The organism is Actinotignum sp. usb-actsch-213 (assembly GCF_059085665.1).
This window is the reverse complement of record NZ_JBHNSQ010000049.1, coordinates 1-57,671: the sequence shown is the minus strand read 5'-3', so window position 1 is coordinate 57,671 and position 57,671 is coordinate 1. Positions and strand designations below refer to the sequence as shown.

The following is a 57,671-nucleotide window of genomic DNA, read 5'->3' as shown; positions in this document are numbered from 1 at the left end:
CGCCAGCGGCCACAGCAGCCACCAGCGGTTCCAACCTTTCCAGCACAGCAGCCCGAACACGACCGCCACCAGCAAGCCGCCGGCCAGGAAAAGGATATTGACCCCCTCCGAGAAGAAGATCGCGATGACGATAATGCCGCCCAGGTCGTCGGCCACCGCGAGCGTCATGAGGAAAATACCGGCGGCTTTCGGTAGCCCCTTACCCACCAGCGCCAGCACCCCGAGCGCGAAAGCGATATCGGTGGCAACAGGAATAGCCCAGCCGTCATAAATATGGGCGCCGGAAATAGCCTGGGTAGCGCAATACACCCCAATAGGTCCGAGCATACCGGTCACCGCAGCCAGCACCGGCAGGGCCGCCTTACGCGGGTCGTTGAGGGAACCGATGGTGAATTCCTGCTTGAGTTCCATGCCCACCACGAAGAAGAAAAGCGCGAGCACGAAATCCGCGGCCCAGTGCGCCAGATCCAGGTGGAGCCCTAAGCTTTCCGGCCCGATTTTCGTGGCTGCCAGCGCGAAATAAGTATCGCGGCCCGGGGAATTGGCCCAGATGAGCGCCACGACCGCCGAAATGACCAAGACCAGACCGGCAAAAGATTCATTACGCAGTGCCTCGCTGTAGCGTGTGACCGGCGCTGCGAGTTTCCCCACCCGGCGCAGGCCCGAGCGGAGCTTGCGCTGCCCGGTTTCCGAAGCGCTTTCCGGGGGCGCGGCGCTTTCCGCTGCGGTGGCGGATTCAGGTGCGATGGCGGATTCGTGAGTGGTGTCGCGGTTCTCGCGCTGTGTCATTCCCTCTCGATTCTATGTGCCTAGGTTTTGGTGGTACGACGGCGCAGCTAGCGGCCGGCGGCCCCTACTCAGGTACAAGCCGGTGAAGCGACGCGCTTAGGATCCCCCCTACTCTACAGGGTGGCGCAACAAGGTAGTATTCTAGGGATGTTCATACGGGCCGGCGTGCTCGCATGTTCAGCCCCCGTAGCCCAATTGGCAGAGGCACCCGACTTAAAATCGGTTCAGTGTCGGTTCGAGTCCGTCCGGGGGTACTGATTGGATATGCCATGTTTCGGGAGCTGATGCTCGGGGGTAATCGCGGAGGTGTGTCCGGGTTTATTCCGGTTTATTCCCGTAAACAGTGATCTTAGGCTGATTGAGGAAAACCAAGAAGTCTTTCAGGAAAAATTCAGGCACGGGCTTGAGAATAACCCTGGAGACGATAGTGGACGAGTTATAACCAAGTTTCTACGTAACCTGGATGCTAACCGGACGATGGTCGCGTCTGACAGTAGGCGGGCCGCCTATCCGGCGGTCCACCACAATACAGGAGGGTATTTTGTCGAATCCCGTGATGAGTAACAACCCGTATTTCCGCAAGGGTGCTGCCACACCGAACCAGCAGTTCCGCGGTGGCAATATTGCAACGGAACCGCGCCAGGGGTACCAGGCCGGCCCGGGTGTTTATGAACAGCCGGGTGGCGGCTACGGTGCGGAGCAGTCCGGCTGGCACAACCAGTACAACTTTGCGCATCCGGACTACGGTCAGGCTTATCCGCAGCAGGACTATGACCAGTACGCGGGCGGCTACGGCCAGCCCGGTGCTTTCGGGGCTCCGGCAACCGCCACCATGACCTATGACGATGCCATGGTGAAAACCGCGATTCTGCTGGCGGTCTCCATCGTTGCCGGCGCGGCCACCATGCTTTTCGTGCCGCTGGACTACGCGATGATGCTCGCTATCCCGGCCTCCCTCATCGCTTTCGCGGTGGGCATGTTCGGGGCTTGGCGCCCGATGGTCGGCCCGGGTATCTCGATTGCCTACTCCCTTTTCCAGGGCGTGGCTCTCGGCGCGATCACAATGCTTTTGACACTCTCTATCCGGGGGTCGCTTTCCAAGCGATTCTGGGTACCGCGATTGTGGTGGGTGTAGCGGTGTTCCTCCACATGTCCGGCAAGGTCCGCACCACGGCCAAGGGCCGTCGGGTGGTCCTCACCATCATGATCGCCTACATTATCTTCGGTTTCGTCAACCTCATTCTGATGCTGACCGGCGTGACCAACTCGCTGCGTAATATTACGGTGGGTGGCTTCCACCTGGGAATCATCCTCGGTCTGGTTATGATCGCGGTGGCGGGCTACGTGCTCATCTCAGATCTGGAAACCGCCAAGCTCGCGGTGGAACGCCACGCCCCGAAAGAATTCGCGTGGACGGCAGCTTTCGGCATCGTTATGACGGTCCTGTGGATTTACCTCGAAGTGCTGCGCGTCGTGGCCTACCTGGCCGCATCCTCGCGGAACTAAGGCTGATAGCTCAAACGAAGGCCGGGACGGAAAAAATCCGTCCCGGCCTTCGGTGGTTTCTGGTAATGGTCCGGGGCTAGCCGAGCGGGCCAGCGCCCGGGAGCGGGCAGGCGATCCCGGTGCGTGCATGGCATTGGTAGCCGTGCGGAACCTTATGAAGATAACCCTGGTGCTCCTCTTCGGCCAGGTAGAAGGGCCCGGCGGCCAGCGCCGGTACCACTTCCGTCACGATAGCTCCCCGCCCGGCCGCCCGAAGAACACCCTCATAACCGGCAATCATGGCCCGAGCGGTGCGCTCCTGGATGTCCGTCGTCGTAAAAATAGCGCTGCGATACTGGGTGCCCACATCGTTTCCCTGCCGATTAAGCGAGGTCGGATCATGGGACTCGAAGAAAAGCTGAAGTAACTTCTCCAGCGGAAGCACACGCGGATCAAAAACCACTCGCACCGTTTCCGCGTGCCCGGTGCGGCCCGTGCACACCTCCGCGTAGGTGGGATTCGGCGTGGTGCCGCCCATATAGCCAACCGCGGTGCTCAGCGTGCCGGCTTCCCAAGCCAGCTTTTCCGCACCCCAAAAACACCCGGAGGCCAGGTAGATAAGCTCCTCACCCGGACCGGGTTCGGCAAGCACGGGCGTACCCAGAACCACGTGCGGCGCCGGATTCGGATTAATCGGATCGGGTCGGCCGGGCAGTGCGGGGGTAGCAGACAGATTCACGATCAGCTCCTTAGCTCTTACCTAAATGTTCGCCTTGCTTTCCGCTTTCCTTGGTGCCTTCGCGTGGCACCTTAGCCTTCTAGCTTCCTAGCCTTCGTAGGGCTTGATATCAAGGATTTCCACCTTGACGGGGCGGCCCAGGCGGTTCTTGAAGGTGGTTTTCTCCCCCTTCTTCAGGCCCAGGATTGCTTGCCCGAGCGGCGCGCTTTCCGGATACACTTCCATCCCCACAATATCCGCGGCCTCCCGCGAACCGAGGAGGAAGGTTTCTTCCATGCCGCCAATGGTGGCTGTCACAACCGTGCCGGAGGCCACCTCATCACCCGAGGGAGGCTCGGATACATGGGCGTTTTCCAGCAGAGCGGTCAGCTCTACGATCCGCCCCTCCAGTTTCGACTGCTCTTCGCGAGCCGCCTGATAGCCACCGTTCTCCCGCAGGTCACCTTCCGAGCGGGCCGCTTCGATCTTCTTGGCGATCTCCGCGCGCTGGACGGTAATCATGTCATTGAGTTCGGCCTTGAGGTGCTCATACGTTTCGGGGGAGAGCCACGCTCCCTTGGTGTTTTCAGACATCTCTTCTCTTTCTCGTCACGGGGTGGGTGCGAGATATGCACCTACCCGGTTGGTCATTCGGTTATGAGTCCGCGCTCGCGCGGCGCAGCTCGGCACGCCCTCGTGCGGCGATGCGGTTGCGGGGGCCCGAGCGCTGGGCGCGGGTGGGACGCCCCACTCGGATAAAAAAATTCATGCCCTGACAGGCATGTTTCTCCGGCTAAGCATACCAGCCTTCCGCGGCTTGCAACATTCCCGTGCGTATTCCAAGATTCCACCATGTCACGATCCCACGATTCCCTCCCGGCACCCAGCCGTGTTCCACTCCGTTACCACCCCGCGGCAGTGCCCGGAGCATCTTGGTAGAGTAGCGCGGTGAATCGGCCCGGTGGCAGCCGCGCCCATGAGCGCACGTCCACAGGCCCGTATCACTAGCACAAAACCCACGAGCTAAGCCCAAAAGCCAGCTGCGGAAGGAGAAGGATAATGGACGAACGCCGCCTCCTTAGCGTCCACGCCCACCCGGACGATGAATCATCAAAAGGCGCAGCTACGCTGGCTAAATACGCCCGCCTCGGCCGAGTCCGGGTGGTCACCTGCACGGGTGGCGAACGCGGAGATATCCTCAATCCTTTATTCGACGCCGCAGCTCTGGCCGGGCGCACCATGGCGCAGCTACGCCGGGAAGAAATGGCGGCAGCAGCCCGCATTCTCGGTATTGAGCACGTTTTCCTCGGCTTTGTGGATTCCGGACTTCCCGAGGGATACCCGGATGTTGAGCTGCCCGCCGATAGTTTCGCTCGGGCCGCGGATACGGATGTACACCGTGCCCTCGTGGCCCAAATCCGCGAATTCCGGCCCCAGGTGGTGACCACCTATGACGAAAACGGCGGCTATCCGCATCCCGATCATGTGCGCACCCATACCGCGACCCTCGCGGCGGTGCGGCTGGCGGGAGAGCCGTGCTGGCCGGAGCTGGGTGAGCCCTGGAAGGTCTCCAAACTTTATTACGACGCCAATCTTTCCTTCACCCGGCTGAGCGCTTTGCACGAAGCGATTCTCGCAGCCGGCCAGGTCAGCCCATTTACGGAGTGGCTCCAGGAGGCCGCGCAATTCCCGCGCCCGCGGCATGCCGCAAGCACCCGGGTCGGCGTCGTCGCATATTTCCCACTACGTGATGCGGCCATGCGTGCCCATGCTTCCCAAATCGACCCGAACGGGCTTTTCTTCGCTGCGCCGCGGGATCTGGAGGCGCAGGTGTGGCCGCACGAGGATTTCTACCTGGCGGCCTCCACCGTGGGTCCGGCCCCAACGGAGGGTGAAACGGACCTCTTCGCGCGGGTACCCGGACTGGAGAGCGAAGAGCAGGCGGCGGCGCGTTACCGTTAGTTACTGCCCGTTCCCCACCCGTTCCCCGGCATCTTTGCGGGCGTCTTGCGTGATGAGCTTTTCCACGCCGTTGCGGTAATCCTCGGATTCAGCGGCGACATCCTCAACCTCCGCACGGAGTTCTTCCACGGAGAGCTGCGCGGTGTGGCGGGGCATGGTGGCGAGCACCTGCGCGGCCTGGGTACGCGGATCCCAGCGGACCTCCGGCCAGCGCGGAGCCAGCCGGGCCAGCGCCTGGGCGAGGAGCTCGGTTACCGCGAGCCGCGCGAACCATTTACGATCTGCCGGCACCGCATACCACGGGGCATATTCCGTGGAGGTACGCTCGAACATCGCTTGGTAGGCATCCATATAGGCGGGCCACTGGGCGCGCGCGGCCACATCAGAAGGCGAATACTTCCAGTGTTTATCGCGGCGCGCCAGCCGGCGCAGCAGCCGGAAACCCTGTTCCTCATAGCCGATAAGCAGGGCCACCTTGACGAGCGTATATCCAGCATCCACGAGTTCACGTTCGAACTCATTGATTTTTTCGTACCGCTCCTCAATTTCCGCGGGAGTGGCCAGCTCATCTACCTTCCCGACCAGCACATCTTCATAATGCGAGCGATCAAAAACCCCGATCATCCCGGCCGGCGGTAGCGCACGCCGAATCCGCCACAGGAAATCGTGGGAGAGTTCCTCCGCGGTGGGTACCCCGAAAGACCGGAGATGCACGCCCTGCGGATCGACCATCCCGAGCACATGCCGGCAAATACCGCCTTTACCTGCGGTATCCATCCCCTGCACGATGAGCAGCACTCGCCGCTCGCCGCCCTGACGCGCTTCGGCATAGAGCCGTTCTTGCAGCTCCGCAAGGAGCTTCCCGCGCTCCTTCATGGCGGCTTTCCCGGCCTTTTTATTCCCGTGCCAGCCAGGTGTGGATCCGGTAGCAACGGAGGCGATCTGAAAACCAGCCCGGATTTGCAGCGCAATACCGGGTGCCGTGGTCCAGCTACTTTCCCGGTCTCGCGCCTTTGCGTTTTTCTTTGTGCTCATTTTCGCTCCTGTGCCTGAGAGGTTTCGTGTGGTGCTGCGCACCATTCTAGCGGGGGTACGACGTCGCCTGCGCCCCTGCGGGCCGCGGGGAGTAGGCGGGCGGCAGGCTTGGCTGGCCGTTGGTGCCGAGACGGCCGGCCCCACTGCGCTGCCCGGATTTATGAGGCGACAGCAAAGAGGGTAAGCCAGACCGCCACCGCGTGGCAGGCGTAACCCGCCACTGTTCCGGAATGGAAGAATTCGTGGAATCCCCAGGTGCGCGGCCAGGGATTGGGCCAGCGGAAAGCGTAGGCGAGCGCACCTACTGTGTAGCAGATCCCGCCGGCAATGATGAGCCAGACGATAGCCGGGCCACCGGCTTCCCACATATCGGGGAGGAACCAGATGGCCACCCACCCGAGCGCAATATAGAGGGGAACGTACAGCCAGCGCGGTGCCGCCGGCCAGAAATTGGAAAGCGCAATCCCGCCGAGCGCCCCGCTCCACACAATGGCCAGTACCAGCGCGGCGGTGCCGCCCGGTAGCAGGGCAAGGGAGAGCGGGGTGTAGGTTCCGGCGATGAGCAAGAAAATATTCGAGTGATCCAGGCGCCGCAAAATAGCGTGCACTTTCGGCCCCCACGAACCCAGGTGATATACCGCAGAGTGCCCGAATAGCACGACGGCGCTCAGCCCGAACACGATGACTCCGATGGTGAGGGCGGCAGTGGGCGCGAAAACTATTTGCACGATCATATTTGCCAGCGCGAGTGGGGCAATAATGGCGTGCTGCCAGCCGCGCAGAGCCGGTTTCGGGAGTACGGATGCGGGTAGCGAAGGTAAATTGTGCGCTGCCCGAGGCCGCCCTGCTGCGGTACGAGAGTTCCGGTCTTTCTTTTCGCCACGTGGTGGCTGAGAGAGGGTATCCGCGTGGCGTTCGCTAGTGGCGTGACAAGGACGGGTCATGGTGCTCCCCACGTGGTCGGTGAATACCTCGGGGATGTCCGAAGATCAACAAACGCGGCGGTGGGCAAGGCGGGAGGTGTGGCTCCGGTTCGCCGCACCGCTTTGAGTCGCTGGCGCAAGTGTACGCCCCTTCCCTGAATATTTTCCGGGTATCTTTTCCTGTTCCCCCAGGATGGGCGGGCTACAGTTAAACGGTTAGGCATCTGGTTGCGCGGCTCGGCTCCGGTTTTGACGGGGTGCGGCTCGAGTGCAGCCTTGCCGGGCGCGGCTCGTGCCACAGTGGCTAGAACGAGGGAGGGGAACAGCGTGGGAATGTCATCATGGCTCTACGCAGCCTATGAGCGCCGCTTGGTGCGTGAGCTTTCCGGGAAGCGTATGCCGCAGCATGTGGCAATTATGCTGGACGGAAACCGCCGTTGGGCGCGGGAACTGGGCGAATCTGCTACCTTCGGTCACCGGGCGGGGGCTGAGCGTATCGCTGAAGTCCTCGGTTGGTGTGAAGACGCTGGTATTGAGGTGGTGACCCTGTGGTTGCTCTCCACGGATAATCTTTCCCGGGCAGCCGAAGAAGTGGGTCCGCTACTGAGCATCATCTGTGAAACTGTCGAAAATCTGGCGCGCTCTAGCCGTTTCCGCCTGGTGGCGGTGGGGAATCTCGATCTTCTTAGTGAGGAATATGCCCAGCGCCTGCGTGCCGCGGCCGCGAGTACCGAAGCCTGTACCGGTTTACATGTGAATATTGCGGTGGGCTACGGCGGGCGTCAAGAAATTACCGACGCGGTGCGTTCCTACCTGCGCGACCAAGCAGCAGCCGGGCGTAGCCTCGCGGAGGTTGCCGAAGATTTTTCCCTCGCGGATATTACCGATCATCTTTATACCCGTGGCCAACCGGATCCTGACCTGGTGATTCGCACGAGCGGGGAGCAGCGCATGAGCGGTTTTATGCTCTGGCAGTCCGTGCACACCGAACTCTATTTCTGTGAAACCTACTGGCCGGATTTCCGGCGCGTGGATTTCTTGCGGGCCCTGCGTGACTATACGCAGCGTGATCGACGCCGCGGGCGCTAGGCCGGGCGCTACAAAATCAAGCTCTTATAACACCGTGGCGCCTATGCCCGTTGAAGCGCGCTAAATTAGACCTTCGCGGCTCTGGTATTCGAAGAAGCCTTCGCTGAGTTCATTGCGGGTGAGCGGTTCCCAGCCTGCATGTGCGGTCATGAGGCTGCGCGCGGTGGTGGCGAAAGCACCCACGGTGTACAGGTGGGACATGGACATGGTGGCGAGTCCGGGGCTGGCTTCCCGCCCGAGCAGACTCACCCGGTCCAGGGTATCGATGGTGGTGGCTATAAAAGCGCTCCGAGCTCCCGCAACATCCACAAAGGGGCGCGGGAGGGAAGCTACGTGGAGGCGGTCACCCGAGGCGGTGATCATGAGCGCGGCACCGTCCTCAAGAAGAATAGCTACGAGCCGCGGCCCGAAACTGAACCAGTGTTCGGCCACCGCGGCGAACTCATTTTCGGGGCCGCTGATACCGTAGAGAAGCCGGATGTCTTTTGAGGTTGCGACGACGACGTCACTCAGCTGCAAGAAACTTTCGGCTTGGATACGGACCCGATCCAGGTTGCGGGCCCGGGGGTGGCGCAGTGCCGGCGAGTAGATGATGGTGGAGGTGGATCGGCACACCCGCAGCCATTCGCGGACGGTGTGGGCTGCGGGCATGGCATGGCAGGCGTCTCCACCGAAAGTAGTGGCCGAGGGGCTGAAGAGATCAAAATCTAGTTTGCGGGCGCCACGTTCCGGAGCCGGCAAAATATCCCAGCTTTCTTCCGGATCCCCGTGTCCCTCCCCGTAATGAGCTTCGGTGAAAGCAGCCGGGGGTGGGGTGGTCAAGCCGGAGGTGAGAGCGGCGCTGGCCGGAGGTGAAGCGGGGCGCAAGAGGAGCTCCACGCCGTGCTCGGCGGCGTAATCACGCACGACCTGCGGATCGGAGGCTTCGGAGATATCGGTGACCATCCGCACTTCGCGCGCCAGGTGGGCTAGATTAACCGCCACCTTGAACATGGTACCGGCACGAAAAGGGGTTTCCTGTTCGCGCTGGTTGGCGATGGCATCGCCAATGACAAGAACTGTCATGCGAAATCCTCGGGGTGGCGGGTGAGTGGGGTGGTATCAAGACCCGTTCCGTCCGCGAATTCTTCCGGGTCGAAATCGTCATCATCGCCGGCCGGCGGGTTCGCAACGGAAGGCTGCTGGGGAGCGGTGGCGCCATCGGGTGCGCCGGCGGGAGCTACCGCACCGCGTTGGGTAGCGGGGGCTGATGCGGCCTCGGGTACGGGTTGAGGAGCTGCCTGAATAGCCGGTACATCTTCGGCGCGTACTTCGCGCACCGCTTCCCGTAGGGCAGCCACCCGGTCTTCTTTAGATGCCTGCGGTGGGATAGCGGGCGCGGGTGCCTGATAGCCGCCTGCTTGTACCGCGGCCGACGGGGCTTGATGAGTGGGAGCGGTAGGCAGAGCAGGGGTTCCTGTGCTTCTTGCCGGCCCCGCGGCCTGGGCTGGAGCGGTAACCGAGCTAGTCGAGTCGGAGAGATCCGCGAGGCTTTCGCCGCGTTCGGCTGCATCAATACGGGCCGCAGCGCCATCAAGCCAGCTCTGGCAGTGGCGGGCCAGAGATTCCCCTACCTCCCACAGTCGCAGGGATTCTTCGAGAGGAATGGAGCCCTGCTCCAGGCGGGAAACAATATCGACAAGTCGGGCCCGGGCTTCTTCGTAGTTGAGGGTAGCCACGCGCGCCTCAATATCTTCGCGCGGGCGGGGTACGGATGCGCCTGATGCGTGGGGTGAGTCTGGCGCTGGTGCCGGGGGTGCGAATCCCTCAGGAGTGGTTCCCTTAGCTACCATGCGCGCTCCCTTTCACTTCGAGATGGAGGGCCCCGGCGGCCAAAATGGCACGCAGGTGTTCTCCGATTTGGACGTCGTTTTCTTGTGAGACTACTCTGTTGTCCCCGCTTAGGATAACCGAATACCCGCGTTGCAGTGTTGCCTGGGGTGAGAGGGCCCGCAGCTGGGAAAGAAGTGAGGAGATATCTTGGGAGCTGGAAGCCATATCGCGCCGGATATGGGCCCGCAGCCAGGAGCGCAACGACTGGATATCCTGTTCGCGCACTTCCACCATAGTTCGGGGGCGGGCCAGGACGGGTCGGGCGCGTAATGCTTCGAGTTCTTTGGTGGCACGGTCGAGTCGATGGCGCATACCCTGGCGCAAGCGGCGCACGGCTGCCTGTACCCCTTCACGTTCAGCTTCCCGATCCGGAACGATGCGCTTGGCGGCATCCGTGGGCGTGGAAGCTCGTAGATCTGCCACGTAGTCACTGATGGGATTATCGCCTTCATGCCCGATAGCGGAGACCACCGGAGTGTGGGTAGCCGCAATAGCACGCACGAGGTGCTCATCGGAGAAGGGGAGGAGGTCTTCCACGGACCCGCCCCCGCGCGCTAGCACAATCACATCCACTCCCGGGTGGGCATCTAGCTCGCGCAGGGCCGGAATCATCTGGGCCACGGCATCCCGGCCCTGTACTGCTACTTCGCGCACCTCGAAACGTACCCCGGGCCAGCGCAGCGAGGCATTAATAATGACATCCTCTTTCGCTTTGGTATTGCGCCCCACGATAAGACCCACCGTGCGGGGTAGGAAGGGGAGGGGCTTTTTACGTTCCGGTGCAAACAGTCCTTCGGAAGCGAGTTTGGCTTTCAGAGCCTCCAAACGCGCGAGAATATCACCCACCCCAACGGGGCGGATTTCCTGTGCCCACAGGGATAGCGAGCCATTGCCGGTATAAAAATCGGGAACGGCCCACACCACCACCCGACTTCCGGAAGTGACGGTTGCGGGAAGTAGGTGGCTGAGTATTTTAACCGTCATAGAGACGTTTTCTTCCAAATCCCGCAAGGTGAGGAACTGGACTTTTGCTCCGGGGCGGCGCTGGAGGGTAATGACTTCGCCTTCCACCCATAACCGCGACATTTTCGCCACATATTCCCGGATTTTTACCGAGAGCAGGCGTAGCGGCCACGGGCGATCCGGTGTTGTCTGCGCAGCCCGTTGCGGCAGGGTTGCGGGTACCGGAGTTGTTGAAGCCATATCAGTTATCGTGCCATGTTTTGCCCCGCACTGCTACGGGACAATCCGTGTTTCGTGATCATCTTCGCCGTCGAGTGCTTCGCGCAGCCCAGCATCGTGGAAGCGTTTGACCTGACCTTCTTCCGCAGCAATGGTTGGTGGGGTAGAAAAATCGGCATCTAGGCTTTCCAGGCGGCGCGCGGTGACCAATACGCGCGAATCGAAAGAGGAGAGCGCGGAATTGTAGTTTTTGACCGCTGAGGTGAGAGAGTTCCCGAGCTTTTCCAAGTGGCCGGCCACCACCCGGAGCCGATCCGTCATTTCCCGCCCGAGCGTAATAATATGTCCGGCTTCTTCACTGATCTTGCTGGAGGCCCACAGTGTTGCCACGGTGCGCAGCAGCGCCAGGAGCGAGGCTGGGGAAGCGGGGACCACCCCGAGGGCCAAGGCATCTTCCAGGAGCGGGGGATCTTCCCGCAGCGCCTCCGCGAGCAGTGATTCTCCCGGAAGGAACATAATCGTGAGCCGAGGTGACCCTGGGAAAAGTGCGGGGTAATCCCTTTTAGCCAGCGCGTTTACGTGGGAACGCACCGCCTTGGCGTGCTGTTTGAGGAGATCGTGGCGCCGCGCGATTTCCTCCGCCGTGGTAGCCGGGGCGGCCTGTGCCTGGAGCATAGCGGTGAGGGGAACCTTGGCATCGAGAGGGAGATGTGCGCCGCCGGGCAAGTGGATAACCATATCCGGGCGCGCAAGCCCGGCACCGCTACCGTGCCCGCTGCCTGCACGTGAAGCAACCTGCTCGGAAAAATCAACGTGGGGGAGCATCCCGGCGGCTTCCACCACCCGGCGTAATTCCACTTCACCCCACATTCCTCGCGCCGAGGTGGAGCTCAGCGCCCCGCGCAGCGCCTGGGTGGCCCGCGCGAGATCTTCCTGGGTGCGGGCCGCCGCGGTGAGCTGGGTGCGGATTTCGGTGCGCTGTTCACCTTGGAGGACCTGCACATCACGGACCCGCTGCTCCATCACCGTGAGCTGTTGGGTAATAGGTGCCAGGGAACGCAAAATGTTGTTATCTGTTTTAGCCCTGGCGATGAGCCCGTTATTTTCCTCCTCTAAACGATCCGAGCGGGCCTGGGCGGCCGCCAAGTGCGCCCGCACCGCCCCGGCATCGCGCTGCGCCTCCTCTAGTTGGTGGCGCACCCGCGCTAGCTCCCGCGCCGAAACTGCGCCACCCAAGCGCACTCGCGCGCTCAAGAAACCCAAGGCGAAACACGCGCATCCCACCGCGATAAGAGCACCTATAACAATCGAGATATCCATAGCGGTATTCAAACACCCGCCTACGACAGAAAAATGGGAGGGAAGCGCGCTGGCGTCGTCGCCCCTTGTTCCACGTGACAGACTTTGATAGCTTTCAAGGTAGCGGAACACAGCACATCTCATCACAAAAAATTAGGGCTAACGTCACCGCTGGTGGTGCCGTGAAGAAGCGGCACCGGGAAGAAAGGAACACCATGTCTACTATCGTTGTGACCGGAATGGGCTCGGGTATCGGCGCTGCCTGCGGGAAGATCCTGGAAGAACGCGGGCATACGCCCGTCGGTGTTGATTTGCGCGGGGCGGAATTTGACGCGGATCTATCCAGCCCGGAGGGGATCGCGGATGCGGTCGCTCGGGTGGTGGAAAAGTACCCGCAGATTGACGGTGTGATCGCGAATGCGGGAACCCAGAGCAATTCACCTCTCGATCTCAAAGTGAATTTCTTCGGTGCGCGCGACACCGTCCGCGCTTTCCTTCCCTACCTGGAAAAAGCGGAAAACGGGCGCGCGGTAATTACTGCCTCCTGCGCCAGTTTGCAACCCAGCGATCCCAAGCTTGTACAGCTGCTTCTTGATGATCAGCGCGAAGAAGCTCTCGCTTACGGCAAGGAACTCGCCGCGCAGGGCCCGATGCAGGGCTACGCGAATTACGCGTGCTCCAAGCGCGCTATTGCCACGTGGGTGCGCCGCGCGGCCGTGAGCGAGGAATTCGCCGGGCGCGGCGTCGGGCTCAATGCGGTGGGCCCGGGGGTGGTTGCCACCCCCATGACGAAAGAACTCCTCTCTACCGAGGAAGGGCGCAAGCAGGCTTTCGGTGCGCTGCCCGCCCCGTACCACGGCGCTTCGGAAGCTCGCGATATTGCCGATGCGCTCGTCTTCTTCGTGACCGGACTCTCGCGGACCATCACGGGGCAGATCCTGTATATCGACGGCGGTGCGGACGCAATTTTGCGCGGCGAAGATATTTGGCACGCCCCGAAATCCATGGACGCGCCCGCGCAGTAGTGCAGCACCTCGGTAGCGCTCCGCGCCACTAGCGTACGTCCGGATAGCAGCCCGCCCTCCTTTCTCTTAGCTAGAATGGAGGGCGTGGCTTTAACAATTGGTATTGCAGGACTTCCCAACGTCGGAAAATCGACCCTTTTTAATGCGCTCACGCGCGCAACGGTGCTCGCGGCGAACTACCCCTTCGCGACGATTGAGCCGAATGTGGGTGTGGTGCCGCTCCCGGATGCGCGGCTGACTAAGCTCGCCGAAATTTTCGGATCTCAGAAAATCCTGCCGGCGACGGTCGATTTTGTGGACATCGCCGGAATCGTGCGCGGGGCATCCAAGGGGGAGGGCCTGGGCAACCAATTCCTCGCCAATATTCGCGAAGCGGATGCAATTTGCCTGGTCACCCGCGCTTTCGCCGACCCGGACGTCGTGCACGTGGAGGGCCGCGTGGACCCGAAAGATGATATCGAAACGGTCACCACCGAACTCATCCTCGCTGATATGCAAACTCTGGAGAAGGCTATCCCGCGCCTCGCCAAGGAAGTGACGGGGAAGAAAACCCCGAAGGAAACGCTCGATGCGGCGCAGCGGGCCTACGCGCTCCTTGAGGCGGGCGAAGTGCTCTCCAACCACGCCGCCGAATTTGACGCGGATATCCTGCGTTCCTTCCAACTCATGACCTCGAAGCCCTTCATCTACGTTTTTAATACCGACGACGACGGCCTCGCTGACACCGCCATGCAGCAGGAACTACGTGACTTTGTGAAACCTGCCCAAGCCATTTTCCTCGATGCCAAATTCGAAGCGGAACTGGTGGAACTCAGCGAAGAAGAAGCCCGGGAAATGCTGGAGGCCACCGGTCAAGAAGAATCCGGCCTGGACCAGCTGGCTCGGGTGGGCTTCGATACCCTCGGCCTGCAAACCTACCTCACGGCCGGCCCCAAAGAGGCCCGCGCCTGGACCATCCACAAGGGCGATACCGCCCCGCAGGCCGCCGGTGTCATCCATACCGATTTCCAGCGCGGCTTTATTAAAGCCGAGGTGGTGTCTTTCGATGACCTGGTGGAATACGGCTCTGTGGCCGCCGCTCGTGAACACGGGAAGCTGCGCCAAGAAGGCAAAGACTACGTGATGCAAGACGGCGACGTGGTCGAATTCCGTTTTAATGTATAGGTAGCTCTTGGTAACGAGCGTGGGAACGAAGGTTGATACTGTGCTGCGCGCGGTGCGTGAGGGCGACGCCGCAGCTATTGTGGCGGCCTTCGCCTCCCATCCCGATATGATCCGGCAGGGCAATATCACGGATATGGCCGGTGCTCGCCGCTATATCGCGCAGATCTTGGAAAATCCCGATTCGCAGCTGGCCTGGGTCATCGCCCGGGAAGATAGCGATGAACTCATCGGTATGGTTCGTATTCACGCGGATGGTGATGAGAAAAGCGGGTGGTTGTCCTACTGGTTGCACCGCGATTACTGGGGCCGTGGAATCATGTCTAGAGCGGCGGCAACCGTCGCGGATTGGGCGCTGTGCGAGCGCGGGCTGGAACGCTTGGAACTCGGACACCGGGTGAATAACCCGGCTTCGGGAGGGGTGGCCCGCGCGGCGGGATTCCTCAAGGAAGGAACCGAACGCGGGAAATTTCTGATTAATGGGTGGCGTATCGATGTTGATTTGTACGGAAGGTTGGCGAGCGATCCGCTGCCTCATTACCGCCCCGTTCCGTATCGTGGATAACCAGCTCAGAACCTCTTCCCCTAAAAGTGTTTTTCGTTACACTTAAAGAGTTATGGATATCACGACACCTGAAGAATTTTCGGTGACAACCACGCGGCTGCGATTGAGGCTGCACCGGCCCGATGATGCGCCGTGGCTGCATAGTATTTACAGCCGTGAAGATGTCACCAGATACCTCATGACCGATGCCTGGAATCCCGAACGGGCGGTCAACGAAGCTGCCCAGCGCGCCCAGGCGCGGGATTTGCGCGGCCCGCAGGCCGCGCTCGCCGTCGTCATCGAACTCGATGCGCAACCCATCGGGGACGTGCGCCTGTGGATGACCGATCCGCAGCACGGCGTCGCGGAGATTGCCACCGTGCTCCACCCGGATTTCCGCGGTCACGGCTACGCATCGGAGGCTATGCGGGCCATGATTCGCTACGCCTGCACCCGGTGCGGAGTGCATCGCGTTGCTGCACAAATGGATGCGCGGGATCGGGTCTGTGAGCTTATGCTCCAGCATGCGGGAATGCGTAAAGAAGCGCATATGCGCCAGGACTTCTGGCTCAAGGGGGAGTGGACCGACACCATCGTCTACGCGGTGCTCGCCAGTGATCTGCGTGAAGGTGGTGGCGATGCCGAAGCCGAAGCGGAGGGTGTTCGCACCGAGCTAAAAGGGGAGCACCCCACGTCCGATTGAATGGTAAATGAGAGATTGGTAATCTGGGTGTCGCTCACCTAAACGAAAGGACACGTTTATGAAGATCGCCATTATTTCCGGATCAATTCGCGAGGGCCAGGCCACCGAGGGTGTGGCCCGGTACGTCGCCCAGCTCGCAGCCCAGCGGGCGGGGGAGGTCGCTTACGAACTCGTCAATATCAAGGATTTCGATATTCCGCTCCTCACCAGCCCCGTGGTTCCGGCTGCGGCCAACGGTCGCTACGATAATCCGGCCATCCAGCGCTGGGCCGATAAAATCAGCGAATTCGACGCCTTTATTTTCGTGACCCCGGAATACAACCACGGGGTGCCCGGGGCCTTCAAGAACGCGGTGGACGCGCTGGGCGTTGAATGGATGAATAAGCCGGTTGCTTTCGTGGGGCACGGCTCCATCGGGGGCGTACGCGCTATCGAGCAATGGCGCCAGATTACGGCTAATTTCAATATGCCAGCTATCCGTTCCGAAGTGAATTTCATGATGTTTGAGGACTGGACGGACGGCGAATTCACTCCGCTGGAACGCCGTGCGAGTGAGGTGGAAGCCGTGCTGAGCGGCCTCGAACACCGCACCGCCCAGGTCGCGAAGTAAAGAAACCTCCCGTGACACGTGCCTGCGCCGCAGCGGTATGGCGGACGTGCGATTCCCCACTGGGGCAGTTCGCCGTTGCGGCGCAGGCGCATGCGGTGATCGCGGTGGTGCTTCCCGGGTGCCCGGGCCCGCAGGCGGTTATCGAGATTGAGAATGAGGCCGAGCGGCGCCGGGCGGAGGAGCTTGCCGCCCGGGCATGTGCCCAGCTCACCGAGTATTTCGCGGGCGAACGCACCCATTTCCGGCTCCCTACCGATCTGCTTCTCACCCGCGGCCCCTTCGCGGCCCGGGTGCAGCGTGCCCTCGAGGAAATTCCCTACGGGGAGACCCGCTCCTATGGCCAGCTTGCTGCAATGGTGGGCAACCCGCGGGCGGTTCGTGCGGTGGGATCGGCATGCGCGCGCAATCCGATACCCATTGTGCTGCCCTGTCACCGGGTTCTTGCCGCGCGTGGCGCCCCGGGCGGGTGCGCGGGTGGGCTTGATATGAAAAAAGCGTTGCTACGGCTAGAAAATTCTGTTGTGGCTGAAACTGGCCTTACGTCCTGACAAGTCTGGTTATGCCAGAAAAACTCCCGCGCCGGTACAAACTATCGGGTACAAACTATGCCGCTAGCTCATGAGCCGAGGAGCGGGAGAACCTCCGCAAGATCAGTGATGCGATAATCAGCATCCGCCTCCAGCTCAATACCGGGAGTTTCCAGGAGAGCACCGGCCACTCCAACTTTATGTGCGGTCGTGATATCAATCGGCCGATCCCCAATAGCGAGGGTGCGGGCCGGATCTAGGTGGTGCTTGCTGAGCATATGGGTGAACATCGCCGGGTCGGGTTTGCGTGGGAAACCGTCCTCGGGGCAAACCATATCGGTAACTTGGAGTCCCAAGCCCTCCAGGAGGGTGCGGGCGCTCGCGCGATCCCGGTGCGTGACCACCACATTGATCCCGGGAACCGCGGCAAGAACATCACGCACATGGGCCATCGCGGGCGGCGGTGTGATTTTCCACGAGTCTTTCAATTCCTGTTCGCGCGCCCGAAACTCGGCTTCCGGAATCCCGAAACGGCGTGAAAGCTCGGTGATGGCTAGGTTGGTGGAGTGCCGGGTCAGGCGGGCAACTTCCAGGAGGGAAACCTCCTGACCGGAATCAAGAACAACCGCCTGCAAGGTGGCATCCACATGCGGATAGGTATCCACCATGGTTCCGCCCATATCCCAAATGATGTTGTGGAACATAATCCTCCTCGCCCGGGCGCTGCCGCCGCGTGTACCGGCACCTTTTGGCTCCGCTTACCGGTACACCTCGCCTGCACACTCCCTCCAGCCTAGCCAGTCACCGCCCCGACCTGCCACGGACGTTCGGCGCGGCTGTCGATCCCGGCGCTAAAATAAACGAGGTGAGCGGACGCTTGCGCACTCTGCGCCACGGAGGCGCCCGCACCGCTAGCATCGGATGAGAGGGAACGCCGTGCAGTATCTTCCGGAGGAATTTCGCCTCAGCGCTTCGGACCGGGCCACCATGATCGGTGATTTCCAGTATTTCCACGCCAATCCCGAGCTCTCTTTCCAGGAAGTGGAGACCTCGCGGGCTCTCCGGGGACGCCTGGAAAACCTCGAACTTTCCGGTGCGATCACCCGTGAGATTATCCCCGTGACCGATACCGGTTTTGCCTGCGTGCTGCGCAACGGTTCCGGCCCGGTGGTGGGCTATCGCGCTGATATGGACGGCCTGCCCGTTGCCGAACGTACCGGCCTGAGCTATGCCTCGCGGGCCACCGGAATTGATGCGTCCGGGAAAAATGTTCCGGTTATGCACGCCTGCGGGCACGATTCCCACATGTCGATCGCGCTCGCCTTGGCCCGGGCCTTTGCGGCCCATGCGCAGCTGTGGCGCGGTACCATCGTTTTTGTTTTCCAGCCTTCGGAAGAAAACGGTCTGGGGGCACGCGCCCTGGTGGAGGCCGGTCTGTGGGAGAAAGCTCCGCGCCCGCAGGTCATGTACGGCGGGCACGTGGTGCCACGCCCGGCCGGCTGGGTCAATCTTCATCCGGGTGGAGTGCTGCCCGGCTCGGACGGTTTCGAAGTTATTGTGCACGGGGTGGGCGGGCACGGCTCGCAGCCCCATCGCGCCGTCGACCCTATTGTGATTGGTTCGGCCATTGTTACCCGCCTGCAAACAATCCGTTCCCGCATGACGGATCCGGACCGCAACGCGGTGGTGAGCGTCGGCGTTTTCCAGGCCGGCAGCCAGGACAATATCATTCCGGACACCGCGCGTCTGTGCATCAATACTCGGTTCCGGGATGAGGAAACCCGCGCAATAATCAATACCGGTATCGAGCGGATTATCCGGGCCGAAGCGCTCGCGGCCGGCGCCCCCGAACCTCTGATCCGCCAGATCCGCCAGGTAGATGCCACCGTGAACGACGACGCAGCTGTTGCGGCCTTGCGTGAGGTGATCGGTGCGGAACTGGGGGAGGAGAATGTGGCCAGCGAAACTTTCGGTTTCAGTGAGGATTTTGCGGTCCTCGGGCAGAGCGCCGGTGCGCCTTCGGTATTCTGGCTTTTCGGTGGTTTTTCGCCCGCGCAGCTCGACCCGGCGCACGGGGAGCCCGCCTCGAATCACTCCCCGGATTTCTACGCGGATCCGGAGCTTGCCCTGGAGCCTGCTTATCGGGTAGGTGCCTGCGCCCTCTATTCCCAGGTGCGTGTCGATTCCTGAACTGCCTCTACGGCAATATCCGGAGGTAGTTTCGGATGCGCGCTACTTCCAGCTGACCGCCTCGCCATCCCATTCCCCGAACTGTACCTCATCGGGGAAGCGGGTGCGCATCACCGCGATTGCTTCCGGATTGGCGTCAATGAGCAGGAACTGGCGGTCCAATTCATGCGCCGCGGCTCCGGTGGTACCTGATCCGGCAAAGAAATCAAGGACGCGGTCCCCCGGGCGAGAAGATGCGGTGATAATCCGGCGCAGAATCCCCAGTGGTTTTTGGGTGGGGTAGCCGGTTTTTTCTTTTCCGGTGGGGGAGACGATGGTATGCCACCACACGTCTGTAGGAAGTTTGCCGCGTGCTGCCTTTTCCTTGGTGACTAATCCGGGAGCCATATACGGTTCTCGATCTACATCTTCCGAATTGAAGTAGTAGCTGGCCGGGTTTTTCACGTACACCAAAATAGTGTCGTGTTTGGCGGGCCAGCGTTTTTTCGTGCGAGCGCCGTAATCGTAGGCCCAAATAATCTCGTTGAGGAAACATTCCCGCCCGAAAAGCGCATCGAGAAGCACTTTCGCGTAATGTGCCTCCCGGTAATCAAGATGGAGATAGAGCGTTCCCGAATCGGTGAGGAGCCGCCAGGCTTCTTCCAGGCGTGGTTCAAGAAAACCCCAATATTCGGCGAAGCTATCATCGTAGCCGAGTACCCGCTCCACGATCGTTTCGTAACGCTGGCCCTTGAAACCGATACGATTCCCGGTGCTGGAACGCCGGGTCACCACCGTGGAGCGGCGTTGGGTGCGGCCGGTATTAAAAGGCGGATCGAGGTAAATAAGCTGGAATGATTCAGCCGGTAAGCTCCGGAGAACCGGTAGGTTATCTCCGAACACCACAGCATCCGTATCCGCATTATTCCACATCTGCGTATCCTCACTTTCTTACCGCCGGCCGCCCGCGCGCGGGCCGGCCACTATTCCTGGAGCGCACGTCCCGCGCCCAGTTATCTGGAATTTCCGGACAACTGGGCACCGTGCGGGGTGTTCGGTTAGTGCAGCTCAGCACGCCCGGCTAACCCCGCCGCGGGGCGTTCCTGGCGCGCATAGTTAGCGCAGCCGCGTTCCATCCGCCAATTCAAAGAGCGTGCGCAGCACCGCCCCGTTACTGGAACGCAAACCGCTGTGCTCATGAGTGGAAGTTACGTACCGGTGGATCCCAGGAAGCAGTGCCCCCGTTTCCAACGAGAACTCCAGGGGCACATAGGCATCATTCACGTACACAGCAGCCGCACCGCGCGCGCCTGATTCCCGCAAAGCATCCGGGAAGTAGAGTTGAGGCCACTCCCAGGTGGCCAGCTTCTCAACTACATCCTTCCACGGTTGGAATGCCGGCACGGTATCCGCCCATTCCGCCCACACATGTTCACCGTAGAGAAGCGAAGTATCGGTGCGGAAATCCTCCGGTTGGGTACGCTCCGCGCTCCAATCGGTGACCACGCCGTCCGCGTAGGAGGATTCGTGCAGCACATAGTAGAGCGGGTTACGCCCATCAAACGGCATGGCCGCGGCCAGGTCATAACGGAAAGCGGTGGAAGCCGGATCCTTTTCCAGCAGGTAGTACAGTTCCCGCCACCCGTTATCCGAACCGAGAAGGTGCCCGAGGGAACGCAGCCGCGAAGGTGAGACAATTTCCCCGGTGGGTAATTCGATGGAGCCGCTACCGGCCAGATCCACCAGCTCCCGTACCCGATCCCGATGCGCGGGGAAGCGCCGGTAGTACTCTGCACTGTGCTCCCGCATCTTTTCCCACGTGAGGGAATAGACATCATCAGCGCTGTGGCGCACCGCGGTGAGCCCGCCGGTGAGGAAAGCCTGATCGATATGTTCGGGCGCGACCGAGAGGTAATGCACGGTAGTGAAACCACCGAAGGACTGCCCGAGCAGGTTGATTTTCTCCACGCCGAGCTCGCGGCGCAGCGCTTCGCAATCGCGCACAATGCCGTCAGCGCGCAGGTGGCTGAGATATTCGGCCACTTCCGCGGCGCTTCCCGTGCTCAGGATATCTTCCCCAACGGGTGTGGAGCGCCCTGTACCGCGTTCATCCACAAAAACAACCCGGTAGCGTTCCAGGGCCACATTTAGCCAGGAGGGTTCCAGCGGGGACAGGCTGGGCCGCCAGGCTTCATAACCGGGCCCGCCCTGCAGGTAGAAGAGATAAGGGAGGGATTCCCCGCCCGGGCGGGTGGCGATGCGAGCAAATATATCAATGGTGCGCGCATCTTCCCGATCCGCGGTGAGCGGCACCGTGAGGCTGAGTTCATCGAGGCGAAGCTGCTCGAGGTAGTGCGTTGTTGTCGTCATACTAGGAACGCTACCAGGCGCTTCGACATTAGTAGCTACACGATGACCTCGCGGGAAATCTCCACGGTGCGATCCGCCGGGAGACTCCTCACCCAGGCCGGCGATGCGGAATGGCGCGCGATCCGCGCAAAAAGCCAGGCTTGCCAGCGAGCCAATTGCGGAAAATCACCGGTGGCGGCAGAGCTCGTGGTGCCCGGAGCTGCGTCGTCGTTCTTCCCACGCGAGCGTACCCCCAGGTGGCTGAGCACCCACTGGGCCTCGCTCAGCTTCCAGGAACCCCACCCGTATTCGTGTTGCGCCCATTCCAGATCAGCCGGAATATTGCGGATATCCATGAAGCCGTAACGCATCGTGAGGTGTACAACGCCTTCCACGCGCGGGCTCACCTGCGTGCGGGTAATGCGTTCGGCGCGCTCGATATGGGCCTGCGGGGCCGTTTTAATGGAGAGAATAATAACGTGGTCGCGCAGACTGCGATGTAGCGCGGTGGTAGCCCGCAAAGCCGCCGGAACCGTGGTAGCGAGGGAATGCGGATAGATCACGGTACCCGGAACACGCCGCAGCGGATTTTTCTGCAGCTGCGCCGCGAACTCCGCGAGGGTACCTTCGGTTCGGGCCCGGGTAGCTGCTACCACTGCCTCCCCGCGCCGCCAGGTGAGCATAACGACCATAAGAACGAGGGCGATGAGCAGGGGGAGCCAGCCGCCGGTTACCAGCTTTGCGGCATTAGCGGCGAAAAGCGGAACTTCCACCACTCCGAGCACCACAGCCAGCGCAGCGCTTTGCCACCAGCGCCAGTGCCAGCCGATCACCGTGAGGGCTAAGAGCATGGCGGTGGTAAGAAGGAAATCGGTGGAGACCGCCAGCCCATAGGCGGATGAAAGCCGCTCCGAATCGCGGAAAATCACCACGACGGTCGCTACTGCGGCCACCAGCAGCCCGGTAATATCCGGCAGGTAAATCTGCCCCGCCCCACTCGCGGAGGTATAGCGAATCCGCAGGTGCGGCAGGTATCCCAACCGGGAAGCCTGGCGGGCAATGGAATAGGTCCCCGCGATCACCGATTGCGAGGCGATCACCGTGGCGCCGGTGGCCAGCAGCGTGAGTACCAGGGCCCACTGGGAAGAAACCAGATGGAAGAACGGATCGGCAATGGCCTCCGGATGCTCGAGCAGCAGTGCACCCTGCCCCAGGTAGTTACACACCAGTGCGGGCAGCACCACCGCGAACCACACCGCGGAAATGGGGCGCCTCCCGAAATGGGCGATATCGGCGTAGAGCGCTTCGGCACCCGTCACCGCAAGCACGACCGCGCCCATGGCGAAAAAACCGATGGCCGGGTGGCGAGCCACAAAAGTGAGGGCCTCATGCGGGGAAAGTGCCGCGAAAATTTCCGGATGCGCGGCAATATGCGGGAGGGCGATGAGAGCCAGGCCCGTGAACCACAGCAGCATGAAGGGCCCGAAAATAACGCCAACCCGCCCGGTACCGTAGCGCTGCATCCAACCCAGGGTGAGAAGAATCACCAGTGCGATGGGCACAATGAGGGTGGCGGGGAAGGTCGGGAGCGCCACCCGGATACCTTCGATAGCGGAAAGCACTGAAATGGCCGGGGTGATAACGGCGTCGCCGAAAAAGAGCGCCGCTCCGAACATGCCCGCTACCGTGAAGAGCGCGGCAGCCCGCGGCCGCCCACCGCTGAGAGTGCGCAGCAGGGTGGCGAGGGCAATAATGCCGCCTTCGCCGTCGTTATCCGCACGCAATACAAGAATGACGTACTTGAAGGACACGATAAGAAGGAGCATCCACACCACCAGGGAGATCACTCCGTAAATCGAGGCGTCCGTGAGCGGAACGGCGCCGCCATGCACGGTGAAAACCGCGCGCACAACGTAGAGCGGACTGGTCCCGATATCGCCGAAAACGACGCCGAGAGCGGCCAAACCAAGACCGGCCCGGGCCAGAGCCCCGCCACTGTCGGCACCGTGTTCTCCACCGTCACGCCGCAACGACGCAGCGCGAAAAATTTTTGTCATGAGCGGGAATCCTAGCTACCTTCGCTGACGAAAAAGCATGGAAAAGGTCCGGTGTGATGTTCTAGTCACCCGGTGTACCATCGTCCCAGGAAGCTAATCGTTGCGGTGAGGAGTTCAATAACAATGGAAACGGTGAACGGCGGCACCCAGCTCGCCACGAGCGGGGCGCAGGTCCTTGCCTGGGTGGTTATTAGCGTTTTGGTGCTGGCCCTGGGAATGCTTTTGCTTTTCTTGGCACGCCGCCACGCGGCGCGCGGCACCATGGAAGTCACGCCGGCAGAGGTTGCGGCCGGTGCCGTCGTGGAAAATGACGGTGCGGGGAACGACGGCGCAACTGAGGCCGCCGGCGGGCCTGGCACCACCGGAACCGATCCCGCGGGGGATTTCTGGGATTCCCCGGAGGGTAATTCGCGCCCCTAACCGCTGAAATAACGAGGCCGGGGTGCCCCGGCGGTCACTAGACTGGGAGGCCATGAGTATGTCTGAGTTTGCCGAGTCCACGCCTGATACCGCGCAGGCGGATACCGCGCCGGTGGATCCAATGCGGGTCCGGGAAGGTACCGCCGCTGATCACCACGCCCGCGGATACGCGCAGTTCATCGCGGAATCTCCGTCCTCCTACCACGCAGCTGCGCAGCTCGCGCGCATTCTGGAAGCACACGGTTTCACCGAGCAGCGCGAAACGGATGCCTGGGAGGCGCGCGGGGCGCGCTATGTGCGGCGCGGTGGGGCATTGATTGCCTGGGTGAGCCCGCGAGGTGCGGGTTCCGGTGAACTAGCGCCGTTCCGAATCCTGGGTGCACATACCGATTCACCCAGCCTCAAACTCAAGCCGGCCGGCATTTCTCGTCACGGGGGCTACACCCAGGTCGATATGGAAGTGTACGGCGGGCCACTACTCAATTCCTGGCTTAACCGTGACCTTGGCCTGGCCGGGCGTATCACGGATATGGACGGTCGGGAATACTTGGTTCGTACCCCCGCCTGCATGGTGATCCCGCAGCTCGCCCCGCACCTTATTTCGGGTAACCGCGATAGCCTCACCTTGGATCGCCAGCAGCATCTCCATCCGATTGTTACCGGGGCGTGCGGGGATGCCGGGGTGGAATCGGAGCTCGGCGCCGATACCGATAGCGATCTTTTTGAAACCCTGGCGCGCTATGCGGAGCCGGGCCCGGAGGGCCGGGAAACGCCCGGTGCCGAATGGATCGGCTGGCATGATATCTACGCATATGATGTTGAGCCGCCGCGGCGCAATGGGACGTACCTATCCGCCGGGCGTCAGGATAATTTATCCTCTGTATATGCCGGCCTTCGTGCGCTCCTCGATGGGGTGGCTGCGGGCGTGGGGAATGACGCGACTCTTCCCTACTTCCCAGTTTTCGCCGCTTTCGACCACGAAGAAGTCGGTTCGGGAACCACCAGCGGAGCCAGCGGGCCCTTCCTGGAAACCGTGCTGACCCGCATCGCGGAAAGCTTCGGGGTGCGCGGGGATAGCTGGTACCGGCTACTGGCGCGTTCGGCCTGCATGTCTGCCGATGCCGGGCACGCTCTCAACCCTAATTACGCGGAGTATTACGACCCGGATTCCGCCCCGCGCGCCGGTGCCGGCCCGCTTATCAAAATGAACGCCCAGCAGCGTTACGCCTCCGATGCCGAATCCGTCACGCTCGCTCTCCGGGCGGCTAGTGATGCCGGCGCTGCTTACCAGTTCTTCATTTCCCGGAATTCCATTCCCTGCGGCACCACCATCGGCCCGCTGACGGCTACTCGCCTGGGTATCACCACGGTGGATGTGGGCGTACCCCTCCTGTCCATGCACTCGGCGCGCGAGCTCTCCCACGTGGATGATCTCTACCAGCTGCGTCGCCTCATTCGCGGTTTCCTTTTCGGGGAGCACGCAGCTGATATGCCGGATGCGGATCTCGCGGATACCGGCGGGGGAGCGGGGTCGGGCTCAGAAAGTGAGAGCAATGAGTAGCGTCCCCGTCACGAACGTTGCCTATCTGCTTGATCGCACCGCTTTCGCCAACCCGGATCGCCCCTGTCTCTTCTATGACGCCACCGCCCTGACGGTCGGTGAGGCCCGCGATATCACCTCCCGCCTCGCCCAACTTTTCGTCCAGGCCGGTGTCTCACACGGGGACCGCGTTATGATCGTGGCCCATAATTCTCCCTATCACTATCTGGTTGCGGTGGCCTGCGCCCGCATCGGTGCGGTTTACGTTCCGGTGGACGCCCGCCTTCACCCGGTGGAGATTCAACGCCTCGTCGATTTTGCGGCCCCGCGCGTTCTTATCGCATGCGCGGAGATAGGCACCGCCGGCGCCTTCACCTCCACGGGAACTCTTATTCATTTTGTTATCGACGACGACGTCCTCGCCCCACCTTTCACTCCCGCCCTCACCAACGGCTATATTGCTCTGAGCGCGGCAACCGGGAGTTTCACCGCTGATTTCGTTGCCGATGGCACCGCCGGTCATCCCGCTTTTAATACCGAGGGATACCCGAGTGGGGTTGCCGTTATGATGTTCCGGCCCGCGCCCCCGGAAGCGCCCCGAGCCCTCGAACTTACCCATGACAATTTGTGGTGGGCGGATCGTATTTTCCATGATGCTCTGGGCTACGGGCGTGATGACATTTTCTTACACAGCGCTCGATGTTCCTCTATCGCCGGGTTCAACGGCGGCACGCTCTTCCACTTCGCGCGCGGGGGCCGCATTGTTATTGCGCGTACTCCCTCTCCGGCCGGCCTGCTGCACCTTATTGAAGAACGCCGGGTCACCACCATGTTCGGCACCCCCACCACCTATTCTTTTATGCTCGACGACGACACCTTCGTCGCCCGGGATCTTTCCAGTCTTCGCTACGCCTTCGTGGGCGGAGCAGCGGTACCGCCCGCTCTTATGGGGCGCCTGGATGCCGCGGGTCTACATCCGCTGAATATATGGGGGTCTGTGGAAACAGGCGGCGTCGGCCCGTATCTTCCCACCGCGCGCGTGGCGCACAAGGCTGAAACGGTGGGGCGTGCCATGCCCCACGTGGAGATTCGCTTGGTGGAGCCGGGTACCGATACCCCGGTGGCGCCCGGGGAAAGCGGAGAAATGCAATTACGCGGACCGAGCATTTCGGCCGGATACTGGCACGGGGAGAATTACCAGCGCTCCTCCTTCGCGGGGGAATGGTTCTGCTCTCAAGACCACGCGCGGGTAGATGCGGATGGATATATCACTCTGGTTGCCCGGGTCACCGATACCATCAAAACTGGGGGAGATACCGTTCACCCCGAAGAAATTGAGCGGGTACTCCACCAGTACCCGGGAGTGCGTTCCGCCCTGGTCACAGGTGTGCCAGATCCGGTGTGGGGCCAGGTGGTGGGCGCCGCCATTGTGATGGATTCCCACGAAGCCCGTCCCGAAGATTTCGCTACCCCGGATCCGGTAACCGGCGGTTTCGCGGTGGTGCCCCAGAGCCTACCCGTGCCCAGCCTCGATCAGCTCAGGGCTTTTGCTGCCCAGGCGCTCGCCTCCTTCAAACTCCCGCGCCTCCTGGTGGTGCTTGATGAGCTTCCGGTGGGCGATGACGGGAAGGTGTCCCGGGCGCGGCTGCGCGATCTCTTCGGGCACGGTACTGCCGCGCCCGCCCCCGCGGCGCCCTAAAACAGTGCTTATCTCATTGCTGGAATGATTTTGAGAAAAACTATCTCACCATATGAGATATACCTGGCGTGAGACGTGACTCCTTCCGGGGGTGGTTCTATCGGGATCCTCGCCCGTAAACGGCTCTATGCTGCGATTTTCTCCAATTTTTGCAAGCGTGAACATTTGCACATGAAAAAACACTGAGCCTAAACGTAAAGAAATCGTCAAGACTCGTGTAGGCTTTTTCCATGGTTAGAGCGGTGGCGCTGGCTATCCGCACAGGATGTCAATGCGTGTTCCATCCTGTGGAGATCGTCAACGCACCGGATTCCTGAGAATCCGGCACCGCTTTTGCATATTCCACGCGCTCACGGCGCGAACATGATCACTCCGTACCGGGGGACTGCCCCCGCGGCACGGAAACAGTCAATGAGGAGGTTCCTTCGTGAAGAAGACCGCTTATCCCTTGGTGGCCGGAGCAGCCGCGCTTGCTCTGGTCATGACTGGTTGTTCCTCCAACGGCAAGGGTGGCCCCACCCAGGTCGAAGGAAATGTCAACCGGACCGCTTCGGTTACCATCGGTGCCGATGAATTCCTGGGCTACAATGGCTTGACGCCCACTACCTACAGCTCGGCCAACTCGCTTGTTGTTGATCGCATGATGCCCGGATTCGGCTACTACTCCGCCAATGGCGAGTGGAAGCATGGCACCCCGCTCGGTGACTATGAAATGGTTTCCGAGAACCCGCTCACCGTGAAGTACACTTTCAACGATGATGCTAAGTACCAGGGCGGCGAACCCATCACCTGTGAAGATGCCTACATGGACTGGGTTAGCCAGAACCCGAAGTGGATTATGGATGGCCAGGCCGCTGCAGGCTCCGATGAACCGCTGTTCAACCACGTATCCAGCCCGGATACCTACGCGGACGGTGTTCCGGAAGGCCCCCAGTGCAATGCGGGTGACCGTTCCTTCACCATCACCTACGCCGCTCCGAATCCGGATTGGCAGCTGGTTGTTTCCGGTCCGCTTCCTTCGCACGTGGTAGCCAAGAAGATCGGTATCTCCAAGAAGGAGCTCTTCGAGGCCCTCAAGAACAAGGACTTTGCGACCGCCAAGAAGGCCGCTGAATTCTGGAATAACTGGAATTCGCCCACCCCGGGCCAGCTGCCCGCCGCGGAAGATGCGCCGTCCTTCGGCCCTTACACCCTCAAGGAAGGTGGTTGGGAAGCCGGTCAGTACATCACCATGGTTCCCAATCCGGATTGGTGGGGTGAGAAGCCCGGTCTTGATGAACTGGTAATCCGCTTCATCCCGCCGGAAGGCCAGGTTCAGGCCCTCGCCAACCAGAACGTCAATGTTATTGAACCGCAGGCCACCAAGGACACGCTCGATGCACTCAACGGCACCCAGGGCGTGACCGTCCTCGAAGGCAACACCATGATTTGGGAGCACTTCGACTTCAACTTCGGCCCCGGCTCCGTCTTCGCTAATGACAAGGGTGGCCTCGCGCTGCGCCAGGCCATGGCCTACTGCATCCCGCGTCAGCAGATTGTTGATTCGCTCATCAAGCCGCTCAACGCTAATGCTGAAGTCCTCAACTCGCGCGAATACTTCCCGGATAACCCCGAGTACAAGGAAGTTGTGGCGGCCTCCTACAACGGTGAATACGACACCGTGGATATCGAAAAGGCCAAGGCCAAGGTTGCTGAATCCGGTATCGCCAACCCGGTGGTCCGCATTGGATACAACCAGCCCAACCAGCGCCGTTCTGATGAGGTTGCCCTCGTGACCTCCTCCTGCGCCCAGGCCGGTATCACCGTCCAGGACGTCGGAGCCCAGGGCTTCATGGCCCCGGGTGGTGGCTATGAGAGCGGCGACTTCGACATGGTGCTCTTCGCCTGGTCCGGCTCCGGCCAGATTGTTTCCGGTGCGAATATCTACAAGTCCAACGGTGGCCAGAACAACACCTCGTATGCTAACGCCACTGTTGATACCGAATGGGACAAGGTTTCCTCCAGCCTGGATCCGAAGGTCCAGAAGGAAGCCAAGAAGGTGATTGAGAAGGAACTGTGGAACGACCTCTTCGGTATCCCGCTCTTCACCCACCCGGGTATTGCGGCCTACACCACGGGTATGGAGAACGTTGAGCGCAACGTCACCCAGTCCGGTATTGGTTGGAACGCCGAAAAGTGGGGCTGGGGCTCCGCTCCCGCCAAGGCTGAGTAATCAGCTCTATGCATAGGAAGTAATAGTTATTTTCTAGCTGCACCGGAGGGGCCGCGCTTGCGGCCCCTCCGGGCGTGCAGTCTCATGCGGCCTTCCTGTGTTACATCCCACGTCCCATTTCGTCTGGAAATGCTTATGTACTATAGTCACCGAGTAAAATTGTCCGAACCGGCGCCCATCGGCACACAGAACGGAAAGAAGTCTCGCGGTGTATAAATTCATCGCCAAACGAATTGGCATCTCAGTACTCATCCTCTGGGCCGCGTCGCTCCTTATTTTTGTTCTTACGATCAATTCTGGCGACCCCCTCGAGGACCTTCGCGAATCCAATAACCCGAATCGCGAAAACCTCATGCAGCAGCGCTCCTCCTTCATGGGCCTCGACCTGCCCTGGTATGAGCGCTATTGGGCTTGGCTGACCGGAGCTGCGAAATGCTTCATCGGTCAGTGCGACCTGGGGATTAACCGTTCCGGACAGTCTGTTAATGACATGCTCGGTCAGGCCGCTTCCGCCACCTTGCGCCTCGTGCTGGCGGCCACCTTCCTCGCGATTTTCTTCGGAATCTTCTTCGGTGTGATGAGCGCAATCCGCCGCTACACCGGTTTCGATTACATCGTGACCTTCCTCGCCTTCACCTTCTACTCACTGCCCGCCTTCGTCTTCGCGGTGCTCCTGAAGGAATACGGCGCTATTCGCTTTAACGACTGGCTGGCAGATCCAACAATCTCACTGGTCACTATCGTGATATTTGCCGGCATCTTCGCACTCTTTGTACAGGCCCTCGTGGCCGGCGGTCCGAAGCGGCGCGCCATGGCCGCGGGCATCAGCTTCGCCGTGGCTTTCGGTGTTATGGAATACATTTCCGTGACCCGTGCCTTCCTTGAACCTACTGGCGGGCTGTGGATTGAAGCTCTTATGGGCCTGGCCGGCACGGTGCTCTTCACCGGCCTCTTCCTCGGATTCTCCAATAAGCGCGGCTTTGCCGTGGTGGGAATCAATGCTGCAATTATGTTCGTCATCGTGGCGGCCTGCTCGAATATGCTCTGGGAGCCGACCTGGGGCTTCCTCATCTTGATTCTGGTTCTCGGGATGGCCGCTTCTGTGGGCGTGTCCTACTTCTTCGGTGGCTACGCGCGCCGCTCGGTGACCTGGGCATCGATCTGGGCCGTCTTCTCGGTGTGGATCGCGATTATTTTCGATTTCGCCGCCCGCTACTGGTCAACCTACCTGCCGCTCACCCAGAACCGCCCGATTTCTACTATCGGTTCGATGACCCCGAATTTCCAGGGTAGCCACGTATTCTGGCTGAGCTTCCTGGATTCCTTCACCCACCTCCTGCTGCCGACGATCTCGCTGACGCTTATGTCTATTGCGTCCTATACGCGCTATACGCGTTCGTCGATGCTGGAAGTGCTCGGTCAGGATTACATCCGTACCGCACGGGCCAAGGGCCTGCCCGAACACACGGTTATTACCCGGCACGCTTTCCGTAATGCCATGCTGCCGCTGCTGACCATTATCGCTTTCGATTTTGCGGGCCTGATCGGCGGCGCCGTTATTACCGAAACGGTCTTCGGCTGGAAGGGCATGGGTGAACTCTTCCGAACCGGGCTTGCCCAGGTGGATCCGGCCCCGGTTATGGCTTTCTTCCTGGTCACCGGCGGAGCCGCGGTGCTTATGAATATGGTCGCGGACATCATGTACGCCTACGTCGATCCTCGGATTAGGCGGTAACCATGAGCCTGACAACCCCCATGAATCGTCACGAAGCCCGAGGAGAATCCGATGAGTGAGAATCGTTCGAAAACAACCGTCGCGTCGCTCGACCCGGAACACGTTGTTGAGGTAGACGACGCTCAGCTCGCTTCCTCCAGCCCCTCCTATTCGCAGGGGCGCCTGGTGCTGCGCCGTTTCCTGCGGCATAAGCCCGCGATGGTGTCCGCCGTCGTTCTTATTCTTGTGACGCTGGTGGCTTTCCTGTCCATTGGCTGGAATATGAGCTTCTTCGGCCTGCACTGGCATTTCTCCGGTCTGTGGCGGCACAGCTACACGGACGTGCTGGATGTCGTCAATAACGGCAAACCGACCATGACCTGGATTTCGCTGGGTGAACACCCCTTCGGGCAGGACAATATCGGTAAGGACTACTTCGCCCTGACCATGAAGGGCACCCAGATTTCAATTATTATCGCTTTCGTTGTCGGGCTGGTGTCCACCATTATCGGCACGATTATCGGCGCGGCTGCGGGTTATTTCCGCGGTTGGACCGAAGCGATTCTCATGCGCATCACCGACCTCTTCATCGTGATCCCGCTCCTCATTCTCGCGGCGGTTATCGGCAAGATGGTGGGAAGCCAGGGGATCCTGTTCCTCGCGGTGATGCTGGGCGTGCTCTCCTGGACGGGCCTGGCCCGCCTGGTGCGTGGTGAAGTGCTCTCCTTGCGCGAACGCGAATTCGTAGCCTCGGCTCGCGCGCTGGGAGCTTCACCGTGGCGTATTATTTTCCGCCATATTCTCCCGAACTGCTTGGGCACGATTATCGTCTCGGCAACCCTGTCGATTTCTTCGGCGATTCTGCTGGAAACTTCGCTGTCCTTCCTCGGCTTCGGGGTGCGCCCGCCGGCTACGTCGCTCGGTTTGCTTATTTCTACCTACCAGACCACGTTCTCGACGCGCCCCTGGCTCTTCTTCGCCCCGGCCGGCCTGATCCTCATCATCGCGCTCTCCATTAACTTCATTGGTGACGGATTGCGTGATGCCTTCGATCCGCGCCAGCGTTCAGCGGTATCGCGCCGCAAGATGAAGGCCCTTGCCGAAGGACATATTGAGAACGACGTCGAAGCTGATCTTATGCCGGTGACCACCGCGGCCACCACCGCGACGGGTGGCGAGCACGCCGCTCCCGCATCCGACGCCACCGAAAGGAAGGGCGAATAAATGCGTCTTGGAAAACGCGCTGCAACAACGCAGGATAAAGCTGCCGCGACAGCGGCCACGCTCAAGGCTGACCAGCCCGTCGTCACCCCGCACCCGAAAACCGATAAGCCGGTGCTCGGCTTCGGTGAACTGGATGTCAAATTCGCGACTGAATTCGGCGCGGTTCATGCTGTGCGTGGCGTGAGTATCGATGTGCGACCGGGTGAAGTGGTGGGTCTGGTCGGAGAGTCCGGTTCCGGTAAATCCGTCACCTCCACCACGGCCCTCGGCCTGCTCCCCTCCAATGCCGTTATTAGCGGAAGCGTGCAGGTAGCCGGGCGTGAAGTGCGCGGGATGACCTCGCGTGGCATGCGCGCGTTGCGCGGTGCCGAAGTGGGCATGGTGTTCCAGGAACCCATGACCGCGCTTAACCCGGTTCTCACTATCGGCCGCCAGATGACGGAAGGCTTGGAAACCCACGGGCTCGCCTTCGGGGAAGATGCCCGTAATCGGGCGGTGGCCATGCTCAAGGCCGTCGGGCTGCCCGATGCCGAAGAGCGTATGAATCAGTACCCGCATCAGCTGTCCGGTGGGCAGCGCCAGCGCGTGGTCATCGCGATTGCGCTTATCGCCAACCCCTCCGTCATTATTGCGGACGAACCGACTACCGCCCTGGACGTTACGGTCCAGGCTGATATTCTCGACCTGCTGCGCTCCCTCAAGGACCAGCTCAATACCGGCATCCTCCTCATCACCCACTCCATGGGCGTCATCGCGGATATGGCCGACCGGGTTCATGTGATGTTCAAGGGTGAGATTGTGGAATCGGGCGATGTCGTCCAGGTTCTCAATCACCCCAAGCATCCGTATACGCGCCGCCTGTTGGAAGCAGTGCCGCATCTGGGCCAGGGCCGTGAGCAATTCGGCTTCTCCCTGGAAAAGGAAGCTTCTATTGACCTCAATAAGAAGGTGCTGGAAGCCAAAGATCTCGTGATTGAATACGAGATTCCCGGTAAGGAACCTTTCCGCGCTGTGGACCATGTGTCCCTAGATGTTGCGGAACGTGAAATTGTGGGCCTCGTGGGCGAATCCGGTTCCGGTAAATCCACCATCGGCAAGTGCGTGCTCGGGCTGATTCCGGCCGCCTCCGGTGAGGTGAAGATTTTCGGTGAGGACCTGGTGGGAGCTTCGCGTAAGCACGCCCAGGAACTGCGCCAGCACGTGGGCGTGGTCTTCCAGGATCCGGCCGCGTCCCTCGATCCGCGCTTCCCGGTCGGCGATTGCATTATGGAACCGCTCGATGTGCACAAGGTCGGTACCAAGGCCGAACGCCGCCAGCGTGTGTACGATCTGCTGGATGCGGTGCGCTTGCCGCGTTCTTCCTTCAACCGCTACCCCCATGAGCTTTCCGGTGGGCAGCGCCAGCGCGTGTGCATCGCTCGTGCCCTGGCCCTACGCCCCAAGCTCCTCATCGCGGACGAACCGACCTCCGCGCTGGACGTGTCCGTCCAGGCCCAGGTTCTTACCATGCTCTCCGAGCTCCAGGATGACATGGGCTTTGCTTGCCTGTTCATTTCGCACGATCTTGCGGTGGTCGATATGCTCTCGCATCGCGTGGTCGTGCTGCAAAACGGCAAGGTTGTGGAAGCGGGCCGGCGCGAGGACGTCCTCCACAATCCGCAAGAAGCCTACACTCAGCGGCTTCTGGCGGCCGCTCCGGTTCCCGAACCGATTGAGCAGCGCCGCCGCCGCGAAGAACGCCACGCGCTGCTGCGTAAGCAGGGCCGTGAAGTCTCGCGTTTGCGTTTGAATGAGAACGACGACGCCGCTATCTAGGCGAGAGCTACTCCGGCGCTCAGGTGAAAGCCAGGCCGCAGGCGGCGGCTAGGCAGGCCACCCACGCCACACACAAAACCGCTCGGCCCAGATCCACGGATCTAACCGGGCGGTTTGTGCTAGGTACGGGTGATGGAGCACATTCCCGCGCTCTTTCCTGCGCTGCCCGCAATTGTTCCGCAGCTCGGGAGAGGGTCACCCACCGGGTAGCGGTGCCACGCCCGGCAGGTACGGGAAGATCAACGTGGCGGGCTGCGGCTGGGTGACGCGCGGGGAGGAGGCGGCGCCCGGCTGCGAGCGCTCCGCCCGCCGGGAACGCCGCCGCATCCCAGTGTTCGCCACCCTGAGCATGGGTTGTGAGATAAAAGCGGGTGGTGAAGCGAGCTACCGCACCCCAAGGTAGCCGGATGGTACGCAGCGGGTTAATAATGCTCAGACCTTCCGCGTTATAGCGCAGCTCGGGGAGGAAAAAGAACGACCACGCCGCTCCGGTTATCCCGGCGGCAAGGAAGAAGGCAACGGGGGCGGAGAAGGGCATAGCAACGCCGGCCGCAATAAAGATGAGAGGCGCGAGCCCGAGGGCGATGAGAAAGCCGCCCTTGACGATTTGACCGCGCGAACGCAGGGTTACCTCGCCTCCTTGACGCTTGACACCGCCGGGCCCGGCCACCTCGCCGGACCCGGACGTTTCGGCCCCGCGGCCTGCCTCGCTCGCGCTCACAGTGCCACCGACCAGGCAATACCGCCGAACACCCCGAGCACCCCGGCCACCGCGAAGGCGAGCCGATCCCAGGCCCAGTGCCGTTCCACCCGGGGGTGCTCGCTGGGCGCACCGGTGGGAGCATAACGAGAGGCTACCGACTCAATGAACTTTCGCACCGGGAGTGTTGCCGTGGTGACGGTGTGGTCACCCGATTCGTGGACCGGAATGACGCGGCGGGTATCCGGGGTAGGGCGCCCGACGGTACCGAAAGCGCGGGCGTGGATGGCCGCCCCGTCCGTCGTCGTTATAACAAGACCGTACCCGGATTCGACCCCGCGCAGCCGCGGGAACGGAACCCGCAGATCGCGGAAAGTATTGCGTATCGTCACCCCGGAACCATCTACGTCCACGCTGGGCAAATAAAAGAGGGCGTAGCCGGCCAGGCACATGCCTGCCGCAAATACAGCCGCGGGAGGCAGATAGCCCCACCCGCCCTGCCACACCTGCATGACCAGAGCAATGATTCCGATAGCGCCGCACAGCCCGGCGGCGGGGGCGGCCGAGGCGCCGCGAAGACGATAACGTGCAGACATAAGTATATTTTCCCACGTTCACGGCCTGATTGCCGAAAGCTGCGGGTGGCGGTGGTGATTCTTGACATGGTGGCACATACGGTGCGGGCCAGGCGAGTAACATTGCCAGGGGTTTGCGCTCGCGCATCCCTCATATCACAACGCCGGCGCGGGCCGGCAGGGAAGTAGGTTATGGATAGTCGCAACGATCTTCGCAACGTTGCCATTGTGGCGCACGTTGATCACGGGAAAACTACGCTCGTGGACGCGCTCATGTGGCAGGCCGGGGCTTTCGGAGAGCGCGCCACCGTGGAAAAAACCGGGGAGCGCGTTATGGATTCGGGAGAACTGGAACGCGAAAAAGGTATTACCATCCTCGCGAAGAACACCGCGATCCATTACCGCGGGCCGGCCGCGGCCACAGCCGGTGCGCCTGAAGGCATCACTATTAATGTGATCGATACCCCCGGCCACGCCGATTTCGGCGGGGAAGTTGAACGCGGACTGTCCATGGTGGACGGTGTTATTTTGCTTGTCGATGCTTCCGAAGGCCCGCTTCCGCAAACTCGTTTCGTGCTGCGTAAAGCCCTCGAGGCCTCGCTGCCTGTCATTATTGTTATTAATAAGGTGGATCGCCCGGATGCGCGCATAGCCGAGGTGGAATCCGAAACCCAGGATCTCCTCCTTTCCCTCGCCTCCGACCTGGATCATCCCGACCCGGATATGCTTGATTCCCTGCTGGAAACCCCGGTTATTTACGCCTCGGCGAAGGCCGGGCGCGCCAGCCTCACCCGTCCCGCGGATGGCCAGCTACCTGAGAGCAGCGATCTGGAGCCGCTATTCGAGGCAATCGTCAACTATATTTCCGCCCCGCATTTTGAGGCGGATGCGCCGCTGGCCGCCCAGGTTACCAACCTGGATGCCTCGCCTTTCCTCGGGCGTATCGCCCTGCTGCGGATTTATTCGGGCACTATTAAGAAGGGCGCGACGGTTGCGTGGGTACGCGCTGATGGTACGACGTCGTCGGCCCATATCTCCGAACTGCTTCTTACCGAAGGTCTGGAACGTAAGCCGGCCACCTCTGCCCGGGCTGGCGATATTGTGGCCATCGCTGGTATTCCCGAAATTACCATTGGTGATTCCCTGGTGGATCCGGAGGATCCGCGCCCGCTACCGCCTATCCACGTGGATGACCCGGCCATTTCCATGACCATCGGGATTAATACCTCGCCGCTGGCCGGTACCGAAGGCAAGGGCCATAAGCTCACCGCGCGGCAGGTCAAGGACCGCCTCGATCAGGAGCTCGTGGGCAATGTGTCTATCCGGGTTCTTCCCACCGGGCGTCCCGATGCCTGGGAAGTGCAGGATCGCGGGGAATTGGCTCTGGCGATTCTGGTGGAGCAGATGCGCCGTGAAGGTTTCGAGCTGACGGTGGGTAAGCCCCAGGTGGTTACCCGCACCATTGACGGGGCGGTATGCGAGCCGATGCAGCGCACCACCATTGATGTTCCGGAAGAATACCTCGGCGCGGTCACCCAGCTTATGGCTGCCCGCAAGGGTCTTATGGAGACGATGGCGAATCACGGTACCGGTTGGGTGCGCATGGAATTTGTGGTGCCGGCACGCGGCATGATTGGATTCCGCTCCGCGTTCCTCACTCAAACTCGCGGTACCGGTATTGCCGCCTCGATTTCGGAAGGCTACGCCCCCTGGATGGGGGAGATTTCCTCGCGGGCCACCGGCTCCCTGGTCTCCGACCGGGCCGGGCAGGTCACCGCCTACGCTCTCCAGCGCCTGGAAGATCGCGGAACCTTCTTCGTCACCCCGGGCCAGGAAGTATACGAGGGCCAGGTCGTGGGTGAAAACCCGCGCGATGAGGACATGGACGTCAATGTGGTGCGCGCCAAGGAAATGACAAATATGCGCTCGGCCACCGCCGACGTGTTTGAGACCCTGCAAGCGCCGCGACGCCTTACCCTAGAAGAAGCTATGGAATTCGCTGCTGATGACGAATGCCTGGAAGTGACCCCGGAATCCGTGCGGGTGCGCAAAGTTGTGCTGAGCGCGGTGGAACGCGGCAAGATCGCCGGGCGGAAGAAGCGCGCAAAGAAGTAGCGCCCGCCCAGACAAGGAGTGAGATGAGGAGGAACCGCACCCCGCGCACAAGCGGGCGTCCGGTCGTGCCGAGGGTCGCGCTGCGGAGGGTCGCAAAGCTCGCCACCGGCCTGCTGCTCGGGGCTTTCGCCGGGGCACTGGCCGCGGTTACCCACGCGGGGATGGCGGGGATTCCCGGTCTGGCCACCGATATTGTGTGGGTCGGCCCGCTCCTCGCCACGCTGCTCGTTGCCAGTGGTGCATCTTTTGCTCGCGATTGGCTAGGATCATGGTGCTGGGCTGGATTCTGGCTGGGTGAAGTGGCCCTCACCTTCTGGGCTTTTGCCGCTCCCGGCTACGGGGACATCGTGGCTTTCCACGGGGTGGCCGCGAATCTCTGGCTTGTTCTCGCTCCGCTCGCCGGGGCATTCCCGCTTCTCGGCGCCCTGGCGCGCCGCCGGCATTCCGCGCCCCCGGGCCCACACCCGGAAACTGACCAGGATCAACCACAGGAGGATGCATGCGACCTGAGCACACGCCGCTAAGCTTCGATACCGGCGAATTCCGGCAGGTGGAAGCTACCCGCAAGCTGCGTTGGCCCTGGATTGTTTCCGCGGTTATCGCGATCCTTCTTCTCGCCTACGTGGGTTATGCCTGGTACAGCGCCGACCGCGTGGCGCGGGGCACCACGGTGGCCGGCATTGAGATCGGCGGGATGAATACCGCCACCGCTACCGAACACCTCGGTGGTGAGGTTGCCGCGCGGGTGGCTCGCCCGGTTGAGGTGGTTGTGGAGGGCGCCAGTGTGAGCGTGAACCCGGGCGATTACTCCCTGGGCGTGGACGCGGCGGCCACGGTGGAGAGCCTGACCGGTTTCACCCTCAACCCCGTGGAGATTTTCCATCGCCTCACCGGCAAGGGCGAGGTCGCCCCGAAGGTCACCGTAGACGACGCCGCACTATCCGCCCAGGTGGATACGATTCGTAACGCCACCGGCGCGGAAGCGCGTAACGCCACCCTCGTGATGGAAGGTACGACGGCGCAGCTCAGCCCGGCGCAAGCCGGGCGCGCCGTCGATGCGGAGGCCACCCGCGCAGCTCTGATTGAACAGCCGTTGCGCGGCCAGGAACGTATCGAACTGGAAGCGGTGCCTTCCGAACCCGCCATTAGCACCGAAGCCGCCGAAAAGGCACGCACGGAACTGGCCGGCCCGCTGGTGTCCGGCGACCTCACCGCGAAGGTGGGGGACCGGGTCGTGAACCTCAGTCCGCAAACTCTGGCGCAGGCGGCATCTTTCGTGCCCGAAGGCGCGGCGCTCCAGCTCAAGCTGGACGGTAAGGTGCTGGGCGATGCGGTGCGGGCCGCCGCCCCGGATCTGCTCAAACCGGGGGTGGATGCTCGTATTGAGATCGTGGACCACACCACGCCCACGATTATCCCCTCCCAGGACGGCGTGGGTATTGACGACGCTGCGCTCGCCACCGGCGCTCAGGTTGCCGCGCTGCGTACCGCTGCCGCTGAGCGTCTCGTGGAACTGAGCCCGGCACCAATTCCGGCCGCTTTCAGCACCGCGGACGCGGAAAAGCTCGGGGTCAAGGAAGTGGTTTCCGAAATTTCCACCCCGCTTACCAGCGATTCGGTGCGTACCACCAATTTGCGGGTGGGAACCCGGAAAGTCACCGATACCCTGGTCAAACCGAATGAGACGTTCTCCCTGGAAGCGGCGCTCGGTCCTATTGAGTACTCGGAAGGCTTTGTTTCTTCCGGGGTGGTCATGAACGGTTTCAATAATGAGGCCCTGGGTGGGGGGCTCTCCCAGCTGGCGACGAATGTTTTTAATATCGGCTACCTGGCCGGCTACGAAGATGTGGAGCACCGCCCCCACACCAAGCATTTTTCCCGCTATCCCATGGGCCGTGAATCCACCCTGTGGTCTGGCTCCATTGACGTGAAGTGGAAGAACACCACCCCCTACGGTGCGGTCATCGACACCTACCTGGAGGGTGGCTACGTGGTCACGAAGCTCTGGTCCACGAAGTATTACGATGTCGAAACCTGGACCTCGGAACCGCGCAATTACCGCCAGCCTGTTATGACGGAAGGCAAGGGGCCGGATTGCGAGCCCCAGGGCTTGGGAGATCCCGGATTTACCGTGACCGTGTCTCGCACCGTGAAATTGGGAGATAAGGTCGTTGAGGATTCGTCCTATGACTGGACCTACCAGCCCGATCATGGCCGCACCTGCCCGAAGCCGGAGCCGGCCACCCCGCCCGCACCCGCTCCGCAGCCCGAAGGCGCTCCCGCACCAGCTCCAGCTCCTGCGCCCGGTCACTAGATTTGGTGCTGGGCGTGAGCTCGGATTACGGTAGAGGAGGAGGTGACACCGGTGGCTTATGTCATTACTTTGCCGTGCGTCGATACGAAAGATCGGGCGTGCGTGGACGAATGCCCGGTGGATTGCATTTACGAAGGGGACCGTACCCTCTACATTCACCCGGACGAATGTGTGGATTGCGGGGCCTGTGAACCGGCCTGCCCGGTGGAAGCCATCTATTACGAGGATGATGTTCCCGAAGAATGGTCAGTGTTCACCGCCGTCAATGCGGAATTCTTCTCTGAATTGGGATCCCCGGGCGGGGCGCAAAGCCTGGGGCCCACCGGCACCGACCACCCCTATGTGGCCGGCCTGCCGGCGAACGTCAATGATGAGTCCTAGCGCGCGCCGTCGTTCCGCTCTAGGTGCCCCCATCTAATTGGAAGCGCCGTCGCTCCAATCAAGGGTGGTGCGCGCCAGCTCGCGCACCTGCGGCCAGGTGGCCGCGAAGGAAGGAAGCAGCGGGTAGGAGGTAACATCCTCCACGTTCACCCAGCGCAACTCCATGGACTCCCCGTCGGCCACCGCCTCGAGCCCATCGCGGCAGCGTGCCACGAAGCTGGTATAGGACCAATCCACGTGCGCGGTGGTGAGCTCCCCGCCGCGGCGTAGATCCGTGGGGGCCAGCGCGGTTTCCTCCGTAAATTCGCGCAGTGCACCCTCCCAGGGTTCCTCGTCCCATTCGCGCGCCCCACCCGGGAAAGCCCAGGTGGCACCGCCGTGGCTCCAGGGGGAGCGATGCTGGAGCAGGATCTGGATACGGCCGGCGTGGCGCCGGAAAGCCGCGATTCCGGCCGCCCCGTTCATACCCCAATGGCGTTTGCCGCAACCGCACAGCAGGAAACCGTCCGCGCCGTGATGAACCGTGCCGTGGTGGCTATCGGCCAAGAAACGCTGCGCGGCTTCCGGAAGCACCCCGAGGGCAGGGCGGGCAGGTTTCGCCCAGAACTGGGTGAAGGACAGGCCCAGGTGCTCCACCAGGGAACGCAGCAGCGGCAGGGAAATCCCCACCACCCCGTGGTAATCACCCTCGAGGCGGTCAATAAAGGGGCCACCCAGGCCGTCCGCGGTAAAAGAACCGGCCACTTCCAGGGGCTCCCCGGTGGCGATATACGCCTCGATCTCCGCCGCGCTCAGGTGCGCGAAAGTCACCTTCGCGCGGGAAATCCCGGCCAGGGAACGCCCGGAAGGAACATGGACCAGGCAGTGCCCGGTGTGGAGAATTCCGGAATGCCCGGACATGCGGGCCAGGCGTTCGCGGGCGACCTCCGGGGAATGCGGTTTCCCGTAGACCTCACCCTCGAATTCGAACATGGAATCGCAGCCCACCACAAAATCGGCGCCCTGAGCCGGTCCGGGGGTAGCGGCCACATCGCGGGCTTTGGCCGCGGCCAACGCGAGCACCCCCTGGGAAGGACCCCCGTGCACTCGCGCGAGCAGCGCATCTTCATCCACGTGCGATACCTGCACCAGCGGCTCCACGCCCGCGGCCCGCAAGGTGGCCAGGCGGGCCGGAGACTGGCTGGCAAGAGCCAGGGTCAGGGAGGGCAGCGCGGGCATATGCGTTGCAGGTGTGTGCCCGGCGGAGGTGTGCCCCGCGGGCGTGCGCCCAGCCGCGGGCGTGTGCGCCGCGCCGCCCCCGTTATGAGTCATCGGCATAGGAAGGACCGGCCTAGCGCGAAAGCTCGCTGCGCAGCACGTCCAGGCCCACCCCGCCCAGGCGCAGAGCCTTCATATGCCACGCTTTGAGGTCAAAGCCGGCACCCGCGCGGGACCGGGCTTCTTCACGCAGCTCCTTCCAGATCCGCGCCCCCACCTTGTAGGCGCTGGCCTGCCCGGGCCAGCCGAGGTAGCGGTCCAGCTCGTAGGAAAGGAAGGACTGTTCCATAGCCACATTCGCGCGCAGGAAACGCCAGGCGGCGTCGTGATCCCAGACGCCGGTGCCGAACTGCCCGCCGGCCACCTTCCCGGCATCCTTACCCAGATGCACGCCCATATCCACCACGATGCGGGCCGCGCGCAGCCGCTCGGAATCAAGCACGCCCATGCGGTCACCCGGATCCTCGTGGAAACCGAGCTCGGCCATGAGGGCTTCGGCGTAGAGCGCCCAGCCTTCCCCGTGCCCGGAGACCCAATAGGCCTGACGGCGCCACGCATTGAGCTGATCCTTGAGGTAGACGGCCAAGCCCAGCTGGAGGTGGTGACCCGGTACGCCTTCGTGGTAGACCGTGGTCTTTTCCTGCCAGGTGTGGAATTCCGTGACGCCTTCCGGCACGGACCACCACATGCGGCCCGGCCGGGAAAAATCATCGGACGGGCCGGTGTAGTAGATACCGCCCGAATTCGAGGGCGCGATCATGCATTCGATGGTGCGCATCGCCTCGGGAATATCGAAGTAGTGCGTGGCAGCGGCCATGGCATCATCGGCGGTGTGCTGCATCCAGGAGCGCAATTCCTCCACGCCGTGCAGGGTGTAGCGTTCTTCCTGATCGAGGCGGGTGAGGGCCTCGTTGACGCTCACGCCCTCCCCGTACAGCTCGCGCGCAATGGCTTGCTGTTCCGCGTCGATTCGCTCCAGTTCGTGGATACCCCACTCGTATGTTTCATCCAGATCGACGACGGCGCCCAGGAATTCGCGCGAATGCAGCGCGTAACGATCCCGGCCCACCGCATCATTTTCGGTAGCCCCCGGGAGGAGACCCCGCAGGGTTTCGGCCAGTTCTCCGTAGGCCGCGCGGGCCCGGGCAGCACCTTTCTCCAAAGCGTCGGCAAGTCCCGGGGCTGTGGCCGCCCCGCGCTGGGCTAGCCCCGCGAAGCTCCCCGAATCGGAGGCGGCACCGAGGGCCTGCTCCAGGCAGCGCTCCACCTGCCGGGCCGCGAAAACAGGGCCGGACGCGGCCCGCTGCGCCAGGGATTCCCGATAGCCGGCCAGGGCCCGCGGCACATCGTTCAGGCGCGCCGCGATGGTTTCCCAATCGGAAGTACTGTCCTGGGGCATCACGTCAAAAACATCGCGAATCCCCTGGAGCGGGGATTCAATAACATTGAGCTTGCCGACTTCTTCACCCGCCTCATACAGCTCAATTTCCAGGCCGAGGCGATCGCGCAGGCCTGCGGCGGTCACCCGATCCGTGACGTCCTGCTCTTCAAGGTGATCCAGGGCGGCCAAGGTTTCCCGCACGTTATCCATATGCGCGGCAATCCCGGCGGGGGAGTAATCATCAAGCTTGGTTTCTGGGGCACCGGGCAGGCCGGTGAACGTCACCGTTTCGGGTGAGCTATCCAGGACGCGCTGGAAATAGCGGTCCGCGAGGGCATCAATATCTGTGTGTTCTCGTTTACTCTCCACTGCTCCAGAATAGCCCGCGGCTACCGCGCACTCCACTCCCAGCAAAATCCCTGGATGAAAACATGGACGTGAGTGTCAAGGATGACTAGTATACTGTGATGGAAGGCACTTTATTTATGGCCGGCGGTTGGCGCTCCCTGTTCTCCTCACCTGAGGCGGCGCCGCGCCGGTGGTGAACAGCTAAGGGAAGGGGCTAGTGTGGCTGAGCAATTCGCTAGCGCGCCGCGCCCCTCACCCTATCCCGAAAAATTGCGCGGAGTAGGCGATGGTGGTGCGCGCAAACATTCCGGTATCGGCCCGGCCATGAGCCCGGACCTCATCGCTTACCTCCTCGGGGGTGGCGTCCAGCCCGCTGAAAGCGCGGAGCTCAGCGCGGATGATATGGCCCAGTTGCGGCGTAACACCGCTGCGGATTTGCCTCTTGGCCCGGAATCCGGAGTGCCCCGCCCCGGGCATGCCGCACGTATGGAAGCCCCGGTAGATCGTAATTTCGTGCCTAGCCGGGAAACAGCGGCCCGCACCTCGCAGCGCTCGCGGGCCTGCAGCCCCGCGCCTGATGGCCCGCGGCCGGGCAGCGCTCAGGCGCCAGAATCTGCCGCGCCAGCGGTACCGGCGTCGTACCACTACGCACCCCCGCGTCAGCCGCAGGCCACGGCGGATACGGAAGCCACCACGTTCTCCGCCTATATGGAACACCTCGAGGGCGGGCTACCGCGCTATACCTTGCGCCAGGCCGCGGAGCTTACCAATATGGACACGGAAGGCGTGCGGCGTTTTTGGCTGGCGCTCGGTTTCCCCACCATCGTGGATGAAGATAATGAACGCGTTTTTACGGACGGGGATATTACCGCGATGCGGGCGATGGCGGAATCGCTCGGGGAATCCCCGCTGACGGAATCGGCCCTTACATCGCTGCTGCGCGCCAGTGCCCACAATGTGGATCGCATGCTGCAATGGCATGTGGAAACCTTGCTTGAACTGGCCGAAACTACGGGTGGGCTCGGGCCGGTGGATGCGCGGCGCTGGGTGCTTGATCATTTCGCGGATATTGAAGAATTCTTGCGGCGTACCGCAGCGTATACCTGGTCGCGGCAGGCCGCCGCGCTGCTGCGCCATACCGAGGCGGAAATCGCCCATATTAATGAGGATGACGCCATCCCGCAGATTCCGCGCGCGGTGGGTTTTATCGATATTGTGTCCTTCACGAACCGGACCGAGCGGATGACCTCGCGTCAGTTCATGGAATTTATTGAGCGTTTTGATTACACCTGCCGGGCCGTCATTACCGGTGGGGGTGGGCGCGTGGTTAAATCCATGGGCGATGCTTTCCTCTTTATTGCGGACGATATCGTTACGGGTGCGGATATTGTGTGCGATGTGACCCAAGCCCTGCGCGATACCCCGGAGATTCCGGCGGTGCGGGCCTCCCTCACCTGGGGGCCGGTACTGGGGCGTTTCGGTGATGTTTTCGGGCCGTCGGTGAATATGGCCTCCCGGCTGGCAGATGTGGCCTCCCCGGGTACGGTTCTTACCTCGCGTCCGGTGGCGACCGCGCTCAAAGCGGTAGGGGAGAATCGCTTCACCACGATCTCAGTGGGAACCCCTACCCTCCAGGGACTAGGTGCCACCGAGGTGCTGGAGCTGCGCCGCCTCCGTGCGCATTAAGAACGGGTGCTTTCGCGTGTATCGAGAAAGCCGCTCCCAGGCTGGCTTACGCCCGTTTCACGCCCCGGGGCACAGGCCCTGAGTGAAAAAAGAAAATAGCTTAGACTTTCAGTGTGACTACTTTGCTTCTTGTTGAGGATGATGCCGCTATTTCCGGACCGCTGGCCCGCGCGCTCGGGCGGGAAGGGTACACCGTGAACCTGGTTGCTACCGGGCGGGATGCGCTGGACCAGCTCACCAACGGGGTCGATATTATGGTCCTGGACCTCGGTCTGCCGGATATGGATGGCCTCGAGGTAGCGCGGCAGGCTCGCGGGGAGGGCTATACTTTCCCCATTCTCATTCTTACCGCACGCACCGAAGAAGTGGATATGGTGGTGGGCTTGGATAGCGGGGCGGATGATTACGTCACGAAGCCTTTCCGGCTCGCGGAGCTGCTGGCTCGGGTGCGGGCGTTGCTGCGGCGTACCGAGCAGGGCAATGACCATCTCAATGCCCAAGATATTTCGGTGGATACCGGGGCGCGCCGGGCGCTACGCGAGGGAGTGGAGCTGCCACTCACCGCTAAAGAATTTGATTTGCTTACCGCGCTGATTCGCAGGGCGGGGGATGCCGTGTCACGTGAGCTGCTGCTCAGTGAAGTGTGGGGGGATGAAAACGGTTCCTCCTCGAAGAAACTTGATATGCATATTTCGTGGTTGCGCCGTAAATTGGGCGACGACGTTGACAGTCCTCGCTATATCTCCACGGTGCGGGGACTGGGCTTCCGTTTCGAGACTCACTAAGAAGAACCGATGCGCGCACGTTCTTTGCGGATGACGATCCGCACCGCGCTGGCGGCTATTTTACTGGTCGGGATTCCCGCGCTGGTGATGGGCGGGGTGACGATCCCGCGCAATGCCCTTGATGAGGGGCGGGCCCGGCGGGATATGGTGCTCTTCTTAGGGGCGGAAATCCTGGCGATTATCGTAGCTATTTTGGTGGCGGTGGGGATCGCCATGCGGGTCTCGCGCCGCATTTCCGCGCCGCTTATCTACCTGGCTGCCGCTGCCGAACAGCTGGGAGCGGGAACCACCCGCCCGCAAATGGCGCCCTCGGGAATTGAAGAAATTGACCTGGTTTTTGAGGAGATCGCGCGCGCCGCGGATCGTATGGCCGGCAGGCTTTCCGCTGAACGACAATTCGCGGCCGATGCCTCCCACCAGCTACGCACTCCGCTCACCTCGCTATCCATGCGTCTGGAGGAAATCCAGTACCTCAGCAAGGATCCGGACGTTAAAGAAGAAGCTACGCGTTGCCTGGAACAGGTGGAACGCCTGACCGGGGTGGTGACCGATCTGCTTCACGCCTCGCGTGCTCAGGAAAGTGCCACGGAGGCGGTGGCGTTGCAACCCATTTTTGCCCAGCAGGGTGTGGAGTGGGAGCGGGCTTTCGCGGCGGCAGGCCGGAAAGTGGTCTTCACGGTGGGCGAGCACGGCCCGGTGCTCTCTGATCCCGGGGCGCTCTCCCAAATCATTGCCACGTGCGTGGAAAACTCGCTGAAATACGGGGCAGGGACGACGGCGGTTACCTCGCGCCCAGCCGGCCGGGGCGTCATTATCGATATTAGTGACGAGGGAGAGGGAGTCGCTCCCGAATTCGTGGAAGCTATTTTCACCCAGGGATTTTCCCTGGGCGGGTCCACCGGATTCGGCCTGCCGCTCGCCCGCCAACTAGCCGAACGCAATGGCGGGCGGCTGGAATTATCCCAGGCGCGGCCTCCTGTTTTTTCGGTGGTCCTTGCCGCGCTCCCGGCTGCTCTTGACCCGGCGAAGGTTTTCCCCGCGGGTGGCGAAATTTCGGTGGGTGCCCGCAGACGGCGCTTCTAACAAAGGCGTGCTGCGGAGGAAAACGCCACCGGGCTCCTCGGCCGCCGGATAACGGCGCTATTCGCGCACCCGGAACACCACGTAGCGGTAGAGCACGTAGCGGCAGGCGGTGCCCAAAATCAACCCCACCACATTGGAAGAAATATTATCGGCCAGCTGGGAACGCATATCCAGCACGTAGCGGGAGAACCACAAGCAGCCCAGCTCAATCGCCATGCCACACAGATTCACCGCCACGAATTGCAGAAACTCTCGCATTTTCTCCGCGGAGCGTTGGCTGCGGAACGTCCACAAGCGGTTAGCCACCCAGGAGAAAATCACGGACAGCGTGACGGATATGACTTTCGCCGTCATGGATTGGTCCCCCGGCAGCCGCACCAGTCCGGTGTGAGCCAGCAGATTAAAAATACCCACATTGACGATATAGGCACCCAGCCCCACCGTGCAGAACTGCAGGAATTCCACGAGCCACTGCCGGAAGCTCTGCCCTTTGAGTAAACGGCGCAGCAATTTCTCCACCCGGGCGCGGCTGGAGGAACGAGGTTCTGGTGTTGGTTCTGGTACTGGGGCAGTCATCGCGCTGAGACTATCACGCTTTAGAAACTGGGAAGCATATCAGCCGGAGTCAGGTTCCCCTCGCGCATTTTCCGGAAGAATTCCGGGGTACGCTGCGGATCGAGGAGCACATTAGACTGCCCATTGGCACGGTAATCAAGATCGGCGATGGGGGGAACTCCGGCCAGACCTCCTTCGCCCAGCACGCTCCCGAGCGCCAGCCCGGCCCGTCCCACGTTGTACAGCGACGTATCGCGATCTACCGTGAGGATGGAGCCGGCGGTGCCGACCATGCGCCGCTGCAGCGGGAAATCCACCAGCGTTGCCGGGGTCTTGAGCTTGCCGATCAGGGACGACACCACCTGGCGCTGCCGGTTGGTACGCCCGAGATCACCCAGCGGATCAGATTTGCGCATTCGCGCGAAAGCGAGGGCCTGAGCGCCATTCGTTTCGTGGCAGCCAGCTTCCCAGACCATGCCCGAGTCCGCGTCGTCTACGTCGTCGTCGTAACACAGGCGCACCCCGCCGGCCGCGTCCACAATCTGCTGCACCCCGGCCATGGAAATCTGGATATAGTGATCCACGGTCATCCCGGAAAGTTCCTCCATCGTTTCTACCAGGAGCCGCGGCCCGCCCAAAGCGAAGGAAGAATTGAGCTTCTGTTCGCCCTCCCCTGGAACATTCACGTAGGAATCACGCGGGAGGGAGACCAGCGCGGGTGCCCCGGATTCGGGAACGTGGAGCAACATAATGGTATCCGCGCGCTCACCCTCGGTCGGGTCATCAATCCCGTCCGCTTCGCGCACATCCGAACCCACAATCAGGTACGTGGTGCCGCTTGTTGCCGCGGCCCCGCTCAGCGCATCCATTCGGGTCAGCTTGGAATTGCCGTAAAAGAACAGATAGGTGGGCCAGGCCACCGCAAGAATAAGAAGAAGAACGACGACGCCAGCAACCCAGCGCCACGGATGGCGGCGCCGGGTGCGCCCGGCAGGTGCACCCATCCCGGGCATATCCGGTACCGGATGACGATCAGCCCCGCTATGCGGGTAGGGGGCAGCCGGCGCGGCCTGCGCGGCGGGGCGGACGGCCGGGTAGGACGCTGCGGGCGGGTAGGAAGGTGCCTGCTCGAAGGATTTTGCCGGAGGAGCGGATGCCACCTGGCGTTGCGGAGCAAAGCTCGGGGGCTGCACGGGTGCGGGCCGGCGCGGAGCCCCGGCGGCGCGGGTAGAGCCGGGAATATCAGCGAATTGTTCGCGCGCTTCGGGTGGCGTAGCGCGGCCCCGTCCCACCGGCTGCGCGCCCTGCGAGGAGGGGCGCGGAAGCCTGCGCTTGGGTGGGAACGACGGTGGTGGGGTAGCCCCATGGAAACGGTTCATACTCAGGGAATCGCATTCTCTCGGGTGCATACGGGCGCTGATTCGGCGGTTCGGGCGGTTGTGGGAGCCTGAGAGGCCGGCGTGTCGCTATCCGGCTCCGGTGCTGCGGGTGTGCTTTCGGATGAGGTGGCGGCTTCGGTATCACCAGTGGTGGTGGATTCCGCGGCGCTCGAAGCTCCCTCAGCGTCACTGCCGGTGCTGGGTATGCCGCTAGCGGCGGTACTGGGAAGAGCATCCGGGCTGCCTTCCGGTGGCAAGCCAACGAAAACGCCGTCGGCATTCTTCTCCGCACGTACTGGAACGTCGCGGCGTAGTGCCTCCCACACGTAATCGGCGGAATCGGTGGCGACCACGCGGTTACCAGCCCAGGCGAAAGGCATGGTCCAGAAGCGGATATTGGCCGGATCGAGGGAGCGCAGCGAATTTGCCAGGCCCACAATATTGCTGATGGAGCCGATCTCCTGGGAGGTTTGCAGGGACTGGGTCGCGGCGTCGAGCAGGCGCATGAGGCGGCCGAAATCGGTGAGGAGATTGGAGCGCAGGGCCTCGGCTGCCACCGCGCTCACCAATTCGTGCTGGCGGCCGATACGGGAAATATCCGAGCCGTCTCCCACGCTGTAGCGGGCCCGAGCCAGGGCCAGGGCCTGCGTGCCGTTGAGGAGGCGGCAGCCGGAAGTAATATCGAGGCCGGCGCGCTCGTCGTACAGATCATCCGCGAAGTACATGGGAACCCCGCCCAGGGCATCCACGGTGGAAATAAAGGAAGCAAAATCCACCACGATATAACCGTTGAAAGTAATGCCGGTCATCTTGTGGAGAGTGGTCATGGTGCAGGCCGCCGCGCTGGCCACGTCCCCGTACTGGCCGCCAATGGCGAAAGCGGAGTTGAACATGGTTTCGGGAGCGGGGCGGGTGGTAACCGTTTCCGAACCACCGGAAGAAGTGCGGATCGTGCAGGAAGGAATATCCACGAGGGTGTCGCGGGGCACGGACACAATATCCACGCGGCTGCGATCCGCGCTGATATGCATGATCATGGTGGTATCCGCGCGCATCCCCCCGACTTCGCCAGACTCTCCGGCGTTATCAATATCGGAATCCCCGCTGCGTACATCCGAACCAAGAATGAGGATATTGAGCGGGCGGCCCGCGGAAGGATCCACCGGCTCCGCCGCGGCGGCGGAGGGAACCAGATCATCAATATCGGCCCGGGTGATATTCCCCTGGTAGCGCGCCCACGCGGACCACAGTGCCGTCCCGAAAGTCAGGAGGAGCGCGAGCAGCACAAGCAGCACGACCCGCCACCACGAAGAGGTGCGGCGGCCCCCGATCAGATGCGCCGCGGCGCGTGAGTTTTTTGCCACTACCTCATCATAGGGGTTCGGGTGCGTCGCCCGCTGGAAGAAGCGCCGCACTGCGGTGTTAAGCACGGTGGCGCGGGCGGGAGGCGCGTGGCTCGGCTAGGCTAGGACCATGCGCATTCGTGTCATCACCGTGGCTTTCAATCCCGGGGCGGAACTGGAAGCTTTTCTCGCCTCCCTCCCGGCGGCCCTGCATGAGGCCTACGAATGCGTCATTGTGGATAACGGTTCGGAGCACGCCGAAGTGGATCGGGTGGCCCGCGCCCACGGGGCCCGGGTGGTGCGCACCGGGGAAAATATCGGTTACGGGCGGGCCGCCAACCGCGGAGCCCAGGGTTTCACCGGCGAATGGCTGGCGGTGGCCAATCCCGATGTGGTCTTCACCCCCGGCTCCCTCGATGCGCTGGTGCGCGGGGCGGAAAGCTTCCCGCGGGCCGGCGCGCTCGGCCCGCTTATCCGTACTCCCGAAGGGGAGATTTACCCCTCGGCCCGTCAATTTCCGCGGATCGTTTCCGGGGTGGGGCACGCGCTACTCGGGAATATGTGGCCGAATAATCCCTTCTCCCGTTCCTACCGCTCCAATGCGGACGTCACCCGGGCTCACCCGGTGGACTGGCTTTCCGGCGCCTGCCTGCTGCTGCGGCGGGAGGCCTTCGAAGCCGTGGGTGGTTTCGATGATTCCTATTTCATGTTCTTCGAGGATGTGGCCCTGGGGGAGGCCCTGGCCCGGGCGAGCTGGCAATCGATTTTCCTGCCCGAAGCGGAAGTTATCCACTCCCAGGGGGCCTCCTGGAAAGACCAGCCGGCCGCCATGCTGCGCGAACATCACCGCAGCGCAGCGCACTATATTGATAGCGTCTACGCGCGCCCCTGGCAGGCGCCGCTGCGCTGGGCAATCCGGGGTGGGCTCGCGCTGCGGGCGCAGCTGCACGTGCGGGCAGCGCGCGCGGCGCGTCGTCGCTCTCACTAACTAAAACGTATTAAAATCAAGCCGGAGCTACGAGTGTCCGCGAGGCGGCTCCGCACCGTGCCCGGTGGCCTCAAGTGAATTACACCGATGTATTTTTATGAGGTTAAAGTAAATCGGAGTTAAGGGTGTGAAAGTTGGGACTTTTGCCGTAAGGTAAGTCTGGAAGCTGCCCGTATGAGTCCCCATCGTGGCGGACAGCGTGAACCGGAGGGAAAAATGACCAAACGTCGCGGTCTTGTTCTAGGAACCGTGCTGGCGCTCGCGAGTGCGGGCCTTGCCGTCCCGATTGTGGGCTACGCTTTCGCTGAGAACGATGATGCACAGGGTAGTATTGTTATTCCGCTCACCACGGAAGCGGGAGCCTTGACCACTACCGCCACCGCGCAGCTGGAGGAAACCGTGGAGAGCGCACTCGGTTCTGGCAAGGAAGCCGAGCCGCGCGAAGCGGCGCAACCCACCGAGGAAGCCGAAGCTACCCCGGAAGCGAGTGCCGCGCGCGCGGGCGGCGTCGTATCGCATGCGGTACGCACCAACGTGCTGCGCGCAGAAAATAGAGATGCAGAAAACGCGGACGCAGAAAAGGGAGCCACGGCGGGCACGGAGGCGGGAAACACCGTAACCGGTGGTGAACTGGCCGATAACTACGCCGTCTTCACCAGCCCGGTGCGGGTGGACGAACCCTTCGCGGTAGCGGGGCTGACCTGGAACCGCGGGGAGAGCCTCCCCGAGGGTGCCTCCATCGAAATGCGCACCCTGGACGGAGAACAGTGGTCAGACTGGTACGAAGTGGGTGAGGAATCCCAAACCGAGCGCGAACGGCCCGGAACGGAATACAACGTTTCAGGGGAGTCCACCGGGATTCAGGTGCGTATCACCCAGGGCGAGGGCCCGCTGCCGGCCGGCCTGCGCATCGATATTGCCTATACCGCTGAGGGTGACACCGTGGAGGTGGAGGAGGCCGAAACCGCGCCGATTCTACCTGAACGCGGCACCGAGACCGATCCGGTGGTCAATCCCGAAGAGGGCGAAGAAGAAATTCCAGCCCTGGGCGCCTCACTTTCCGCCGCGCGCGGCGGGGGCACCCTCGAGCAGGGCAGCGTGGTTGCGAGCGGCCTGCTGCCCACCGCCCGCGATTGGACCAACCGCATCGGTACCCGCGGGATCCATACCCGGGCCGATTGGGGCGCGGACCGTTCCCTCATGACATGGCCGGTCGAATATGCCACCTTCCAGGGTATGGTCATCCATCACACCGCCGGCTCGAATAATTACACTCAGGCCGGGGTACCGCGGGTTATCCGCGGAATTTACGCTTTCCACGCTGTCACCCGCGATTGGGGCGATATTGGCTACAACGTGATTGTCGATAAGTACGGCGGGAAATGGGAAGGGCGCTACGGCACCCTGCAATCCCAGGACGGAACCATGGCCATCGGCGCGCATGCCGCCGGGCGCAATACTGGCACCATGGGCGTGTCCGTGCTTGGCACCTTCACCGCGGATCACCGCCCCTCCCAAACCATTCTTAACACCCTCGCGGATGTGGCCGGCTGGAAATTCGCGCTAGCGGGCCTGGATCCGCGTGGCACCACCTCGCTGACCATTCCGCAGCGCAATAATTCGGCGCGCTACCGTTCCGGCGAGGCGATGCCGCGTATCGTGGGGCATCGCGATGTGGGCAATACTTCGTGCCCGGGCACGATCTACGATTCCATCGGCTCCATTCGCGAGAACGCGTACCGTATCTATACGCAATTGCGTTCCGGTGGTGGTACGACGCCGCAACCCGCGCCGCGCCCCACCCAACCACCGGCACCGCGCCCGCCCGCTCCGCCAGCTCCCGCGCCGAGCAATCCGCGCCCGTCCTCCACCGTGGCGCCTTTCCCGCCGCGTTTCTTCCTCGCTAACGGCTGGGGGCGCACCGCCGATATTGTGATGGATTACGGGCTGCGCGGGGATGAAATCCTCACCGGTGATTGGAACGGCGATGGGCGGGATACCCTAGCGATTCGCCGCTCCAATATTTTCCACGTGCGCGATAACCTCACCTCCGGGGTTGCCACCCGGGTCTTCAGCTTCGGGCGCGCCGGTGACGAAGTGTTCGTAGGCGACTGGGATGGCGACGGTGTGGATACCTTCGCGGTGCGGCGTGGGAACCTGCTCCTCGTGCGTAATTCCCTTACGTCCGGTCCGGCCGATGCGGTTTATTGCTTCGGTAACCCGGGGGATACCTGGCTGGTAGGTGACTGGAATGGGGACGGCGTGGATACCCTGGCGGTGCGGCGTGGAAACGTCTTTATCTTCACCGATAACCTGGCCACCAGCGCGGTTTCCGCAGAAATGGCATATGGAAACCCGGGTGACGAGGTGCTCGCCGCGAAAATTGAACCCCAGCGTTCCACCCTCGTGGTGCGCCGCGGGAATGTGTACGTGGTGCGCGGTCCGCTTAGCGGCCCGGAAGTAGTAGAAGATGTGACGTACGGGCGCCACAGCGATATGGTCATCTTCGGTGATTGGGATGGCCAGGGTGGCCAGACGCTCGGGGTGGTGCGCTCGCGCTAAAGCGAGAGCGTCATGCCCTATTCAAGATACGGGCCGGGGAAGCTTCGGTGTGAAGCAAATATCCCCGGCCCGTACGTATATTACGTAGATACCGTGCGCGCCATGATGCCCGTGCGCGCTAGTCCCGCCCAAAAATATCGCGGGTGAGCACCGGCGTGGACGTTTCCGGCATGGTGCCATCCAGACGGTTCGTGATAATCACATCCGCGCGATCCTGGAATTCCTCCCAGGAGTCCAGCACCGAGATATCCCCGAGGGCGCCCGGCTTCAACGCCGGATCGTAAACGAGCACCTCCACACCTCGCGCGTGTAACTGCGCCGCGAGGCTGAGGGCGGCCGAAGCCCGGTGATTATCCGAGCCCGATTTCATGGCTACCTTGTAGATCCCCACCGTGGCGTAGCCAGCCCCGGCTAGGCGGTTAGCCAGGAATCCAATCCGGGTTTCATTGGATTCCACAATCGCGGACATGAGATTTTCGGGCACGCCTTCGAAATCCGCGCGTAATTCTTTGGTGTCCTTGGGCAGGCAGTAGCCACCGTAGCCGAAAGAAGGATTATTGTAATGATCCCCGATGCGGGGATCGAGGCCCACCCCGCGAATAATCTCCGCGGCGTTGAGGGAGCGCGCCATCGCGAAAGAGTCCAGCTCGTTGAAATAAGCGACACGCATAGCCAGATAGGTATTGGAGAAGAGCTTAATCGCTTCGGCTTCCCGGGTTCCCACCTGGATAATCGGGACGTCGCGGGCTTCAGCACCCTCACTCAGCAACTGGGCGAAGTGGGCGGCTGCGGCGTCGTCGCCCGAAACAACAATGCGTGAAGGGTTGAGATTATCTTGCAGTGCCTTGCCCTCGCGCAAAAACTCCGGGGAAAAGACGATGCGCAGCTGCGGGAACGTTTCTTGCATCCGCGCGGTAAAACCGATGGGGATCGTGGATTTAATGACGACGACGGCACCGGGATTCGCCTCAGCTACCTGCGCAATTGCACTTTCAACAGAGGCCGTATCGAAGGCATTGGTCTCCGTATCGTAATCGGTGGGCGTGGCAATGACGGCGTAGTCAGCACCCGCGAGGGCCTCAATATTCGAGGTGGTAGCACGCAGCGAAAGAGGCTTGGTGGCGAGGAACTCTTCGATTTTCGCATCCTGGATCGGGGAGGTGCACGCGTTAATCGCATCCACTTTCGCGGGATTAACATCCGATCCGACAACATCGTGGTGTTGGGCAAGAAGGACGGCGTTGGCCAAGCCCACGTAGCCCAGCCCGATCACAGCAATCTGCATGATGCTCCTAGCTCTTGGGTTGCGTTCAGTATAGCCGGCCCGCTGCGCGGCGGGCCGGTGGGACACGGAGAAGAAGACCGAGGACAGGCTTCCACGAACAGCGCTACCCCGCTCGCGATCCCGGTGGCACTCAAGGTGCCTGCCGGAGAAGTGCGAGCGGGGCAGCGATAAGGGCGATGCGTTGCGGGTACGCCAGGGCAGTGCCCGATGGACCGAAACGCGGCGCTTTAGTGGCCGGTCTTGGCGTACTTGGCCTCCACGGCTTCCTTCTGCGGGCGCCACCACTCTTCATTGGCCTTGTACCATTCCACGGTGTCATGCAGACCCGCCGCGAAGTCCTTGAACTTGGGCTGCCAGCCGGTTTCCTCCACCAGCTTGGAATTATCAATGGCGTAGCGCTGATCGTGGCCCGGGCGGTCATTCACATGATCGAAGTCATCGGGTTCGCGGCCGAACTCCTGGAGAATCATCTTGACGACCTCAAGGTTATTCTTTTCGCCATCCGCGCCGATGAGGTAGGTTTCCCCGATCCGGCCCTTATTGATGATCTCCCATACCGCCACGTTGTGATCGCGTACGTGAATCCAATCGCGCACCTGGAGACCGGTGCCGTAGATCCGCGGGCGGATGCCATCCAGAAGGTTGGTAACGGTACGCGGAATGAACTTCTCCACGTGCTGATAGGGGCCGTAATTATTCGAGCAATTGGAGATGGTGGCTTCCACCCCGAAAGAACGCACCCAGGCGCGTACCAGCAGGTCCGAGCCGGCCTTGGAAGCCGAATACGGGGAGGACGCGATATAGGGATCGCCATCCTGGAAGCGGCGCGGTTCGTCAATCTCCAGGTCCCCGTATACTTCGTCGGTGGAAATATGGTGGAGGCGTACCCCGTGGCGCCGTACCGCTTCCAGAATTGTGTAGGTACCCACCAGGTTGGAGCGGATGAAGGGGGAGGGATCAACGAGCGAGTTATCGTTATGGGATTCCGCCGCGAAATTCACCACCAGATCGCAGTCTTTGACCAGGGGATCAACGGTATCCATATCCGCAATATCGCCCTGGACCAGGGTGACGCGGTCCAGGCCCTCAATGGACTTGGGATTACCCGCGTACGTGAGTTTATCCAGGACGACAACTTCGGCATCAGGATAATCCTCGACAGTTTGGTGAACGAAATTCGCGCCAATAAATCCGGCACCGCCGGTAACCAGGACACGCATATTATTCCTTTCGTGGGTCAGTTCCTGGCTAATTCTACCCGGAACTGCGGGGTGAAGAGTCAGCTCATCGCGCCGTGCCCACATTTTCAACGGGGGTGCGACACCGGCAAGCACTACTATTGTGACGCGCGAAGGGTTTAAGCTGGAGCTATCCGTCCACGCACCGCGGCCTGGATCCTGCACCACTCCGGGGCGCGAACAACCCGAGGAGGTTCTTTTGGAGAGGTATTCGCGCACGCGTACCCGCGCCACCGGGTTCATTGGTGTCACCGCAGTGCTGTCACTGATTGCTACCTTGCTGGGGCTCATGCCGGCAGCGCAGGGTGCGCCCGCTCTGGACGAGGGTGCCGGGAACTACTATTTCTTCAAAAACTCTCTCACCTCGGGTCCGGCCGATGTGGAGATGTCGTACGGGAGGCATACGGATGTGGTGTTTTCCGGGGATTGGAATGGCGATGGCCGAGACACCCTCGGCGTGAACCGCGGCTCCGATTTCTATATGAAAAACAGCTTCGTGTCCGGGGACGCGGATATCCACTTTAAATTCGGGCTGCCCACCGATCAATTCCTTATCGGCAATTGGGATGCGGTCGTGGGCGATACGGTTCTTATTCGTCGCGGTAATACGTATTTCGTGCGCAATGAGCTCACCACCGGAGGCGGGGAACATACTTTTACCTTCGGTCAGCCCGATGATGAAGTGATCGCGGGGGATTGGAATGGCGACGGCACCGATACCCTCGCTATTCGGCGCGGCAATATGTTCTACGTCAGCAATGTGCTCGACGATGATGAGAATTTCACGGTTTTCTCCTTCGGGCGCCACGGGGATACCGTTCTGGTCGGTGACTGGGATGGCGATGGTATCGATAGTTTCGCGGTGCGCCGCGGCAATATGTACTACGTCAATAATTCCACTGTTTCCGGTGGGGATGCTTCCACGGAATTCTCGTACGGGCGGCACGGGGATACCGTTCTGGTGGGCGATTGGGATCGGGACGGGGTGGATACTCTGGCGGTACGCCGCGATTACGTACCGCAGGCTCCCAATAGCCAACGCCCGCCCAACCTTGGTCCCAATTCCGGCGGTTACCCCATTCTGGTCTATGGAACGCTACGCCAGGGGGAAGAAGCTGCCTACGTTGTTAATGATTATTCCGGTATCAAAGAAAGCTCCGTGCCGGATTATGAACTGTGGATCACCGGCCCGCGGTGGAACCCGTGGCCCTGGGCTCTTCCCGGCCCGCGCGGGCTACGCGGTGACCTCCTGCAGTATGGGCCGTGGAATTATGACGCCAAAGTGGCGCAAATGGATGATTGGGAAGGTTATGTTCCGGGTAAGAACCCTGCCTATATGAATTACACGCGTGACCTCGTCACCACGGTGGACGGGCCGGCGTGGATGTACGTGGCAACAAAATGGCGGCAGGATTTCGCGCGGCGCTGGGGCTACGTGGTACCCCACGGTGATTTCCACCGCTTCTAAGAACGCGTGGCGAGAAAAAGGAAAAATAACGAGATGATGCACAGTAGTCACACCACACAGGCTGCACTCTCACAACCCGCGCCCTCGTTCGGGCGGGGAACCCGC

The 57,671-nt window shown here is 61.9% G+C and carries 48 protein-coding genes, 1 tRNA gene and 1 pseudogene (1 of these 50 running past the window's edge); 28 read left to right on the top strand and 22 right to left on the bottom strand.

The window, feature by feature from the left end; genetic code table 11:
• On the bottom strand, nucleotides 1-789 hold the 5' portion of the coding sequence (gene nhaA / locus AC5RK6_RS05830) for a Na+/H+ antiporter NhaA (protein ID WP_284891054.1). 594 nt of this gene lie to the left of the window's left edge; 789 of the gene's 1,383 nt are visible here — the first part of the coding sequence; it begins with the start codon at nucleotides 787-789; its stop codon lies beyond the left edge, outside the window.
• A 180-nt stretch (nucleotides 790-969) separates the two neighbouring features.
• Between nhaA and AC5RK6_RS05825 the strand changes: the two genes are divergently transcribed.
• Both AC5RK6_RS05825 and AC5RK6_RS05820 read left to right on the top strand, forming a co-directional pair.
• Nucleotides 970-1,043, top strand: a tRNA-Leu gene (locus AC5RK6_RS05825).
• A gap of 209 nt (nucleotides 1,044-1,252) precedes the next feature.
• Nucleotides 1,253-2,295 (top strand): annotated as a pseudogene (locus tag AC5RK6_RS05820) (Bax inhibitor-1/YccA family protein).
• A gap of 76 nt (nucleotides 2,296-2,371) precedes the next feature.
• Here AC5RK6_RS05820 and msrA read toward each other — a convergent pair.
• Nucleotides 2,372-3,013, bottom strand: coding sequence for a peptide-methionine (S)-S-oxide reductase MsrA (gene msrA, locus AC5RK6_RS05815; RefSeq protein WP_284891051.1), 642 nt, complete (start codon nucleotides 3,011-3,013; stop codon nucleotides 2,372-2,374).
• Between the two features lie 87 nt (nucleotides 3,014-3,100).
• Entirely contained in the window at nucleotides 3,101-3,586 is a 486-nt protein-coding gene (locus AC5RK6_RS05810; RefSeq protein ID WP_016443212.1) for a GreA/GreB family elongation factor, read from the bottom strand.
• A 465-nt stretch (nucleotides 3,587-4,051) separates the two neighbouring features.
• On the opposite strand from AC5RK6_RS05810, the gene mca reads away from it, so the two are divergent.
• Nucleotides 4,052-4,954 carry a mycothiol conjugate amidase Mca gene (gene mca / locus AC5RK6_RS05805; RefSeq protein ID WP_284891049.1) on the top strand — a complete coding sequence of 301 codons (903 nt, stop codon included), beginning with the start codon at nucleotides 4,052-4,054 and terminating at the stop codon, nucleotides 4,952-4,954.
• On the opposite strand, the gene AC5RK6_RS05800 is transcribed toward mca, so the two are convergent.
• Together AC5RK6_RS05800 and trhA are read right to left on the bottom strand one after the other, a co-directional pair.
• The gene (locus AC5RK6_RS05800; RefSeq protein ID WP_284891048.1) at nucleotides 4,955-5,989 is read right to left on the bottom strand and encodes a PPK2 family polyphosphate kinase; all 1,035 of its coding nucleotides are present in this window, start codon (nucleotides 5,987-5,989) and stop codon (nucleotides 4,955-4,957) included.
• A gap of 158 nt (nucleotides 5,990-6,147) precedes the next feature.
• Complete coding sequence (gene trhA, locus AC5RK6_RS05795) at nucleotides 6,148-6,933, bottom strand: PAQR family membrane homeostasis protein TrhA (protein ID WP_284891047.1); 786 nt, start codon at nucleotides 6,931-6,933, stop codon at nucleotides 6,148-6,150.
• Between the two features lie 312 nt (nucleotides 6,934-7,245).
• Here trhA and AC5RK6_RS05790 point away from each other — a divergent pair, with 312 nt between their 5' ends.
• The gene (locus tag AC5RK6_RS05790; protein ID WP_274734778.1) at nucleotides 7,246-8,001 is read left to right on the top strand and encodes an isoprenyl transferase; all 756 of its coding nucleotides are present in this window, start codon (nucleotides 7,246-7,248) and stop codon (nucleotides 7,999-8,001) included.
• Between the two features lie 60 nt (nucleotides 8,002-8,061).
• Here the strand turns inward: AC5RK6_RS05790 and AC5RK6_RS05785 are convergent, their stop codons facing one another.
• From AC5RK6_RS05785 to AC5RK6_RS05770, 4 genes are read right to left on the bottom strand one after another with little or no spacing between them, the layout of a single operon-like run.
• Nucleotides 8,062-9,066 (bottom strand): carbohydrate kinase family protein, encoded by a 1,005-nt coding sequence (locus AC5RK6_RS05785; RefSeq protein WP_284891046.1) that lies wholly within the window; start codon nucleotides 9,064-9,066, stop codon nucleotides 8,062-8,064.
• On the bottom strand, nucleotides 9,063-9,833 hold the full coding sequence (locus tag AC5RK6_RS05780; protein ID WP_284891045.1) for an exodeoxyribonuclease VII small subunit: 771 nt from the start codon (nucleotides 9,831-9,833) through the stop codon (nucleotides 9,063-9,065). Before AC5RK6_RS05780 ends, AC5RK6_RS05785 begins: the two co-directional genes overlap by 4 nt.
• Nucleotides 9,823-11,076: an exodeoxyribonuclease VII large subunit gene (gene xseA, locus AC5RK6_RS05775; RefSeq protein WP_284891044.1), complete on the bottom strand. Its 1,254-nt coding sequence runs from the start codon at nucleotides 11,074-11,076 to the stop codon at nucleotides 9,823-9,825. The genes AC5RK6_RS05780 and xseA overlap by 11 nt, the downstream gene beginning before the upstream one ends.
• A 33-nt stretch (nucleotides 11,077-11,109) precedes the next feature.
• Complete coding sequence (locus tag AC5RK6_RS05770; RefSeq protein ID WP_284891043.1) at nucleotides 11,110-12,375, bottom strand: DNA recombination protein RmuC; 1,266 nt, start codon at nucleotides 12,373-12,375, stop codon at nucleotides 11,110-11,112.
• Nucleotides 12,376-12,569: 194 nt separating this feature from the next.
• Here AC5RK6_RS05770 and AC5RK6_RS05765 point away from each other — a divergent pair, with 194 nt between their 5' ends.
• The 6 genes from AC5RK6_RS05765 to AC5RK6_RS05740 all read left to right on the top strand — a co-directional run bounded on the left by AC5RK6_RS05765 (nucleotide 12,570) and on the right by AC5RK6_RS05740 (nucleotide 16,945).
• Nucleotides 12,570-13,379, top strand: a complete 810-nt coding sequence (locus tag AC5RK6_RS05765; RefSeq protein ID WP_284891042.1) for an SDR family oxidoreductase — start codon at nucleotides 12,570-12,572, stop codon at nucleotides 13,377-13,379.
• 84 nt (nucleotides 13,380-13,463) lie between these two features.
• Complete coding sequence (ychF, locus tag AC5RK6_RS05760) at nucleotides 13,464-14,543, top strand: redox-regulated ATPase YchF (RefSeq protein ID WP_284891041.1); 1,080 nt, start codon at nucleotides 13,464-13,466, stop codon at nucleotides 14,541-14,543.
• A gap of 19 nt (nucleotides 14,544-14,562) precedes the next feature.
• Nucleotides 14,563-15,105 carry a GNAT family N-acetyltransferase gene (locus tag AC5RK6_RS05755; RefSeq protein ID WP_087070465.1) on the top strand — a complete coding sequence of 181 codons (543 nt, stop codon included), beginning with the start codon at nucleotides 14,563-14,565 and terminating at the stop codon, nucleotides 15,103-15,105.
• Nucleotides 15,106-15,157: 52 nt separating this feature from the next.
• A complete protein-coding gene (locus tag AC5RK6_RS05750; protein WP_087070466.1) occupies nucleotides 15,158-15,787 on the top strand; it encodes a GNAT family N-acetyltransferase in 630 nt (209 codons plus the stop codon).
• 58 nt (nucleotides 15,788-15,845) lie between these two features.
• On the top strand, nucleotides 15,846-16,397 hold the full coding sequence (locus AC5RK6_RS05745; protein WP_087070467.1) for an NADPH-dependent FMN reductase: 552 nt from the start codon (nucleotides 15,846-15,848) through the stop codon (nucleotides 16,395-16,397).
• Between the two features lie 11 nt (nucleotides 16,398-16,408).
• Nucleotides 16,409-16,945: a methylated-DNA--[protein]-cysteine S-methyltransferase gene (locus AC5RK6_RS05740; protein WP_200807173.1), complete on the top strand. Its 537-nt coding sequence runs from the start codon at nucleotides 16,409-16,411 to the stop codon at nucleotides 16,943-16,945.
• Between the two features lie 68 nt (nucleotides 16,946-17,013).
• Here AC5RK6_RS05740 and AC5RK6_RS05735 read toward each other — a convergent pair whose 3' ends face one another.
• Entirely contained in the window at nucleotides 17,014-17,628 is a 615-nt protein-coding gene (locus AC5RK6_RS05735; protein WP_087070468.1) for an HAD-IA family hydrolase, read from the bottom strand.
• A 232-nt stretch (nucleotides 17,629-17,860) separates the two neighbouring features.
• Here AC5RK6_RS05735 and AC5RK6_RS05730 point away from each other — a divergent pair, with 232 nt between their 5' ends.
• On the top strand, nucleotides 17,861-19,114 hold the full coding sequence (locus tag AC5RK6_RS05730; RefSeq protein ID WP_087070469.1) for an amidohydrolase: 1,254 nt from the start codon (nucleotides 17,861-17,863) through the stop codon (nucleotides 19,112-19,114).
• Between the two features lie 42 nt (nucleotides 19,115-19,156).
• Here the strand turns inward: AC5RK6_RS05730 and AC5RK6_RS05725 are convergent, their stop codons facing one another.
• From AC5RK6_RS05725 to AC5RK6_RS05715, 3 genes are all read right to left on the bottom strand, one after another.
• On the bottom strand, nucleotides 19,157-20,026 hold the full coding sequence (locus tag AC5RK6_RS05725) for a DNA-methyltransferase (protein ID WP_087070470.1): 870 nt from the start codon (nucleotides 20,024-20,026) through the stop codon (nucleotides 19,157-19,159).
• Between the two features lie 183 nt (nucleotides 20,027-20,209).
• A complete protein-coding gene (locus AC5RK6_RS05720) occupies nucleotides 20,210-21,463 on the bottom strand; it encodes an alpha/beta fold hydrolase (RefSeq protein ID WP_087070471.1) in 1,254 nt (417 codons plus the stop codon).
• A 35-nt stretch (nucleotides 21,464-21,498) separates the two neighbouring features.
• Nucleotides 21,499-23,499: a potassium transporter Kup gene (locus AC5RK6_RS05715; RefSeq protein WP_087070472.1), complete on the bottom strand. Its 2,001-nt coding sequence runs from the start codon at nucleotides 23,497-23,499 to the stop codon at nucleotides 21,499-21,501.
• A gap of 123 nt (nucleotides 23,500-23,622) precedes the next feature.
• Here AC5RK6_RS05715 and AC5RK6_RS05710 point away from each other — a divergent pair, with 123 nt between their 5' ends.
• The 7 genes from AC5RK6_RS05710 (at nucleotide 23,623) to AC5RK6_RS05680 (ending at nucleotide 34,123) form a co-directional block, all read left to right on the top strand.
• Nucleotides 23,623-23,919, top strand: a complete 297-nt coding sequence (locus AC5RK6_RS05710; protein WP_087070473.1) for a hypothetical protein — start codon at nucleotides 23,623-23,625, stop codon at nucleotides 23,917-23,919.
• Nucleotides 23,920-23,971: 52 nt separating this feature from the next.
• Nucleotides 23,972-25,480, top strand: a complete 1,509-nt coding sequence (locus tag AC5RK6_RS05705) for a M18 family aminopeptidase (RefSeq protein ID WP_234984469.1) — start codon at nucleotides 23,972-23,974, stop codon at nucleotides 25,478-25,480.
• A complete protein-coding gene (locus AC5RK6_RS05700) occupies nucleotides 25,473-27,158 on the top strand; it encodes a class I adenylate-forming enzyme family protein (RefSeq protein ID WP_087070475.1) in 1,686 nt (561 codons plus the stop codon). The genes AC5RK6_RS05705 and AC5RK6_RS05700 overlap by 8 nt, the downstream gene beginning before the upstream one ends.
• 427 nt (nucleotides 27,159-27,585) lie before the next feature.
• Nucleotides 27,586-29,370: an ABC transporter substrate-binding protein gene (locus AC5RK6_RS05695; RefSeq protein ID WP_284891039.1), complete on the top strand. Its 1,785-nt coding sequence runs from the start codon at nucleotides 27,586-27,588 to the stop codon at nucleotides 29,368-29,370.
• Between the two features lie 208 nt (nucleotides 29,371-29,578).
• The gene (locus tag AC5RK6_RS05690) at nucleotides 29,579-31,105 is read left to right on the top strand and encodes an ABC transporter permease (RefSeq protein WP_284891038.1); all 1,527 of its coding nucleotides are present in this window, start codon (nucleotides 29,579-29,581) and stop codon (nucleotides 31,103-31,105) included.
• Nucleotides 31,106-31,156: 51 nt separating this feature from the next.
• Entirely contained in the window at nucleotides 31,157-32,308 is a 1,152-nt protein-coding gene (locus tag AC5RK6_RS05685; RefSeq protein WP_284891037.1) for an ABC transporter permease, read from the top strand.
• Nucleotides 32,309-34,123, top strand: a complete 1,815-nt coding sequence (locus tag AC5RK6_RS05680; protein ID WP_284891036.1) for an ABC transporter ATP-binding protein — start codon at nucleotides 32,309-32,311, stop codon at nucleotides 34,121-34,123.
• A gap of 19 nt (nucleotides 34,124-34,142) precedes the next feature.
• On the opposite strand, the gene AC5RK6_RS05675 is transcribed toward AC5RK6_RS05680, so the two are convergent.
• On the bottom strand, nucleotides 34,143-34,844 hold the full coding sequence (locus AC5RK6_RS05675; RefSeq protein WP_320757281.1) for a hypothetical protein: 702 nt from the start codon (nucleotides 34,842-34,844) through the stop codon (nucleotides 34,143-34,145).
• On the bottom strand, nucleotides 34,841-35,419 hold the full coding sequence (locus tag AC5RK6_RS05670) for a PH domain-containing protein (protein ID WP_320757282.1): 579 nt from the start codon (nucleotides 35,417-35,419) through the stop codon (nucleotides 34,841-34,843). The genes AC5RK6_RS05675 and AC5RK6_RS05670 overlap by 4 nt, the downstream gene beginning before the upstream one ends.
• Before the next feature lie 171 nt (nucleotides 35,420-35,590).
• Here AC5RK6_RS05670 and typA point away from each other — a divergent pair, with 171 nt between their 5' ends.
• From typA to fdxA, 4 genes are read left to right on the top strand one after another with little or no spacing between them, the layout of a single operon-like run.
• Nucleotides 35,591-37,513 carry a translational GTPase TypA gene (gene typA, locus AC5RK6_RS05665; RefSeq protein WP_320757283.1) on the top strand — a complete coding sequence of 641 codons (1,923 nt, stop codon included), beginning with the start codon at nucleotides 35,591-35,593 and terminating at the stop codon, nucleotides 37,511-37,513.
• A gap of 23 nt (nucleotides 37,514-37,536) precedes the next feature.
• Nucleotides 37,537-38,037 carry a hypothetical protein gene (locus AC5RK6_RS05660; protein ID WP_320757284.1) on the top strand — a complete coding sequence of 167 codons (501 nt, stop codon included), beginning with the start codon at nucleotides 37,537-37,539 and terminating at the stop codon, nucleotides 38,035-38,037.
• A complete protein-coding gene (locus AC5RK6_RS05655; RefSeq protein WP_320757285.1) occupies nucleotides 38,013-39,827 on the top strand; it encodes a VanW family protein in 1,815 nt (604 codons plus the stop codon). Before AC5RK6_RS05660 ends, AC5RK6_RS05655 begins: the two co-directional genes overlap by 25 nt.
• A gap of 51 nt (nucleotides 39,828-39,878) precedes the next feature.
• Complete coding sequence (gene fdxA, locus AC5RK6_RS05650) at nucleotides 39,879-40,208, top strand: ferredoxin (RefSeq protein ID WP_016443178.1); 330 nt, start codon at nucleotides 39,879-39,881, stop codon at nucleotides 40,206-40,208.
• 33 nt (nucleotides 40,209-40,241) lie between these two features.
• On the opposite strand, the gene AC5RK6_RS05645 is transcribed toward fdxA, so the two are convergent.
• Nucleotides 40,242-41,519, bottom strand: coding sequence for a Maf family nucleotide pyrophosphatase (locus AC5RK6_RS05645; RefSeq protein WP_435730788.1), 1,278 nt, complete (start codon nucleotides 41,517-41,519; stop codon nucleotides 40,242-40,244).
• Nucleotides 41,520-41,538: 19 nt separating this feature from the next.
• On the bottom strand, nucleotides 41,539-43,215 hold the full coding sequence (locus tag AC5RK6_RS05640; protein ID WP_435730789.1) for a DUF885 domain-containing protein: 1,677 nt from the start codon (nucleotides 43,213-43,215) through the stop codon (nucleotides 41,539-41,541).
• A 198-nt stretch (nucleotides 43,216-43,413) separates the two neighbouring features.
• Between AC5RK6_RS05640 and AC5RK6_RS05635 the strand changes: the two genes are divergently transcribed.
• The 3 genes from AC5RK6_RS05635 to AC5RK6_RS05625 all read left to right on the top strand — a co-directional run bounded on the left by AC5RK6_RS05635 (nucleotide 43,414) and on the right by AC5RK6_RS05625 (nucleotide 46,748).
• Nucleotides 43,414-44,880 carry an adenylate/guanylate cyclase domain-containing protein gene (locus AC5RK6_RS05635; RefSeq protein ID WP_320757766.1) on the top strand — a complete coding sequence of 489 codons (1,467 nt, stop codon included), beginning with the start codon at nucleotides 43,414-43,416 and terminating at the stop codon, nucleotides 44,878-44,880.
• 113 nt (nucleotides 44,881-44,993) lie between these two features.
• Nucleotides 44,994-45,665 (top strand): response regulator transcription factor, encoded by a 672-nt coding sequence (locus AC5RK6_RS05630; protein WP_284891027.1) that lies wholly within the window; start codon nucleotides 44,994-44,996, stop codon nucleotides 45,663-45,665.
• A 9-nt stretch (nucleotides 45,666-45,674) separates the two neighbouring features.
• Nucleotides 45,675-46,748 carry a sensor histidine kinase gene (locus AC5RK6_RS05625; RefSeq protein WP_016443173.1) on the top strand — a complete coding sequence of 358 codons (1,074 nt, stop codon included), beginning with the start codon at nucleotides 45,675-45,677 and terminating at the stop codon, nucleotides 46,746-46,748.
• A 57-nt stretch (nucleotides 46,749-46,805) separates the two neighbouring features.
• Here the strand turns inward: AC5RK6_RS05625 and AC5RK6_RS05620 are convergent, their stop codons facing one another.
• Genes AC5RK6_RS05620 through AC5RK6_RS05610 form a run of 3 tightly spaced genes read right to left on the bottom strand, consistent with a single transcriptional unit; the run spans nucleotide 46,806 to nucleotide 50,046 of the window.
• Nucleotides 46,806-47,324 (bottom strand): GtrA family protein, encoded by a 519-nt coding sequence (locus AC5RK6_RS05620; RefSeq protein WP_016443172.1) that lies wholly within the window; start codon nucleotides 47,322-47,324, stop codon nucleotides 46,806-46,808.
• A 20-nt stretch (nucleotides 47,325-47,344) separates the two neighbouring features.
• A complete protein-coding gene (locus AC5RK6_RS05615) occupies nucleotides 47,345-48,682 on the bottom strand; it encodes an LCP family protein (protein WP_435730790.1) in 1,338 nt (445 codons plus the stop codon).
• Between the two features lie 2 nt (nucleotides 48,683-48,684).
• Entirely contained in the window at nucleotides 48,685-50,046 is a 1,362-nt protein-coding gene (locus AC5RK6_RS05610; RefSeq protein WP_284891025.1) for an LCP family protein, read from the bottom strand.
• A 109-nt stretch (nucleotides 50,047-50,155) separates the two neighbouring features.
• Here AC5RK6_RS05610 and AC5RK6_RS05605 point away from each other — a divergent pair, with 109 nt between their 5' ends.
• Nucleotides 50,156-51,013, top strand: a complete 858-nt coding sequence (locus tag AC5RK6_RS05605; protein ID WP_284891024.1) for a glycosyltransferase family 2 protein — start codon at nucleotides 50,156-50,158, stop codon at nucleotides 51,011-51,013.
• A gap of 216 nt (nucleotides 51,014-51,229) precedes the next feature.
• Nucleotides 51,230-53,575, top strand: coding sequence for an N-acetylmuramoyl-L-alanine amidase (locus AC5RK6_RS05600; RefSeq protein WP_435730791.1), 2,346 nt, complete (start codon nucleotides 51,230-51,232; stop codon nucleotides 53,573-53,575).
• 118 nt (nucleotides 53,576-53,693) lie between these two features.
• Here the strand turns inward: AC5RK6_RS05600 and AC5RK6_RS05595 are convergent, their stop codons facing one another.
• Together AC5RK6_RS05595 and rfbB are read right to left on the bottom strand one after the other, a co-directional pair.
• Nucleotides 53,694-54,860: a nucleotide sugar dehydrogenase gene (locus AC5RK6_RS05595; protein ID WP_320757768.1), complete on the bottom strand. Its 1,167-nt coding sequence runs from the start codon at nucleotides 54,858-54,860 to the stop codon at nucleotides 53,694-53,696.
• A 227-nt stretch (nucleotides 54,861-55,087) separates the two neighbouring features.
• Nucleotides 55,088-56,080 carry a dTDP-glucose 4,6-dehydratase gene (gene rfbB, locus AC5RK6_RS05590; protein WP_016443166.1) on the bottom strand — a complete coding sequence of 331 codons (993 nt, stop codon included), beginning with the start codon at nucleotides 56,078-56,080 and terminating at the stop codon, nucleotides 55,088-55,090.
• A 217-nt stretch (nucleotides 56,081-56,297) separates the two neighbouring features.
• On the opposite strand from rfbB, the gene AC5RK6_RS05585 reads away from it, so the two are divergent.
• On the top strand, nucleotides 56,298-57,566 hold the full coding sequence (locus AC5RK6_RS05585; protein ID WP_320757769.1) for a gamma-glutamylcyclotransferase family protein: 1,269 nt from the start codon (nucleotides 56,298-56,300) through the stop codon (nucleotides 57,564-57,566).
• Nucleotides 57,567-57,671 lie beyond the last annotated feature (105 nt).

Bases quoted from the DNA above. Each gene is read 5' to 3' on its own strand.
- AC5RK6_RS05765 (WP_284891042.1), top strand. From the start codon at position 12,570: ATGTCTACTATCGTTGTGACCGGAATGGGCTCGGGTATCGGCGCTGCC.
- mca (WP_284891049.1), top strand. From the start codon at position 4,052: ATGGACGAACGCCGCCTCCTTAGCGTCCACGCCCACCCGGACGATGAA.
- AC5RK6_RS05710 (WP_087070473.1), top strand. From the start codon at position 23,623: ATGGAAACGGTGAACGGCGGCACCCAGCTCGCCACGAGCGGGGCGCAG.
- AC5RK6_RS05685 (WP_284891037.1), top strand. From the start codon at position 31,157: ATGAGTGAGAATCGTTCGAAAACAACCGTCGCGTCGCTCGACCCGGAA.
- AC5RK6_RS05735 (WP_087070468.1), bottom strand. From the start codon at position 17,628: ATGTTCCACAACATCATTTGGGATATGGGCGGAACCATGGTGGATACC.
- AC5RK6_RS05780 (WP_284891045.1), bottom strand. From the start codon at position 9,833: ATGGTAGCTAAGGGAACCACTCCTGAGGGATTCGCACCCCCGGCACCA.
- AC5RK6_RS05705 (WP_234984469.1), top strand. From the start codon at position 23,972: ATGAGTATGTCTGAGTTTGCCGAGTCCACGCCTGATACCGCGCAGGCG.
- AC5RK6_RS05800 (WP_284891048.1), bottom strand. From the start codon at position 5,989: ATGAGCACAAAGAAAAACGCAAAGGCGCGAGACCGGGAAAGTAGCTGG.
- AC5RK6_RS05660 (WP_320757284.1), top strand. From the start codon at position 37,537: ATGAGGAGGAACCGCACCCCGCGCACAAGCGGGCGTCCGGTCGTGCCG.
- AC5RK6_RS05810 (WP_016443212.1), bottom strand. From the start codon at position 3,586: ATGTCTGAAAACACCAAGGGAGCGTGGCTCTCCCCCGAAACGTATGAG.
- AC5RK6_RS05680 (WP_284891036.1), top strand. From the start codon at position 32,309: ATGCGTCTTGGAAAACGCGCTGCAACAACGCAGGATAAAGCTGCCGCG.
- AC5RK6_RS05790 (WP_274734778.1), top strand. From the start codon at position 7,246: ATGTCATCATGGCTCTACGCAGCCTATGAGCGCCGCTTGGTGCGTGAG.
- AC5RK6_RS05725 (WP_087070470.1), bottom strand. From the start codon at position 20,026: ATGTGGAATAATGCGGATACGGATGCTGTGGTGTTCGGAGATAACCTA.
- xseA (WP_284891044.1), bottom strand. From the start codon at position 11,076: ATGGCTTCAACAACTCCGGTACCCGCAACCCTGCCGCAACGGGCTGCG.
- AC5RK6_RS05620 (WP_016443172.1), bottom strand. From the start codon at position 47,324: ATGACTGCCCCAGTACCAGAACCAACACCAGAACCTCGTTCCTCCAGC.
- AC5RK6_RS05655 (WP_320757285.1), top strand. From the start codon at position 38,013: ATGCGACCTGAGCACACGCCGCTAAGCTTCGATACCGGCGAATTCCGG.
- AC5RK6_RS05595 (WP_320757768.1), bottom strand. From the start codon at position 54,860: ATGCAGATTGCTGTGATCGGGCTGGGCTACGTGGGCTTGGCCAACGCC.
- trhA (WP_284891047.1), bottom strand. From the start codon at position 6,933: ATGACCCGTCCTTGTCACGCCACTAGCGAACGCCACGCGGATACCCTC.
- AC5RK6_RS05750 (WP_087070466.1), top strand. From the start codon at position 15,158: ATGGATATCACGACACCTGAAGAATTTTCGGTGACAACCACGCGGCTG.
- AC5RK6_RS05785 (WP_284891046.1), bottom strand. From the start codon at position 9,066: ATGACAGTTCTTGTCATTGGCGATGCCATCGCCAACCAGCGCGAACAG.
- AC5RK6_RS05615 (WP_435730790.1), bottom strand. From the start codon at position 48,682: ATGAACCGTTTCCATGGGGCTACCCCACCACCGTCGTTCCCACCCAAG.
- AC5RK6_RS05700 (WP_087070475.1), top strand. From the start codon at position 25,473: ATGAGTAGCGTCCCCGTCACGAACGTTGCCTATCTGCTTGATCGCACC.
- typA (WP_320757283.1), top strand. From the start codon at position 35,591: ATGGATAGTCGCAACGATCTTCGCAACGTTGCCATTGTGGCGCACGTT.
- AC5RK6_RS05605 (WP_284891024.1), top strand. From the start codon at position 50,156: ATGCGCATTCGTGTCATCACCGTGGCTTTCAATCCCGGGGCGGAACTG.
- AC5RK6_RS05715 (WP_087070472.1), bottom strand. From the start codon at position 23,499: ATGACAAAAATTTTTCGCGCTGCGTCGTTGCGGCGTGACGGTGGAGAA.
- rfbB (WP_016443166.1), bottom strand. From the start codon at position 56,080: ATGCGTGTCCTGGTTACCGGCGGTGCCGGATTTATTGGCGCGAATTTC.
- AC5RK6_RS05625 (WP_016443173.1), top strand. From the start codon at position 45,675: ATGCGCGCACGTTCTTTGCGGATGACGATCCGCACCGCGCTGGCGGCT.
- AC5RK6_RS05670 (WP_320757282.1), bottom strand. From the start codon at position 35,419: ATGTCTGCACGTTATCGTCTTCGCGGCGCCTCGGCCGCCCCCGCCGCC.
- AC5RK6_RS05770 (WP_284891043.1), bottom strand. From the start codon at position 12,375: ATGGATATCTCGATTGTTATAGGTGCTCTTATCGCGGTGGGATGCGCG.
- AC5RK6_RS05645 (WP_435730788.1), bottom strand. From the start codon at position 41,519: ATGACTCATAACGGGGGCGGCGCGGCGCACACGCCCGCGGCTGGGCGC.
- AC5RK6_RS05600 (WP_435730791.1), top strand. From the start codon at position 51,230: ATGACCAAACGTCGCGGTCTTGTTCTAGGAACCGTGCTGGCGCTCGCG.
- AC5RK6_RS05745 (WP_087070467.1), top strand. From the start codon at position 15,846: ATGAAGATCGCCATTATTTCCGGATCAATTCGCGAGGGCCAGGCCACC.
- AC5RK6_RS05720 (WP_087070471.1), bottom strand. From the start codon at position 21,463: ATGACGACAACAACGCACTACCTCGAGCAGCTTCGCCTCGATGAACTC.